The 52141-nt window shown below is 69.6% G+C and carries 36 protein-coding genes (1 of these 36 only partly in view); 14 read left to right on the top strand and 22 right to left on the bottom strand.

Going from position 1 to position 52141, the window contains the following annotated elements; genetic code table 11:
- The 3 genes from BLQ73_RS21570 to BLQ73_RS21560 all read left to right on the top strand — a co-directional run.
- Window positions 1-678: Bug family tripartite tricarboxylate transporter substrate binding protein (locus tag BLQ73_RS21570; RefSeq protein ID WP_093172695.1), on the top strand; the 678-nt coding region annotated here is incomplete at its 5' end.
- The gene (locus BLQ73_RS21565; protein WP_093172693.1) at window positions 678-1280 is read left to right on the top strand and encodes a tripartite tricarboxylate transporter TctB family protein; all 603 of its coding nucleotides are present in this window, start codon (window positions 678-680) and stop codon (window positions 1278-1280) included. The genes BLQ73_RS21570 and BLQ73_RS21565, both read left to right, overlap by 1 nt.
- Window positions 1281-2825, top strand: coding sequence for a tripartite tricarboxylate transporter permease (locus BLQ73_RS21560; protein ID WP_093172691.1), 1545 nt, complete (start codon window positions 1281-1283; stop codon window positions 2823-2825).
- Window positions 2826-2989: 164 nt separating this feature from the next.
- Here the strand turns inward: BLQ73_RS21560 and gatB are convergent, their stop codons facing one another.
- The 5 genes from gatB to BLQ73_RS21535 form a co-directional block, all read right to left on the bottom strand.
- On the bottom strand, window positions 2990-4498 hold the full coding sequence (gatB, locus tag BLQ73_RS21555) for an Asp-tRNA(Asn)/Glu-tRNA(Gln) amidotransferase subunit GatB (protein ID WP_093172689.1): 1509 nt from the start codon (window positions 4496-4498) through the stop codon (window positions 2990-2992).
- Window positions 4491-6527, bottom strand: a complete 2037-nt coding sequence (locus BLQ73_RS21550) for an AAA family ATPase (protein WP_093172687.1) — start codon at window positions 6525-6527, stop codon at window positions 4491-4493. Before BLQ73_RS21550 ends, gatB begins: the two co-directional genes overlap by 8 nt.
- A gap of 30 nt (window positions 6528-6557) precedes the next feature.
- Entirely contained in the window at window positions 6558-8048 is a 1491-nt protein-coding gene (gene gatA / locus BLQ73_RS21545; protein ID WP_093172685.1) for an Asp-tRNA(Asn)/Glu-tRNA(Gln) amidotransferase subunit GatA, read from the bottom strand.
- Window positions 8045-8344 carry an Asp-tRNA(Asn)/Glu-tRNA(Gln) amidotransferase subunit GatC gene (gene gatC, locus BLQ73_RS21540; protein WP_093172683.1) on the bottom strand — a complete coding sequence of 100 codons (300 nt, stop codon included), beginning with the start codon at window positions 8342-8344 and terminating at the stop codon, window positions 8045-8047. The genes gatA and gatC overlap by 4 nt, the downstream gene beginning before the upstream one ends.
- A 219-nt stretch (window positions 8345-8563) precedes the next feature.
- Window positions 8564-10681: a putative bifunctional diguanylate cyclase/phosphodiesterase gene (locus tag BLQ73_RS21535; protein ID WP_093172681.1), complete on the bottom strand. Its 2118-nt coding sequence runs from the start codon at window positions 10679-10681 to the stop codon at window positions 8564-8566.
- 2376 nt (window positions 10682-13057) lie between these two features.
- On the opposite strand from BLQ73_RS21535, the gene BLQ73_RS21530 reads away from it, so the two are divergent.
- Entirely contained in the window at window positions 13058-13489 is a 432-nt protein-coding gene (locus BLQ73_RS21530; protein ID WP_093172679.1) for a hypothetical protein, read from the top strand.
- A 23-nt stretch (window positions 13490-13512) separates the two neighbouring features.
- Here the strand turns inward: BLQ73_RS21530 and ligA are convergent, their stop codons facing one another.
- Entirely contained in the window at window positions 13513-15696 is a 2184-nt protein-coding gene (ligA, locus tag BLQ73_RS21525) for an NAD-dependent DNA ligase LigA (RefSeq protein ID WP_093172677.1), read from the bottom strand.
- Between the two features lie 455 nt (window positions 15697-16151).
- On the bottom strand, window positions 16152-17168 hold the full coding sequence (locus tag BLQ73_RS21520) for a methionine synthase (protein ID WP_093172675.1): 1017 nt from the start codon (window positions 17166-17168) through the stop codon (window positions 16152-16154).
- 191 nt (window positions 17169-17359) lie between these two features.
- On the opposite strand from BLQ73_RS21520, the gene BLQ73_RS21515 reads away from it, so the two are divergent.
- Window positions 17360-18001: an MBL fold metallo-hydrolase gene (locus BLQ73_RS21515; protein ID WP_093172673.1), complete on the top strand. Its 642-nt coding sequence runs from the start codon at window positions 17360-17362 to the stop codon at window positions 17999-18001.
- A 115-nt stretch (window positions 18002-18116) separates the two neighbouring features.
- On the opposite strand, the gene mnmA is transcribed toward BLQ73_RS21515, so the two are convergent.
- Complete coding sequence (mnmA, locus tag BLQ73_RS21510; protein ID WP_093172671.1) at window positions 18117-19190, bottom strand: tRNA 2-thiouridine(34) synthase MnmA; 1074 nt, start codon at window positions 19188-19190, stop codon at window positions 18117-18119.
- A 58-nt stretch (window positions 19191-19248) separates the two neighbouring features.
- Here mnmA and BLQ73_RS21505 point away from each other — a divergent pair, with 58 nt between their 5' ends.
- Window positions 19249-20292 carry a DUF695 domain-containing protein gene (locus tag BLQ73_RS21505; RefSeq protein ID WP_093172669.1) on the top strand — a complete coding sequence of 348 codons (1044 nt, stop codon included), beginning with the start codon at window positions 19249-19251 and terminating at the stop codon, window positions 20290-20292.
- A gap of 133 nt (window positions 20293-20425) precedes the next feature.
- Here the strand turns inward: BLQ73_RS21505 and BLQ73_RS21500 are convergent, their stop codons facing one another.
- Window positions 20426-21589 carry a cysteine desulfurase family protein gene (locus BLQ73_RS21500; protein WP_093172667.1) on the bottom strand — a complete coding sequence of 388 codons (1164 nt, stop codon included), beginning with the start codon at window positions 21587-21589 and terminating at the stop codon, window positions 20426-20428.
- A 114-nt stretch (window positions 21590-21703) separates the two neighbouring features.
- Between BLQ73_RS21500 and BLQ73_RS21495 the strand changes: the two genes are divergently transcribed.
- Entirely contained in the window at window positions 21704-22231 is a 528-nt protein-coding gene (locus BLQ73_RS21495) for a TetR/AcrR family transcriptional regulator (RefSeq protein ID WP_093172665.1), read from the top strand.
- A gap of 550 nt (window positions 22232-22781) precedes the next feature.
- A complete protein-coding gene (locus BLQ73_RS21490) occupies window positions 22782-24014 on the top strand; it encodes an MFS transporter (RefSeq protein WP_093172663.1) in 1233 nt (410 codons plus the stop codon).
- A gap of 112 nt (window positions 24015-24126) precedes the next feature.
- Here BLQ73_RS21490 and BLQ73_RS21485 read toward each other — a convergent pair whose 3' ends face one another.
- The 13 genes from BLQ73_RS21485 to glgP form a co-directional block, all read right to left on the bottom strand.
- Window positions 24127-25080 (bottom strand): electron transfer flavoprotein subunit alpha/FixB family protein, encoded by a 954-nt coding sequence (locus BLQ73_RS21485; RefSeq protein ID WP_093172661.1) that lies wholly within the window; start codon window positions 25078-25080, stop codon window positions 24127-24129.
- A 12-nt stretch (window positions 25081-25092) separates the two neighbouring features.
- Window positions 25093-25872 (bottom strand): electron transfer flavoprotein subunit beta/FixA family protein, encoded by a 780-nt coding sequence (locus BLQ73_RS21480; RefSeq protein WP_093172659.1) that lies wholly within the window; start codon window positions 25870-25872, stop codon window positions 25093-25095.
- 234 nt (window positions 25873-26106) lie between these two features.
- Window positions 26107-27459 carry a serine/threonine-protein kinase gene (locus BLQ73_RS21475; protein WP_093172657.1) on the bottom strand — a complete coding sequence of 451 codons (1353 nt, stop codon included), beginning with the start codon at window positions 27457-27459 and terminating at the stop codon, window positions 26107-26109.
- A 71-nt stretch (window positions 27460-27530) separates the two neighbouring features.
- Complete coding sequence (locus BLQ73_RS21470) at window positions 27531-29537, bottom strand: serine/threonine-protein kinase (protein WP_245691243.1); 2007 nt, start codon at window positions 29535-29537, stop codon at window positions 27531-27533.
- Window positions 29538-29598: 61 nt separating this feature from the next.
- Window positions 29599-31836 (bottom strand): serine/threonine-protein kinase, encoded by a 2238-nt coding sequence (locus BLQ73_RS34195; protein ID WP_245691242.1) that lies wholly within the window; start codon window positions 31834-31836, stop codon window positions 29599-29601.
- 280 nt (window positions 31837-32116) lie between these two features.
- Entirely contained in the window at window positions 32117-32641 is a 525-nt protein-coding gene (locus tag BLQ73_RS21455) for a YbaK/EbsC family protein (RefSeq protein ID WP_093172653.1), read from the bottom strand.
- 81 nt (window positions 32642-32722) lie between these two features.
- Window positions 32723-34282: a flavin monoamine oxidase family protein gene (locus BLQ73_RS21450; protein WP_093172651.1), complete on the bottom strand. Its 1560-nt coding sequence runs from the start codon at window positions 34280-34282 to the stop codon at window positions 32723-32725.
- A complete protein-coding gene (locus BLQ73_RS21445) occupies window positions 34275-35579 on the bottom strand; it encodes a DUF6395 domain-containing protein (protein WP_245691241.1) in 1305 nt (434 codons plus the stop codon). Before BLQ73_RS21445 ends, BLQ73_RS21450 begins: the two co-directional genes overlap by 8 nt.
- On the bottom strand, window positions 35570-35947 hold the full coding sequence (locus tag BLQ73_RS21440) for a hypothetical protein (RefSeq protein WP_143020366.1): 378 nt from the start codon (window positions 35945-35947) through the stop codon (window positions 35570-35572). Before BLQ73_RS21440 ends, BLQ73_RS21445 begins: the two co-directional genes overlap by 10 nt.
- Window positions 35948-36144: 197 nt before the next feature.
- Entirely contained in the window at window positions 36145-37152 is a 1008-nt protein-coding gene (locus BLQ73_RS21435; protein ID WP_093172647.1) for an ABC transporter ATP-binding protein, read from the bottom strand.
- Window positions 37149-38636 carry an ABC transporter permease gene (locus BLQ73_RS21430; RefSeq protein WP_245691240.1) on the bottom strand — a complete coding sequence of 496 codons (1488 nt, stop codon included), beginning with the start codon at window positions 38634-38636 and terminating at the stop codon, window positions 37149-37151. Before BLQ73_RS21430 ends, BLQ73_RS21435 begins: the two co-directional genes overlap by 4 nt.
- A 66-nt stretch (window positions 38637-38702) precedes the next feature.
- A complete protein-coding gene (locus tag BLQ73_RS21425; RefSeq protein ID WP_093172643.1) occupies window positions 38703-39749 on the bottom strand; it encodes an iron ABC transporter substrate-binding protein in 1047 nt (348 codons plus the stop codon).
- 447 nt (window positions 39750-40196) lie between these two features.
- The gene (gene glgP / locus BLQ73_RS21420) at window positions 40197-42794 is read right to left on the bottom strand and encodes an alpha-glucan family phosphorylase (protein WP_093172641.1); all 2598 of its coding nucleotides are present in this window, start codon (window positions 42792-42794) and stop codon (window positions 40197-40199) included.
- 826 nt (window positions 42795-43620) lie between these two features.
- On the opposite strand from glgP, the gene BLQ73_RS21415 reads away from it, so the two are divergent.
- From BLQ73_RS21415 to BLQ73_RS35065, 6 genes are all read left to right on the top strand, one after another.
- Entirely contained in the window at window positions 43621-45744 is a 2124-nt protein-coding gene (locus tag BLQ73_RS21415; protein WP_093172639.1) for an alpha-1,4-glucan--maltose-1-phosphate maltosyltransferase, read from the top strand.
- Window positions 45745-45774: 30 nt separating this feature from the next.
- The gene (gene treS, locus BLQ73_RS21410; RefSeq protein WP_093172637.1) at window positions 45775-47478 is read left to right on the top strand and encodes a maltose alpha-D-glucosyltransferase; all 1704 of its coding nucleotides are present in this window, start codon (window positions 45775-45777) and stop codon (window positions 47476-47478) included.
- Window positions 47479-47481: 3 nt separating this feature from the next.
- On the top strand, window positions 47482-48819 hold the full coding sequence (locus BLQ73_RS21405; protein ID WP_093172635.1) for a maltokinase N-terminal cap-like domain-containing protein: 1338 nt from the start codon (window positions 47482-47484) through the stop codon (window positions 48817-48819).
- Between the two features lie 122 nt (window positions 48820-48941).
- Complete coding sequence (gene glgB, locus BLQ73_RS21400; RefSeq protein ID WP_093172633.1) at window positions 48942-51122, top strand: 1,4-alpha-glucan branching protein GlgB; 2181 nt, start codon at window positions 48942-48944, stop codon at window positions 51120-51122.
- A gap of 73 nt (window positions 51123-51195) precedes the next feature.
- Complete coding sequence (locus BLQ73_RS21395) at window positions 51196-51465, top strand: hypothetical protein (protein ID WP_093172631.1); 270 nt, start codon at window positions 51196-51198, stop codon at window positions 51463-51465.
- Between the two features lie 446 nt (window positions 51466-51911).
- On the top strand, window positions 51912-52141 hold the start of the coding sequence (locus BLQ73_RS35065; RefSeq protein WP_093172629.1) for a phospholipase A2. The gene runs 343 nt beyond the window's last position; only the first 230 of its 573 coding nucleotides appear in the window; its start codon is at window positions 51912-51914; the stop codon falls past the right edge of the window.

Raw genomic sequence — 52141 nt, 5'->3', positions numbered from 1 at the left:
ATGGTGGGCGCCATCGAGACGAACAAGTCCGCGGTCACCCTCAGCCAGACCACGCCGATCGCCAGGCTCGTTACGGAGTACGAGATCGTCGTGGTCCCGGCCGACTCTCCGTTCAAGAGCGTGGCCGACCTGGTCGCCGCCTGGAAGCACGACCCCTCCAAGGTCTCGATCGCCGGCGGCTCCGCGGGCGGCACCGACCACATCCTCGCCGGCCTCATGGCCAAGGCCGCCGGGATCGACCCCAAGAAGGTCACCTACATCCCGCACTCCGGCGGCGCCGAGGCGGCCACCGCGGTGCTCGCGGGCAAGGTCTCCGCGGCCATCTCCGGCGTCGGCGAGTTCACCTCCCACATCGAATCCGGCAAGGTGCGCGCGCTCGCCGTCAGCTCGGATCAGCAGCTGCCCGGCGTCAACGCCCCCACTCTCAAGGAGGGCGGCCTCGACGTGGTTCTCCAGAACTGGCGCGGGTTCGTCGCCCCCAGCAACCTGAGCGACGCGGACAAGGCCAAGCTGACCGATCTGGTCACCAAGATGCACGGATCGCAGTCGTGGAAGGACGCGATCGCCAAGAAGGGGTGGGCCGACTCCTTCGCGACCGGCAAGGAGTTCGAGGATTTCATGGTCGCTGAGCAGACCCGGGTCAAGGGCATCATCGCCGACATGGGGCTCGGCTCCTGATGTCGTCGAAGGAACGGCTGGGCGGCGCCGCCACGGGCGGCGCCGCTCCGGCGCCCCACCCCAAGGAACCCGCGTCCCCGCGGGGCGTCGGCCGGGGCGACGCCCCCGCCGACGCGTCCAGCAGGTCGTGGTGGCGGCCGGAGCTGGGCCTCGCGCTGATCGTGCTCGGCCTCGGGATCTTCGTGCTCGTCGGCACTGCCGACGTGAAGTCCGCGACCGTGCTCGGCCCAGGACCCCGGTTCTTCCCGGTGCTCGTCGGAGGAGCACTGGTGGCGATCGGCGTGTTCTACATCATCGACGTGCTGCGCGGCGGCCACGGCGACCCGGAGGAGGGCGAGGACGTCGACAGCGACGCCTCCACCGACTGGAGGAGTCTCGGGCTCGTCAGCCTGATCTTCCTGGCCTTCGCCGGCCTGCTCAACCTGCTCGGCTGGGTCATCGCCTCCGGGCTGCTGTTCTTCGGGCTGGCCACCGTACTCGGGGCCCGACACCGGCTGCGGACCGCGGCGATATCCGTGATTCTGGCCTTCGGGTCCTACCTCGCCTTCGTCAAGGGGCTCGGTGTCACCCTCCCCGCCGGGCTGCTTGACGGGTTGATGTAGATGGACTCCCTGACGATGTTGATCGAGGGGTTCAGCACTGCTCTGACCCCGATCAACCTGCTCTACGCCCTGGCCGGGGTCACGCTGGGCACCCTCGTCGGCGTGCTGCCCGGCATCGGGCCGGCCATGACCGTGGCGCTGCTGCTGCCGATCACGTTCAACGTCCCTCCTGCAAGTGCTTTCATTATGTTCGCGGGCATTTATTACGGCGGTATGTACGGCGGGTCAACGACATCGATCCTGCTCAACACCCCAGGTGAGAGCTCTTCGATGATCACGGCCCTGGAGGGCAACAAGATGGCCAAGCGCGGCCGGGCCGCGCAGGCCCTCGCCACCGCGGCCATCGGCTCCTTCATCGCCGGCACCATCGCCACCGGACTGCTGGTCGTCGCCGCCCCGCTGGTGGTGGACTTCGCGATCTCGTTCGGCCCGGCGGACTACTTCGCTCTCGCCGTACTCGCCTTCACCGCCGTGTCGTCCGTGCTGTCCAGGTCGGTCGTCCGCGGCCTCGCCTCGCTCGGCGTCGGTCTGTTCATCGGCCTGATCGGCATCGACATGCAGACCGGGCAGACGCGGCTCACCCTCGGCATCGAACAGCTCTACGACGGCATCGACGTGGTCATCGTGGCCGTCGGCCTGTTCGCCCTCGGAGAGGCCCTCTACGTCGCCTCCAGGCTGCGCCACGGCACCCCCGACATCATCCCGGTCGGGCGCGCGTGGATGGGCCGCTCGGACTGGTCGCGCTCGTGGCGCCCGTGGCTGCGCGGCACGGCGTTCGGCTTCCCGTTCGGCGCCCTGCCGGGCGGCGGCGCCGAGATCCCCACCTTCCTCTCCTACGCGACGGAAAAGCGCCTCGCCAAAGGCGTCGCCAAGGAGGAGTACGGCAAAGGCGCCATCGAGGGCGTCGCCGGCCCGGAGGCCGCCAACAACGCCTCCGCCGCCGGCACCCTGGTCCCGCTGCTCACCCTCGGCCTGCCCGTGTCCGCCACCGCGGCCATCATGCTCGCCGCCTTCCAGCAGTACGGCCTGCAACCCGGGCCTCAGCTCTTCGACAACAACCCGGCGCTGGTCTGGGGCATGATCGCCTCACTGTTCATCGGCAACACCATGCTGCTGATCCTCAACCTGCCGCTTGCCCCCGTATGGGCGAAGGTGCTCAGCATCCCCCGCCCCTACCTGTACGCGGGCATCGTGTTCTTCGCCGCACTCGGCGTCTACGCTCTGCAGAACTCGTGGGTCGACCTCATCGTGCTGTATGTGCTCGGCATGCTGGGCTACGCCATGCGCCGCTTCGGCCTGCCCGTCGCCCCCGCCGTCATCGGCATGATCCTCGGCCCCATGGCCGAGGTCCAGCTCCGGCGGGCGCTCGCCATCAGCACCGGCGACGTCAGCGTGCTGGTGACCAGCCCCATCGCGGCGGTCCTGCTCGGCCTCGCCGCGCTCGCCCTGGCGATCCCCTTCATCAGGGCCTACACCGCCCGCCGGGCTCGGCGGACCTCCGCGGGCGAGATGCCCGCGGACAAGGAGCCCGCGGGCAGGCCGTAAGGCCGATCCGCCCGTGGAAACGCGAGGAAGCGGGGCCCGACTGGGCGGACCCCGCTTCCTTCGTTCCAACGGGCCGCTGAACGCCCCAACGGCCCTCTGAGCCTCCCCTGCGGGGGCCTACGAGCCGCTGCGGGCCACGCGGAGCTCCGACCGACACTCCGGGGCTAGCCGGCGACGCCCAGCTTCTCCAGGATCAGCTCGCGGGCGCGGCCCGCGTCGGCCTTGCCCCGGCTCGCCTTCATCACACCGCCGACCAGCGCGCCGACCGCGGCCACCTTGCCGGAGCGGACCTTGTCGGCCGCGTCCGCGTTGTCCGCGATCACCTGGTCGATGATCGCCGACAGCTCGCCCTCGTCGTTGACGATCTGCAGCCCGCGCGCCGCCACGACCTCGTCCGGCGTGCCCTCTCCGGCCAGCACACCCTCAAGCACCTGACGCGCCAGCTTGTCGTTCAGCGCCCCCGAGGCCACGAGCTCGGTCACCCGCGCCACCTGCGCCGGGGTGATCGACAGGTCAGCGAGAGCCGTACCGGACTCGTTGGCCCTGCGGGCCAGCTCGCCCATCCACCACTTGCGCGCGTCGGCGGCCGGCGCGCCCGCCGCCACCGTCGCGTCGACCAGTTCGACGGCGCCCGCGTTGTGCATCGCCTCCATGTCGAGGTCGGACACAGCCCACTCGGCCATGAGCCGTGCCCGCTTCACGCGCGGCAGCTCGGGGAGGTCGACGCGGAACTTCTCCACCCACTCGCGCGCGGGGGCGATCGGCACGAGGTCCGGCTCGGGGAAGTAGCGGTAGTCCTGCGCCTCCTCCTTCGACCGGCCGCTCGTCGTGGCGCCCGTGTCCTCGTGGAAGTGGCGGGTCTCCTGCACGATCCGGCCGCCGGCCGCGAGGACCGCGCCCTGGCGCTCCATCTCGTGCCGCACCGAGCGCTCCACGCTGCGCAGCGAGTTGACGTTCTTCGTCTCGGTGCGGGTGCCCCACTCCGACGCCCCGCGGGGCATCAGCGACACGTTCACGTCGCACCGCATGGAGCCCTCCTCCATGCGCACATCCGACACCCCGAGAGCGCGCATCAGCTCACGCAGCTCCGTCGCGTAAGCCTTCGCCACCTCCGGAGCGAGCTCGCCCGCGCCCTCGATCGGCTTGGTCACGATCTCGACCAGCGGGATGCCCGCCCGGTTGTAGTCCACGATCGAGTAGTCCGCCCCGTGGATGCGGCCCGTCGCCCCGCCCACGTGCGTGGACTTGCCGGTGTCCTCCTCCAGGTGCACCCGCTCGATCCCGACCCGGAACACCTTCCCCCCCACCTCGACGTCCAGGTAGCCCTCGGAGCACAGCGGCTCGTCGTATTGGCTGATCTGGAAGTTCTTCGGCATGTCCGGGTAGAAATAGTTCTTCCTCGCGAACCTGCACCACTCCGCGATCGAGCAGTTGAGCGCCAGCCCGATCCGGATCGTCGACTCGATCGCCTGCTCGTTGGCCACGGGCAGCGCCCCCGGCAACCCCAGGCACACCGGACACACCTGCGTGTTCGGCGCCGCCCCGAACCCCGTCGGGCACCCGCAGAACATCTTCGACGCCGTACCCAGCTCCACGTGCGTCTCGATGCCCAGCACCGGCTCGAAGCGCGCCAGCACCTCGTCGTACGGCATCAGCGTGTTCGTCTCAGTCACGAATAAGCTCCAGCTTCCTCAACGCCTCTACGGTCTCGTCCTTCCAGAGACGGTATGAGGGCAACTTCTCGAGGTGTTTCAAGTTCAATGTCTCGGCGATCAACGGAAGGTATTCCCGTGGTTCTCTCACCACTCTGCGCCGCCGCCTCCCCTTGGCGATGACATCACCCAATGTACGCTTCGGGTCCTTTAGCCGCTCGGCGTCGGAGATCTTTTCCCCGTCGAACACGTCTCTCGGGTTCCAGTCGGACCCGGCGACCTGCCGTAGCACATCGGCGTCGGCCAACGCCCGACTCTCCATTTCGCGCACAGGCACCACACGCACCAGCGGGAGCTGAGGGCCCATCCGCCCCCGTTCCTTCACCAGAGGATCCCAGTACTTCCGAGTCTCTCGCTCCACATCGGCCGAACCGTCATAGTGATGAAAAAGCAGTGTCATTCCCGTGGCCGCGCTCGCGGCAGTGCGGCAAATCGCCTGATGCTTCGATTCCCCTTTATCCACCGTGACACGCAACGACTGAACGGCGGCGACTGCGATCCCACGCGGAACGCAGATTCGCTCCAAGGCACGCTCAAGCAACACGGGCAGAAAATCGTAATCAGTGCAGCCCTCAGCAGTGATGAACGAGTTCAATGTCATCAAGAGGTCGTCTCCATGAGCTCTCTGGGCCTCTTGGGCGGAGATAGCCGTATAGGCCAGCCGCTCGGACTCGGTGACGACATCTTTTTCCGCCGACGACTTGCTGTCCGCAGAACCCAGTCGCCTAACGCGTGAGACTCGGCTCGCCGCGCCCGAGTCATCCTCTGGTGCGGTAATCCAATCCATCACGACGATATCCTCTGGCACTGCGAAGAGAAGTAGTGGCGAATGGCTGCTCATGACGAGTTGAGTCAATGGGATCCCCGGCTCGACCTCCGTTGAGGGATCGGTCGCCAGTCGGCGTAGATGCTGCACAAGCTCGCGGAGGCGCTGGGGATAGATTCCGTTCTCCGGCTCCTCGAAGCAGATCAGCCCACGTTGCTCAGGGTCATAGAGCGCCGCGAGAAGCGCAAGCACCCGGAGAGTGCCGTCGGAGGCGACCCTGGCACTGACCCGACCTTCGTCCCGGGTGCGCAGATACACCTCGTATTGATCTTTGGCGGTATTCTCCTCCACCTCGATCCCACCGAATCCACGTACGATCCGAGCCATATCAGCAGAGATTTCATTCAGCACACTGCCGTATTGGTCCTGGGTCGCCTTCTGGATCCTGCGAAGCACCTTTGCCAGGTTAGCGCCGCTGGGATCCAATTGATCGCCACGTTGATGCAACGCGCTGGGCATGCGCAACGCGGCTGGATCCAGTTGAAGAAATCTCCACGACGCGATCTCCCGCCTCAAGGCGTAGAGAAGAGGAAATTCACCGGCAGATGTGATGCTGGATAGCACGGTGGCCTCTGCCGCATGGGCGGCGAACTCACGTTTGCGCCCCTGCCTCCCCTCCTGCGCCACACGGAAGATCGGCCGCCTGGAGGCATCCACCATTGTTTCCAGGAGAGCCGTCTTGCGCCGATACTTCAGAAACTCTGCGCGGAAAGAACGGCTCGGACGGTGTCGGCGAGCCCAGCGATCATGACCAACCTTGATCGGAATTACTTCCTCACGCTGAACAAAAGGTCGTACGAACCCGTCTTCCCCCCGACAGCGAACGATCTCCAAGTGATATCGAACACGTGTATGCGACACCTCGATCTCAGCGCCGAACTGATCCACGACCAAGGGATCAAGGAGCACGTCGACCGTGAACGACATCCTGTCCACGACTTGCCCGTCGCCTCTACGCCGAAAGAGTTCCCCGAATTCCCCTCTTGCCTGGACGAATGCCTCGTAGAGAGTCGGAGAGTCGACGAGGCGGCGGAGCAGCTGAATCGCGTCGAAAAGGTTGGACTTACCGCTTGCGTTCGGGCCGAGTACCACGAGGAACGGCGGCAGGTCGAGGCTGAAGTCGGCGAAGGATTTGAATCCGTCGATCTCAATACGCGTGAGCATGCCGCCGTTCCTCCTTTCGTGTGGGTCCGGTCAGAGTGCCGGGGCCTTGGACAGCAGGTCGCCGCCCCAGCGCTCGGCGAGGGCACGCTCCACGGCGGCGCCGACGCGGTAGCAGCGGTCGTCGCCGAGGACGGGGGCCATGATCTGGAGACCGACCGGCAGGCCGTCCTCGTCGGCGAGTCCGCAGGGGACGGAGATGGCCGCGTTGCCGGCGAGGTTGGTGGGGATGGTGCACAGGTCGGCGAGATACATCGCCATGGGGTCGTCGACGCGCTCCCCGATGGGGAAGGCAGTGGTCGGCGTGGTGGGCGAGATGAGGACGTCGACCTGGTGGAAGGCGGCCTCGAAGTCGCGGGCGATGAGGGTGCGGACCTTCTGGGCCTGGCCGTAGTAGGCGTCGTAGTAGCCCGACGACAGCGCGTAGGTGCCGAGCATGATGCGGCGCTTGACCTCGGGGCCGAAGCCGGCGGCGCGGGTCAGGGCCATGACCTCCTCGGCGCTGCGGGTGCCGTCGTCGCCGACACGCATGCCGTAGCGCATGGCGTCGAACCTGGCCAGGTTGGACGAGCACTCCGAGGGGGCGATCAGGTAGTACGCCGGAAGCGCGTAGCCGAACGACGGGCAGGAGACCTCGACGACCTTGGCGCCGAGGGACTCCAGCACTTCGACGGTCTCGTGGAACCGGGCGACGACACCGGGCTGGTAGCCCTCGCCGCCGAACTCCTTGACCACACCGACGCGCAGGCCGGCGACGTCACCCTGCCTGGCGGCCTCGACGACGGGCGGGACGGGGGCGTCGATGGAGGTCGCGTCGTAGGGGTCGTGACCCGAGAACGCCTCGTGCAGGAGCGCGGCGTCGAGCACGTTGCGGGCGAACGGGCCCGGGGTGTCGAGCGAGGAGGCGAAGGCGATGACGCCGTAGCGGGAGGACCCGCCGTAGGTCGGCTTCATCCCCACGATGCCGGTCACGGCGGCGGGCTGGCGGATCGAGCCGCCGGTGTCGGTGCCGGTCGACAGCGGCGCCTCGTAGGCGGCGACGGCTGCCGCCGAGCCGCCCGAGGAGCCGCCCGCGACGCGCGACACGTCCCACGGATTGCCGGTGGGGCCGTAAGCGGAGTTCTCCGTCGACGACCCCATCGCGAACTCGTCCATGTTGGCCTTGCCGAGGAAGACCAGCCCGGCCTCGCGCAGCCGGCGAGTGATCGTCGCGTCGTACGGCGGGCGCCAGCCCGCAAGGATCCTCGAACCGGCCGTGGTCGGCATGTCCACGGTGGTGAACACGTCCTTGTGCGCGATCGGGACGCCGGCCAGCGGGCCGAGCGCCTCGCCGCGGGCGATGCGGTCGTCGACCTCGCGCGCCTGCCTCAGCGTGGTCTCGGCGTCGACGTGGAGGAACGCCTTGACCTTCGGCTCCACGGAGGTGATGCGGTCGAGATGGGCCTGGGCGACCTCGACGGCGGAGGTCTCCCCTGAGGCGATCAGGCGGCCGAGCTCGGCGGCGCTCTTGCGGGTCAGGCTCATGCTTCCTCCCCCAGGATGCGCGGGACGCGGAAACGGTCGTCCTCGACGGCGGGGGCCCCGGAGAGGGCCTGCTGCGGCGTCAGGCTCGACCGGACCTCGTCCGCCCGGAAGACGTTGGCCAGCGGGAGCGCGTGCGAAGAGGGCGGAACGTCCTGTGCGGCGACCTCGGCGACCCGGGCCACCGCCGCGATGATGTCATCGAGCTGGGTGGCGTAGTGGTCGAGCTCGTCGTCGGACAGCGCCAGCCGGGACAACCGGGCAAGGTGCGCGACCTCGTCGCGGGTTATGGCGGACATGAGTCGTTGAACCCGTTTCTGGATGGCAATTGGACACTGTCATCCTAGGGCTGGCGACCCGACGCGGCCGAACCGATCGACGCAGACAGGCCACGTGATCGCGGGGGCGGCGCCCCCCGGCGCCCCCGGTGCGCCCCCGGTGCGCGGCCGGGCCGTCCGCGCCGACGGCGTGGCCGACGGCCCCGCGGAGGCGGGGCCGTCGGGCAGAGGGGCGTTCCGTCAGGCGGTGCGGGTGTCGAAGTGGGGCGAGGGGCCGGGCACGAGGGTGGGGTGGCGAACGCCGTAGCCCACGGCCGGGTCGCCCATGTGCCCGCGGAGCCAGTCGGTGGCGTCGTCGGGCGTCATGGCCTGACCGAACCACCATCCCTGGCCCATGTCGCACCCCATGTCGGCCAGCAGCCGCGCCGTCACGTCGCATTCGACGCCCTCGGCGACCGAGCGGAGGCCGAGGGACCGCACGAGATCGACGATCGAGCGGACGAACCTCTCGTCGTCGGGCGAGTCCCGGAGGCGGCGGATGAACGAGGCGTCGATCTTGACTTCGGCGACCGGGAGGCGCTGCAGCCGTACGAGGGAGGAGTAGCCCGTTCCGAAGTCGTCGAGGGACAGCGGGATGCCCATGATGGCGAGGCTTCTGATCGTGTCGGCGGTATAGGCCTGGTCGGTCATGAGGATGCGCTCAGTGACCTCAAGCTGGATCGCCGTGGGCGGGAGCCGGTGGGCCCGCAGCCCGACCTCCAGCTTGTCGCACAGCGCCGAGTCGAGAAGGTCGCGGGCGGAGACATTGACCGAGACCTGCACGCGGAGGCCGGTATGCCACCAGCGGGCGATCTGCTCAAGCGCCTCGTCGATCACGAACTCGGTCAACTGCCGCATGAGATAGGACTGCTCGGCGAGCGGGATGAACTCGGACGGCGAGATCTGCCCGCGCACCGGGTGGTTCCACCGCAGCAGCGCTTCCATTCCCCGCACCTTGTCCATTCCCCGCACCTTGTCGCCGGTCAGGCCGATTTTGGGCTGGTAGTGGAGTGCGAGCTCGCGGTTGTCCACCGCCCGGCGGAGATCGCCGAGCAGGTTGAGCCGGTCGGGCGAGTTGCGGTCCTTGGCCGCGACGTAGGACTCGACACCGGTCCTGCCCTCCTTGGCGAGGTACATGGCGACATCGGCCCGCTGGAGCAGCAGTTCGAAGTCGGGGGCGTGGTCCGGATAGAGCGCGATGCCCACGGAGCCGTCCACGTCGAAGGTCATGCCCTCCAGGCGCACCGGCTCAGTGAGTGCCACCCGCAGCCGGGCGGCCACCTCCCTGGCCGCGGCGATGTCCCTGATCGAGGGCAGCAGAACGGCGAACTCGTCGCCCCCGAGCCGGGCCACCACGTCGCCGGGGCGCACGCTGTGCGTCAACCGGTGCGCCACGATCTGAAGGAGCCGGTCGCCCACCGGGTGGCCCAGCGTGTCGTTGACCTCCTTGAAGCGGTCGAGATCGAGGAGGAACAGCCCCACGCGGTCGCGGTCGCGCACCTCGGCCAGGGCCTCCTCGGTGCGCAGCATGAGCAGTTTCCGGTTGGGCAGCCCGGTCAACCCGTCGTGCATCGCCTGGTAGTCGCGGCGCATCGACAGGGTCGCGGTGAAGTAGACGGCCGCGAGTGGGGCCACGAACAGCGGCACCAGCGCGGCCGACTGCACCATGACCACGACGACCAGCGGGGCGAGCCCCAGCAGGCCCGCGTAGACGAGGCTCTGGTGGCCGATCGTGGCCTTGATCACCCGCAGGATGGAGCGGCGCTCGTGCAGGGCCACGGCCGCGCACACCAGCGTCGCGCGGATGGCGAAGTAGGCGATCCCGGCCACTGCGATGGCGGGGAGGTCGGTGCCGCTCGGCACCCACGGGTCGGTGGGAGCCGGGCGGATGCTGAAGAGGAACAGGACGAGGGCGGCAGCCGTACAGGCGAGCGTGGTCTGCGCGATGTTGAACATCACGCGGTGCCAGGACTTGCGCGTCACGGCGCCGTTGACGGCCACCGCGAACGCCTGGATGAGGACGGCTATGGTCGGGCCGTAGTGCAGCAGGGCCGCGAAGGCGAACATTGTCGACGGGTAGGTGCCCCCGACCACCGCCGACGACGACACCATGACCGGTCGCAGCTCTCCCAGCACGATGAGTACGGCGAGGACCCAGAGCAGCGGCTCTTCGGCGAGGCCGGCGAGGTCCCCGAGGCGGAGCCCGAGAAGGGTCACGAGCAGGGCGGTGAACCCGGCGGCGATGACCGCTGAGAGGTATGTCCACAGGGGTGAGCCGATGCGTGGTCCTGTGTCGCGCGTATCGTTCGGGCCGGTCATGAGTAACGAAACCCCCAGGAGTTCACTATGGGAGAGTACGACCTTTGGACCACTTCGCGAAACCGGTTGGGTACGTTCCGTCACTACCCGCTTTAACCGGCGATCGTCGCCCTTGCCCCCATAAGTCCGACTTTCTCCCTAACTAACCCGCGTTCTCCGGGCCACTCCTTCGTTGATTTCCCCCATCTCCATCATGCCGCGCACGGCGCTCGGATGGGCTGACTCTCGTAAGTCGTACTTTTTTCTCGCGACGCACCACTCACCAAACCCCCCATCACGGCCATTTCCGACCTTTATTCATAAACCACGCCGGCACCCCCGTCGCCGCCGCACCCCATCGCCGCACCCCATCGCCGCACCCCATCGCCGCACCCCATCGCCGCACCCCATCGCCGCCGCACGGCGCCGGCGCCGTGCGGCGGCGTCGACCGTGCACGGAACGGCGAACCCCTCACCGGCGCACCCCGGCGAACCGCCGGCCATCCACGCCCCGAGGCGGCCACGCCATGGCCCTCCACGCACCACCTGCGAGAACGTCCCGCCGGGGAAAGCGCGGCCCTGGTGCGCGACGCCGTACGGCGATCGCCCGGCGGCCCGGCCGCGCGTTGGGCGCGAAGGCGAGAAGCGCTCGACGGCGGCCCGGCGACGTTCCAGCGGAGCGGGCCACGCGCTCCTTGATCGGGAAGAAGGTACTCGTCGCGAGGAAGAAACCACCGCATACCACAGCGAACCCACTCCAATCCAAGGAAATGCCGAACCATCGCACCAAACTCGCGCAAGGACTACATAAGCAAACGGGACCGACAAAATACGCATGTCTTTTGGTGCCGTACTAACTCAACCTTGATCGCTTAAGCGCATTCGGGAGCACGCCGCCCGACCGACCCTCTCGCCGCCGCCGTACCCCGCCCACCGTGGCGAGCCGCCCGGCGGCGACAAGGCGGCGCGTCCCACACACCCGTCCTGTCACCCCGGGCACGGCGTGCCCCGATCCGACGGCCGACTCGGCCTCGGAACGGGCGGCCCGAGGGAAACCTCGATGCCACCGGGCCACGAGCCCAAGTGCGAGTCGTGATCCGATTCCGTCATCCGAGTCGGCGACCGCCGGTCAGACGATCACTATGCGGACTCCGCCGTGCGAACCGCGCGCGACGTTCTCCGTCTTCGAAGTCGGCCATCGTCGTCAGTGTGTAGTCCCCGTCCCCGTGCGGAGCCGACCGGACTCCCCCGTAGGGCAGCCATGTCTGTCACCGCGATCCGTTGTCACGGCGGCCCGTTGTCACCGCGGCCTGCGGAAGCATGCCCTCCAGGGTCCCGGTACGGCCTCGGCCTGGCCCGGGGCGTAGGTCCCCGTTCGTTCCCCGCGATCATTCATCAGCGATTCCGACGCGCACGTCAGCACCTTGCCCTGCCTGGTTTCCCCGTGTTCCCCGTGTTCCCCGTGCATCCCGCCCACTCAGCCCACGCGTAGAACGCCCTTGCGGACGGGCATTCTCAGCAGTGTCAACACCGGACATCGAACGCCCGGCCTTCGGCCGGACATATCGCGCATCCGGCGATCGCCTCGAATTTTCCATGGGCCGTATTCCCCCGGCCCATGCTCGACTAGAGCGCACCCGCACCACTACAGCGCGGTTATCTAGGCAAACTTCCCGCATCCAAGGAAAGCGCAGTCTTAGCGTCCCGGGCAAGGGAATAAACACCCGTGCTCCGGAAGTTTCGGGCGGACAGATTATCCGACCACCACCTTCCACGTCGGCTCCAGCGGTATCCCCGCTCTTCACAGGACTGACATCCCGCCACACTGCTACCGGCGACGGCGGTATTGATCGACGCCTACGACAGGAAATCGTCACCTGTGCGTCACAGCGGCTCCACGCCACCGCCTCCCCCGCAGCCCTCCCACCGCGAGAGGCGGGAGGGCCGTCGCCGCGGGCTTCGCCGTACGACGCAGGCCCGCTCGGGCGATCCACCACCCTGCGTGCTGCACATGTTGGCCCCCGCCACGACATGTGAGTGGTGAATTGTGGTGTCTTTCAGGTCGTCGCCGACTTCGGCTTTCGCAGGGCACGCAACCGGCCGGAGCGCTCTGTGGAGGAAAAAGGGCGGGCGCGGTTCCCGCCCTTGGCGCCACGAGGCAACGCGAACGCGCCGGGGAACCGCATTGCCTGCGATCGCGGTGAAACACATCAGCGGGAAACGGCCGACCGGTGTGCGAGCGGTCGGAGACGAGGCACAGTTCAGATCGTCCAAGAAGCACTTCTCCGGCAGATCCCCTCAGCGTTAACTATCGTTAGCGCGTTTCACAACATGCATGATTCCCACTAGGATCTCCAGATGTCAACTGCAGTTAGCAACCGATCGGAGTAACAGCGAATGTCCCTGGCCGAACGGCTCACCCGCCTTTTCCGGGTGGTCGTTAACCCAGAGGACCGCGAGCCGTATTCACTGCGCGAAGCCGCGGAGGCGATCAGCGCACGGGGCACGCCGATCACGGATGCCTACCTGTCGCAACTGCGCACCGGAGAGCGCAAGACCCTGTCGCTGGCCAAAGCCATGGGGATCGCCCGGTTCTTCGGAGTGCCGGTGGAATATCTCAGCGTTGAAGACGACACCCCTGAGCAGGCCGCACTGGTGGCGCGGGTCGAGTCGCAGCTCGACCTCCTCGGGGCGATTCTCCGCACGGGGACGCAGCAGATCGCGCTGCGCTCCGCCGAGCTGTCACCCGAGGGCCGCAAGAAGATCGCTCGGCTGATCGAGGAGACCCGCAGCGAGGAGGGGCTCCCCGCCCGGACCGACGATCGCTGACCCTCGGGCCCCCTCAGGCCCCTTCAGCTCTCCTCGGTGATCACCAGCGCGGACGCGGCCTCGGGGCCGCTCGCCAGCAGGACCTCGAAGCCCTTCTCGTCGAGGATGGGCACCCCAAGCTTGACCGCCTTGTCATGTTTGGAGCCGGCGTTCTCCCCCGCCACCACAAAGGCCGTCTTCTTCGACACCGAGCTCGCCACCTTGCCCCCGAACCTCGCGATCGCCTCGCCCGCCTGATCGCGCGTGTAGGCCGCCAGCGTGCCCGTGACCACGAACGTCAGACCGGCCAAGCGCTGCGGCTCGGTGGACACCTCCGGGGCCTCGTCCTCCATGCGGACACCCGCGGCCCGCCAGCGATCGACGATCTCCCGATGCCAGTCGACCGAAAACCACTCCTTGACGGAGGCGGCGATCGTCGGCCCGACCCCCTCCACCGCGGCGAGTTCCTCCTCCGAGGCCCCGAAGATCCGCTCCGCGCTGCGGAACTCGTCGGCGAGCGCCTGCGCCGCCGACGGGCCGACATGGCGGATCGACAGCGCCACGAGCACCCGCCACAGCGGCTGGGCCTTGGCCTTCTCCAGCTCCGCGAGAAGCACCTCGACCGTCTTCTTCGGCTCGCCCTTGAGGTTGGCGAAGAACGTGACGATCTTGTCTTCGCCGGTCTTCGGGTCCTCCTTCGGCAGGCCCGTGTCCTTGTCACGCACCACGGTGCGGATCGGGAGAAGCTGCTCGGCCTTCAGATCGAACAGGTCGGCCTCGGTGCGGATCGGCGGCTCCTGTGGCGGAAGCGGCTGCGTGAGGGCCGTGGCCGCGACATATCCGAGCGCCTCGATGTCGAGCGCCTTCCTGCTCGCGGCGAAGAAGATGCGCTCCCGGAGCTGCGCCGGGCACAGCTTCGTGTTGGGGCACCGGATGTCGACGTCGCCCTCCTTCATGTGGCGGAGCTCGGTGCCGCACTCGGGGCAGTGTGCGGGCATCTCGAACTCGGTCTCGCCGCCGTCGCGCAGGTCGACGACCGGGCCGACGATCTCGGGGATGACATCGCCCGCCTTGCGCAGCACCACGGTGTCGCCGATGAGGACGCCCTTGCGCTCCACCTCCTGTGCGTTGTGAAGGGTGGCGCGCTCGACGGTGGACCCCGCCACCGTCACCGGCTCCATGATCCCGAAGGGTGTCACCCTGCCGGTGCGGCCGACGCTGACCTTGATGTCGCGAAGCTTGGTGTTGACCTCCTGCGGCGGATACTTGTAAGCCACCGCCCAACGGGGAGCCCGCGACGTCGACCCGAGCTCGCGCTGCATCTCGACGCGGTCGACCTTGACCACCACACCGTCGATCTCATAGGCGGGATCGTGCCGGTGCTCGCGGTAGAACTCGACGTAGTCGCGGATCCCCTCGAAATCGGGCACCACCCGGTAGCGGTCGCTGACCGGCAGCCCGAAGGCCGCCAGGCTCTCGTAGACCCCGGACTGCGTGCCCGGCATGCCCTCGCCGTCCCAGCCGCCGACCCCGTGCACGATCATCTGGAGCGGGCGCTGCGCCGTCACCCTCGGGTCCTTCTGCCGCAGCGAACCCGCCGCCGCGTTGCGCGGATTGGCGAACGGCTGCCGCCCCTCCTCCACCACCTGCTCGTTGACCCGCTTGAAGCCCTCGACCGGCAGGAACACCTCGCCCCGCACCTCGATCACCTCGGGGACGCGGTCACCCGTAAGGTGATGGGGGACGCCCTGAATGGTGCGCACATTCGGGGTGACATCCTCGCCCATGCGGCCGTCTCCCCGCGTGGCCGCGCGCACCAGCCTGCCCTTCTCATAGACGAGCGCCACGGCCAATCCGTCGATCTTGAGCTCGCAGAGATAGGGCCCGGCGTCGCGCTCGGTCAGCCTCTCGACACGGGCCTGCCACGCCGTCAGCGACTCCTCGTCGAAGGCGTTGTCCAGACTCTCCATGCGTTGCAGGTGCTGGACCGGGGTGAACTCCGTGGAGATCGGAGCGCCCACCTTCTGGGTCGGCGAATCGGGGGTGCGCAGGCTCGGATGGGTCTCCTCAAGCTCACGGAGCTCACGCATCCACCCGTCGTATTCGGCGTCGCTCACCGACGGTGAATCAAGCACGTAGTAGCGCCAGTTGGCCTCTTCCACGAGCTCGGCCAACTCCGCGTGCCGGCTGCTCACCCCGCCGGGCACGCTCAGAACGCCTTCCTCCATGCCTGCTCCCCTCATCGCGGTTCCAGGGAAAAGGTAGCGCCCGCCACCGACAACCAGCCCGCGACCTGGTCATCAGTTGAACACCGCATTCCACCAGGACCTTCCACCGCCACCGCCAAGAGCCCTCAAACCCCTCACAGGCCACGAGCCCGGCGAACGCCACCTCTCCCCGTCGGCACAGGCCCGAACCCGCGCCCGCCCACCCCGGCCGGGCGGGCCGCCCCTCACACCCCGTGACCACGCACCCCTCACACGGCCCGTACGGCACCGCCCCATGACCGTGCGCCCCGGCGGCCACGACCACGCGCCCCGCCTACGGCCGGAACCGTGTCGGCCCATGTCCGTGCGTCCCGTACGGCGTCACCCCTGGCCCAGACGACGCCACCATGTCCGTGCCACCCCGCGTACGCCCGCGTGGACTGTGCGGGACTGTGTCGCGGGGGCGGTCGCCGGGGTCAGTCCTCGCCGGGGTCCTCACGCAGCACTCGGGCGGACTCGCGGCACTTGGCCAGAGCCGCCTTCGCGTAGGCGGGGCTCGCGCCGGCGAGGCCGCAGGTCGGGGTGAGCACCACCTGGCGGGCCAGGGTGGCGGACGGGAAGCCCAGGCGATGCCAGAGGTCGATCGCGGGCCTCGCGACGACGCCGACGTCGGGCAGCGGGGCGGCTGCGCCGGCGCCCGGGACGACGCCGAGAAGAAGGGCGGTCCCGGCCTCGACGGCCTCACCGACGGCTTCCTCCTCACGTCGGGAGAGCAGCGAGAGGTCGAGGGACACCGCGCGGGCCCCCGCCCTGCGCAGCAGGGCGACCGGCACGCGGGGGGCGCAGCAGTGGACGACGGGGAACACTCCGGGCAGCCCGAGCAGGACACTCAGCACGTCGGCGGCCACGGACCGCTCGACCGCGGCGAGACGGCCGAAGCCGGAGGCGGTGGGAACGGTGCCGGCGAGCACGCCCGGCAGGCCCGGCTCGTCGATCTGGAGCACCAGGTCGGTGACGCCGGGGACACCGCGCCTCACCCTGTCGACGTGCGCGGCGACGCCCTCCGCCAGAGAGGCGGCGATGTCGCGGACCGCCCCGGGGTCGGACAGCGCCTTGTCGCCGTGCCGCATCTCGACCGCGGCCGCGAGAGTCCACGGGCCGCACACCTGGATCTTGAGGGGCCCCTCGTAGCCCTGGGCGACCTCTTCGAGCGTGTCGAGGTCGCGCGAAAGGTGCTCGCGGGCCCGCCGCAGGTCGCGGCCGGGCCTGTCGCTGAATCTCCATCCCGACGGCCACACCTCGACCGGCAGCTCGACCAGCAGGGACGCCGTCCTGCCGATCATGTCCGCCCCGACGCCGCGCCCGGGCAGCTCCGGGACGTACGGCAGAGCCGGAAGCTCGCCGAAGACCACTTTGGCGGCCTCGACGTGGTCGTCGCCGGGATGCGACCCGACGCCTGTAGCCGCGGCCTCGCCCCACGGGAAGTCACTCACGTCCCGAAAGCCTAGGCCCTCCCGGCAAGATCCATTGCCGCCGCACCCGCCCTCCCCCGCCCCGCCTCTGAGCCGAGCTCCTCCAGGAAGGCCATGGCCGCACCCGCCCTCCCCCGCCGATCCCGCGACGCGCCCCGCCCTCGGCCGTGCAGGAAGGGCCCCTCCGGAGCCTCGCACCTAATGTGAGAGCTATGAAGCTCACCAAGCTGGGACATGCCTGCCTGCGCCTTTCCAAGGAGGGGAAGACGCTCGTCGTCGATCCGGGGGCGATCTCCGGGGAATCGGCGCTCGACGGGGCGGACGCCGTACTGATCACGCATGAGCACTTCGATCACCTGGACACGGCGCTGCTGTCGGCCGCGGTCGCGGCGAACCCGGGGCTTGAGGTCTGGACGTGTCAGGCCGTGGCCGATCAGCTGGCCGAGACGCGGGTGACTCCCACGGTCGTACGGCACGGCGACACGTTCACGTCGGCCGGGTTCGATGTGCGGGTGATCGGTGAGTGGCACGCGCCGATCCACCCCGATGTGCAGATCATCCAGAACGTCGGTTTCATGATCGACGAGGAGGTGTTCTACCCGGGGGACGCGTTCACGGTGCCCGAGGTGGAGGTGCCCACGCTGATGGTGCCGACCTCCGCTCCCTGGCTGAAGCTCTCCGAGATGGTGGACTACCTGCGGAAGGTGCGGCCCGCACGGGCGTTCTCCACGCACGACGGGCTGTTGAACGACGTGGGCCTGGCCCTGGTGGACAACTGGCTGAGGGTGGAGTCCGACCGCCAGTCGGCGGACATGCGCCGTCTGGCGGTCGGGGAGAGCGTCACGCTGCCCTGAGCGTCACGCTGCCCTGAGCGTCACGCTGCCCTGAGCGTCACACCCGCCGAGCGTCACACCCCGCCGAATCACACCCGCCGAGCGTCACACCCCGCTGAATCACACCCGCCGAGCGTCACACCGCGCCGGAGATGGTCGCCGACCCGATGACCGCGTCACCGGCGTAGAGCACGGCGGCCTGGCCGGCGGCCACGCCGGTGGCGGCGCCGTCGAGCTCGATGTGGAGGGTGTCCCCCGACACCTGGGCGCGGCAGCCGTAGACCTCGCCGTGGGCGCGGAGCTGAACCGTGCAGTCCAGAGGCTCGCGGGGCTCGCCGATGGGGCCGTTCCACACGGGGCGGACGGCGCTGATCGAGCGGACCTCCAGGGCCGACCTCGGACCGACGGTCACGGTGTTGGAGACGGGCTCGATCGACAGCACGTAGCGGGGCCTGCCGTCCTGCGCGGGACGGTCGATGTGCAGGCCCTTGCGCTGGCCGACGGTGAACCCGTAGGCCCCCTGGTGGGTGCCGACGACGTCGCCGGTCAGGGCGTCGACGATGGGCCCCTCGTCGGCCCCGAGGCGCCCCGCGAGGAAGCCCCGGGTATCGCCGTCGGCGATGAAGCAGACGTCGTGGCTGTCGGGCTTGTCGGCCACCGTGAGGCCGCGCTCGGCGGCCTCACGCCGGACCTGCGCCTTGGTGGAGTCGCCGAGCGGGAAGATCGCACGCGAGAGCTGGTCGCGGGTGAGCACGCCGAGGACGTACGACTGGTCCTTGTCGGGGTCGGCGCTGCGGCGCAGGACACCGTCCGCCAGGCGGGCGTGGTGGCCGGTGGCCACGGCGTCGAAGCCGAGGGCCACGGCGCGGTCGAGCACCGCCTCGAACTTGATCTTCTCGTTGCAGCGCAGGCACGGGTTGGGCGTGCGGCCCGCCGCGTATTCGCTGACGAAGTCCTCCACGACGTCGCGGTGGAAGCGCTCGGCCATGTCCCAGATGTAGAACGGGATGCCGATCACGTCGGCGGCTCTGCGCGCGTCGCGGGAGTCCTCGATGGTGCAGCAGCCGCGCGCACCCGTGCGATAGGACTGGGGATTGGCGGAGAGCGCGAGGTGCACCCCCGTGACGTCGTGACCCGCCTCGGCGATGCGAGCGGCGGCCACGGCCGAATCGACGCCGCCGGACATGGCGGCAAGCACACGAAGACCCATAACACCATTGAGGGTACCCGTTGGCGTCCCCCCGTTTGGGCTGGGACAATTCTCGGCCATGCGACCCTTCGCGCGGAAGAGCGCCTCGGCGGTGACCGACCAGGCGATCACACGGTTCTGGGCCTGGTGGGAAGAGGCCCGCCCCGAGCTGGACACGCTCGCCTCCGCCGCCGACAACGACAAACCGACCGAGGTCATCGCCTCCGCCGTGAGCGCGATCCACCCGGATCTGGCCGTCGAGGTCTCCTCGGGGCTGCTCGCCCGGCATTCGCTGACGGTGACGGCCGCCGGCGACCCCGAGCTGCGCTCCACGGCCCACCGGTGGGCGAGATCGGCCCCCGAGGGCGACGGCACGTGGGAGTTCTACCCGTCGCGCCAGCCGATCCTCGGGGCGGTCGAGTTGACGCTGGACGCGGATGGCCGGGAGCTCGCGCTCGACCAGATGCTGCTCGGGCTGCGCGTGCCGCGTGACCGGCCCCGCCTGGACGTCGCGGCCTACCATCCGGTGTTCGAGGACATCGGCGACGACGAGAGGATGGAGGCCACCCTGCTGGCGCTCGACTCGCTGCTCGGCGAGGACGAGGTGGCCCGCTGGATCGGCGAGATCACCACCGCCGCCTTCCCGCCGATCGACGCCGTCGCCGCCGCGCACCTGCCCGCCGTGGTCAATGATCTGGCCTCGGGTTACGAGGACGGCCAGTGGAGTCTGCTGGAGGGGCGGACGGAGGACGGGTCGAAGATCGTCGCAGTGGCCAGGATGCCGCTGCGGCAGGTCGACCATCCGCTGTTCGACCAGCACATCGCGATCACCCTGCCCTATACGCACGCCTCCGAGGAGGGGCTCCCGGCCGAGCCGTCCCTGTCGGCGTTGAACGGGTTCGAGGAGCGGCTCAACGCCGAGGTCGACGCGCAGAGGGACGAGGCGGTCGTGGTGGTGCACATGAGCCTGGCGGGGCGGCGCCTGATCCACGTCTACGCCGATCCCGCCGCCGATGTGCCTCCGCGCCTGAAGAAGCTCGTCGGCACGTGGACGGAAGGGCGCGCCCAGATGGATGTCGGCGACGACCCGGGCTGGATCGCGATCTCCCCGTTCCTGAGCTGAGTTCCTGAGCTGAGTTCCTGAGCTGAACCTCCAGGCGTCCCCGTCGTCGCCGGTCCGAGCGTCCCGCGTCGCGGCCTGCGTGCCCGCCGTCACCGGCCTGGGCGCGCAGCGCCGCGGGGCGCCCGGCGCGGCGTCAGCTCAACCCGGCGCGGCGGGCGCGTTCGACCGCCGGGCCGATGACCTCCACGAGCCGGTCGACGTCGGCCTGGGTGGAGGTGTGCCCGAGGGTGAAGCGCAGCGACCCCCTGGCCAGCGCGGCGTCCGCCCCCATGGCCAGCAGCACGTGGGAGGGCTGGGCCACGCCGGCCGAGCAGGCCGACCCGGTGGAGCACTCGACGCCCTTGGCGTCGAGCAGCATCAGCAGGGCGTCGCCCTCGCATCCGGGGAACGAGAAGTGGGCGTTGCCGGGCAGGCGGTTCACCGGGTCGCCGTTGAGCCGGGCGTCGGGGACGGCCCGCCGTACGCGCTCGATCAGGTCGTCGCGCAACTCGGTCAGCTTCTTGGCGTGCTCGTCGCGGGTCTCCGCCGCGATCCGTACGGCTGCCGCCAGCCCGGCTATCGCGGGCGCGTCGAGGGTGCCGGAGCGCACGTCGCGCTCCTGACCGCCGCCGTGGAGCACGGGAATGGGATCGACTCCCCTGGCGAGCAGCAACGCTCCCACACCGATCGGCCCGCCGATCTTGTGTCCCGACACCGTCAGCGCGTCCACGCCGGACTCGGCGAAGGACACCGGGAGCTGGCCGACCGCCTGGACGGAGTCGGTGTGGAAGGGGATGCCGTGGTCGTGGGCGACGGCGGCGAGCACCCTCACCGGCTGCACGGTCCCCACCTCGTTGTTGGCCCACATCACGCTGACGAGGGCGACGCTGTCGGGGTCTTTCTCCACGGCTGTGCGCAGGGTGTCGGGCTGCACTCTGCCGTGCTCGTCGACGGGCAGCAGCTCGACTTTCGCGCCTTGGTGGTCTCCGAGCCAGGCCGCGGGGTCGAGGACCGCGTGGTGCTCCACCGCGCTGACCAGCACGCGGGTGGCGCCGGAGGCGCGGCGGGCCCAGTAGAGCCCCTTGATGGCGAGGTTGTCGGACTCGGTGCCGCCCGAGGTGAACACGACCTCTGAGGGACGCGCTCCGAGGGCTTCGGCGATGCTCTCGCGTGATTCCTCGACGACGCGGCGGACCCTGCGGCCCGCGGCGTGAAGGGCTGAGGCGTTGCCGACCTGGCCGAGCTGCGCGGCCATGGCCTCAATCGCCTCGGGAAGCATCGGCGTCGTCGACGCATGGTCAAGATAGGCCGAAACCACGGCCGCATTCCCCTTCCCGCCCCAAGTGCTTGACCTCTCAAGGGTATCGGCGTCACGGGACACGACCACCCCCAGGTTTGCTAACTGTACCGGCTGGACGGTACAGTCCAGGGCATGAGGAAGGATGAACTCTTGGACGCGGCCGAGCACCTGCTCGCCGATCGCGGTTCGCAGGCGCTGACGCTCGCCGCCGTGGCGGAGCGCGCCGGTTGCAGCAAGGGCGGCCTCCTCTACCACTTCAGCAGCAAGGAGTCCCTCGTCAAGGGCATGATCCAGCGGCTCATCGACGAGTTCGACGAGTTGATCGCGGCCCAGGACGACGACTCCTACTCCAAGAAATACGTGGCCGCGACGTTCGCCGCCGTACGCCAGGGCCGACTGCGACGTTGGGCCGTCGCCGTCGGCGCGGCGGGCGACCCCTCCTTGCTCGCCCCCCTGCGCCGGGCAATGGCCCGATGGATTCACGAGGGTCTCGCCGACGAGCCGGACCCTATGGCGGCCGAGATCGTGCGTCTGGCCTGCGAGGGGGTCTGGGAAGTGGCCACCCACGCCCCGGAGCTCTACGACGGCCCCCGTCAGGACCGGCTGGAAAAACGGCTGATGGCGATGCTCGGCGATCGTGCGAAAGAGCGGGAGGGATAGCGCCGCCCACCAGGCAAGCGTCCCCCGACCCCTCTTTATCCGAAACAGCCTGAAGCCAACCGAAGCAGCCCGAAGCCGACCGCCCTCACCGGCTTTCCACCACGCTCTTCACCACCACGCCTTCCGCCACCACGCCTTCCACCACCGTGCTTTCGACCACCGGGCTTTCGATCGCCGCGCTCTTCACCACGGCGTTCTCCACCGCTGCGCTTCTCAGCACGGCACTTCTCACGACGGCACTTCTCATCGCCGCGGAAAGGCCCGTGCCCGGGGATGAGCCCGCGGGGCCGGCTTGTGCCGTGCGGCGCCGCGCCGGCATGTGAGCCGGACGACGGGCATGAACGAGGCTGGAGACGTTGGTGGTCGCCCTTTCAGCCCAGGCAGAAAGAGCGACCGGAAGATCTGTGCCCACCCCCCGACGGCCGAAACCACGATCACGCGAATTTCTCAAGAATGCGCGACGACCTCGCTGGCATTCGCCTCAGAGCATGAGTCGCACTCGCAATCAGCGACCAGGGAATTACCCACTTCTTAACAAAAGGGATTGAACATGACTCGCCCCCTGAGGACGGCCCGTACGGGAACGCTCCTCACATTTGTCCTCGCCGGTCTTCTGTGCGGAACATTCACGGTCCGCATTCCCGCAATCGCCGAGAAACTCGAACTGACCGAGTCGTCGATCGGGATCGCCCTGCTGACGTGGGGTCTGGGCGCGCTGGTGACCATGCAGGCGATGCGCGGGATCATGACACGGGCGGGCAGCCGTAGCGTTCTGCGCATCGCCGGCCCCCTCTGCGCGGCGGCGCTGGTCCTGCTGGCCTTCGCCCCGACCTTCCCCCTGCTGCTGGCGGCCGTGGCCCTGTTCGGCATGGCGTTCGGCGCGGTCGACATCGCGATGAACGCCCAGGGATCGACGGTGGAACGTTCCTACGGTCGCCCGGTCATGAACAGCATGCACGCCGGCTGGTGTGTCGGCGCCATCTCCGCCGGCCTGCTCGGCACCGCCGCCATCGCCGCCAGGCTGCCGTTCGCCGCACACGTGACGCTCGTCTCGCTCGTTTCCTTGCCGATGCTGCTGCTCATCGGCCGCACCTACCTGACCGACGCCCAGCCGGCCGCCGCCGCGGCGGGTACCCGCACCCGTCACCGCCTGCCGCCGATCGTGTATCTCCTCGGCGCCATCGCCTTCTTCGCCTTCATGATCGAGGGCACCGTGGCCGACTGGAACGGACTGTTCCTGCGGAACACGCTGGGCGCCCCCGAGGCCGTGGCCGCCCTCGGCTACCCGATCTTCGAGGCGGGCATGCTGGCCAGCCGCCTCGCGGCCGACCGCCTGCGCGCCCGGTTCGGGGCCCGCGGCCTGATCGCGGTCTCCGGCGTGGCGAGCGCCGTCACCTTCGGCGTCGTGGTCGGTGCGGGGAACTCCGCGGTGGCCCTTACCGCGATATTCTTCGTCGGAGTCGCCGTCGCCGCCGTGTCGCCCCTCGCGCTGTCCCTGGCGGGCACCGCGACGGCGAACCCCGGCCCCGCCATCGCGCAGACCGGCGCCATGGGCTACGCGGGACTGCTTCTGGGCCCCGTCGTGATCGGCTTCCTGTCCGACGCGGCCACACTACGCGTGGCCCTCGGCGTCGCGGTCGTCCTCGGCGTCCTCATCGCGGTGGCCGCCCGGCTGCTCCCCCGCACCGACCGCCTGGCCGAGCTCGGCGAGTCCGTGGAGCCCCTGGAGCCCGCGGACTCCCTGGGGTCCGCCGCCCCCGAGCGGGTCACCATCGCCGCCTGACGCACAGCCGTACGGCACCGCCCCGGAGACCAGGGCGGTGCCGTACAGGTGCCGACAGGTGCCGACAGGTGCCGACAGGTGTTGTGCGGGTGTCGTGCGGAGGACCCCCGCGTTACTTGCGCTTCTCGATCTCGTCGGTGAGCTGGGGGACGACCTTAAACAGGTCGCCCACCACGCCGTAATCGGCCAGCTCGAAGATCGGCGCCTCCGGGTCCTTGTTGATCGCCACGATCGTCTTGGCGGTCTGCATCCCGGCCCGGTGCTGGATCGCACCCGAGATGCCCGCCGCGATGTACAGCTGCGGCGACACCGTCTTGCCCGTCTGCCCCACCTGGAACTGGTGCGGATACCACCCCGCGTCCGTCGCCGCCCGCGAGGCGCCCACCGCCCCGCCCAGCGAGTCGGCCAGCCTCTCGATCAGCGCGAAGTTCTCCGCCGAGCCGACACCGCGCCCGCCGGAGACCACCACGGCGGCCTCGGCCAGCTCGGGGCGGGCGCCCTTGTCCTGCTTGACCCGCTCGACGATCCTGGCGGCGCGGGCCGCGTCCGACAGGGCTACGCTCACCTGCTCCTCGGCTCCGGCGCCGGCCTCGGCCACCGGGGCGGTGGAGTTCGGCCGCACCGCCACGATCGGGGTGCCCTTGGTGACCCGGCTGTGCACGTTGACACCGCCGCCGAAGATCGACTGGTCGGCGACGAAACCCTCACCGAGGCCGACCGCGTCGGTGATCACACCCGAACCGGTCTTGACCGCCAGCCGGCCGGCGACCTCCTTGCCCTCGGCGGTCGCGGCCACCAGCACCGCCGCCGGAGCGGCAGAGGCGACCAGCTGCGCCAGGAGCTCCGCCTTGGGCGCCACCACGTGGTCGGCGATCTCGGCCGCGTCCGCGACATAGATCTTGTCGGCGCCGTGCCCCGCCAGCTTGGCCTTGGCCTCGGCGGAGTAGCCGGGACCGGCCCACACCGCCGACGGCGACCCCAGCGAGCGGGCCAGCGCCAGCAGCTCCAGGGTGACCTTCTTGACGTCTCCGTCGAGCTGCTCGACGAGTACGAGGATCTCAGCCATTCCTGGTCTCCCTCAGATGAACTTCTTGGACGCCAGGAACTCGGCGGCACCCGTGCCGCCGTCGCCCTGGTCGGTGACGATCGTGCCGGCCGCCCGCGGCGGGGCGGCGGCGAAGTCGACCACTTCCGACCAGGCGCCGGCCAGGCCGACCTGGGAGGCGTCGATGCCGGCCTCGGCGATGCCCAGGGTCTGTACCGGCTTCTTCTTGGCGGCCATGATGCCCTTGAACGACGGGTAGCGCGGCTCGTTGATCTTCTCGACGACCGAGACGACGGCGGGCAGGGACGCCTCGACCTTGTCGTGGCCGTAGTCGGTGAGGCGCTGGATCGCGATGGCGGTGCCGTCGATGTCGACCTTGTTGGCCTGGGTGAGCTGCGGGACGCCCAGCCGTTCGGCCAGCATGGCGGCCAGCAGGCCGGTGCGGGCGTCGGTGGACTCCGAGCCGAGGATGACGACGTCGAACCCGATGGTCTTGAGGGTCTGGGCCATCGCGTAGGAGGTCGACAGGGCGTCGGAGCCGTGCAGGGCGTCGTCCACCAGGTGGACGGCCTTGTCGGCTCCCATGGCCAGGGCTTTGCGGATGGTGTCGGTGGCCTTGCTCGGGCCCATGGTGAGGACGGTCACCTCACCGCCGTGGGCTTCTTTGAGGAGCAGCGCCTCCTCGACCGCGTACTCACACAGCTCGTTGATGACGCCGTCGGCGGCGTCGCGGTCGAGCGTCTTGTCATCGGACCTCAGCTTGCGCTCGGTCGCCGTATCGGGGACCTGCTTCACGCAGACGACGATGTTCATGGCCGGTGGCCGACCTCCCGTGCTTCGCGTGCGCCGCCGGTGGGTCGGCGCCGGATATGTACGTGATGCCAAAACTGCCAAGTGCCCAAGGGCGTGGTGACAGCAGGTGGCCCGGGCGGTCGCGACTGCCCTGGCCCCTTATACCACAATGTTACCCGCCAGTAGCTTACCGGCGAACCCCCGGATCGGCGGGCACCATCGCCCCAACCCTACCGAACTAAGTTCCGGACACCTCTAACCGGCTACGACGAGAACGACCAAGACGACGATCACGGTGGCGAACGCCAAGGCCAGCGTGAACGTGGAGAAGATCGAACTCAGCAGGAAGAACAGCGCCACCGCGCCCACCCCGCTTCCCGCGCTCAGCAGGGCACGGCCCACGTCCTTGCGCGCGAACAGCCCGACGGCGGCGTCGATCGCGACCCCCGACCCGTATGCCGCGAGAAGCAGCAGCGACACCTCCGGCAGCGCCGACCTCGCGGCCGCCGCGCCGAGCGCCGCCACCACGCCGGTACCGATGATCCAGATAAGTCTGACGCGGGCGCGCCGCCTGCGCATGGCGACCTCCGCCGGAGGCCGCGGATCGGGCTGCCCCGGCCGCCACTCGCGGGTGGACAGGCTGTGCACATCGCCTCCCGACCCGCTCACCGGGGGCGGGAGCGGGTCGGCCTTCGACCTCGCCGGCGGCGGCTCGGCGTAGGCCGGTCCCGCGGCGGGAGCCGGCGGCGCCACCGGGATGCGCGCCCGGGAGAACGTGTCCGACCGGGGTTTCGGAGGAGGCGGGCCCGCCGCCCCGACCACGCCGGGCAGCCTGCCGTGGATCTCCCCCGCCGTCGGCCTGGCGGCCGGATCGGGGGCCAGGCAGTCGCGCAGCACCGCGGCGAGCCAGTCGGGCACGCCTTCCAGGTCGGGCTCGTGGTGCACCACCCGGTAGCCGATGGCCGCCACCGAGCCCGTGCCGTACGGCTCGCGCCCGGTCGCGGCGAAGGCCAGCGTGGCCGCGAATGCGAAGATGTCGCCTTCGGTCCGGGTCTCCTGGCCCTCCAGCACCTCGGGGGCCAGATAGCCCGGGGTGCCGAGGACCGCGCCGGAGGCCGTGACCGAGGCGGAGTCCACCACGGCCGCGATCCCGAAGTCGATCACCACCGGCTCACCGTCGGCCAGTATCACGTTCGACGGCTTGAGGTCGCGGTGGATCACGCCCGACTCGTGGATGGCCATGAGCGCCTCGGATAAGCCCCGCGCCAGCCGTACGAGCTCCTCGCCGTGGACGGGCCCCTCGACCGCCACCACGGCGTTGAGAGGCCGTCCCTGGATGTAGCGGGTGACGAGGTACGGCGAACGCCCGTCGAGCGACGCGTCGAGCACTTCGGCGATATGGCGTCCGCGCACCCGGCGCATGGCCTCCACCTCGCGCGCCAGTCTCGCCAGCGCGCGAGTGTCGGCCGCCACGTGGGGGTGGAGCACTTTGACGGCCACGGTCCGGCCTTCGGGATCGAGAGCGAGGTGCACTTCACCGAACCCGCCGGCCCCCAGCCTCGACAACAGGCGGTAAGGGCCGAGGTGGTCACCTTGCGGGGTTCCCATGCCTCTCCTTCCGGCTTGTGTCCCCATCGTGCCCCACAGCCCGGCCCCCTGCACCTCCCGAATACGCCCAGTCAGAAAAAGCCCAGACCGAGGCTGGACACCAGGTCGCCGATCATCCTCGTGACGAGGTCGACGACGCCCATACGCCCTTCGGCCACCGTGCTTCGGAACTCCTCCGTGATCTTCTCCACCACCTCGGAGGGCGGCATCCACGGCTGGAAGGACGCCGTGGTGCCGAGCGCCATCATGACCGTGAAGAAGGCGATGGTGCCGACCGTGATCGCGATAACGGTCGCCGCACCGGGGCTGCGGATCACCCCGGTCAGCGTGCGGGTGACGGCCTTGCGCGGGGCGCCGCCGCCCGGCAGCAGGAACAGTCCGATGACGAACGCGCCCGCGGCGTAGGCGGCGGCCGAGTCGGTGGTGAGGCCGAACATGAACCTCAGCACCCCCCACACGCACATGCCGAACATCGCCGACAGCGGCACGTGCACGAGGGTGACGAGCCCCGCCTTGATCAGCGCCCACGGCGTGCCCACCAGGACCATCAGCGGGTCGGCCGCGCTGCTACCGCGTTCGGAGCGGCGTGTCGCGAGGTTGCCGAAGAGGTATTCCCCGACGCGCAGGCAGAGCACGAGCACGATCGCGAACGCGCTGACCAGCACCGGCAGCATGCTCGCCGCGCCCGCGAGCACGGCGAGCAGCAGCGCGCCGGTGAGGGGGTGGGAGGCGCGGTAGCGCGGCCGGTCCGGTGGCGGCGTGTGCGGCCTGGCCGCCCGCGCGGGCGGCTGGGTGTCCGGCGGGGCGTACGGCCTGGCCTGCGCGGGCGGCGCCGCCTGCCGGGCCGGCCCGGTGGGCCGCGGCCCGGGGTGGCCTGCGACCCGCTGGTCGGGGAAGGGCGGCGGGGCCGGCGGAGGCGCCGGGGGGTACTGCGGAGGCGCCATCTGGGCCCTGGCCCCCGTCTGCGGCGGCGCGACGGCCGCCGCGCGGTGCGGCTGGAGGTGGGGCTGCTGGTGGGGTTGCTGGTGGGGCCGGTGGTGGGGCTGCGGGGGCGGCTCGTGCCGGTCCTGGCGATCCCTGCGGCGCGGCGGCTTGGCGTACTGCACGGGCGGCAGCAGGTCGGAGAAGTTGTCGTCCTGCTCGATGACCCGGGTGCCGGGATTGTCCTTCACCGGGTCGAGCACCGACGTGCCGCCGGGGTCGATCACACGGGTGCCGCCCGGCCGCCCCACGTGGGTAGCCTCGGCGGGCGACTCGTGGAAGGTGGTCGCCGAGGGGTCGAGCGCCTTGGCCATGCGGAGCAGGGTGCGCGCGCTCGGCCGTGCGTCACTTTCGACGTTCAGCGCCTGGCGGAGCCAGCCGCGCAGCCATGCCGGGGCCAGGTCGATCTGGGCCCGGCCCTCCATGATGTTGAAGCACACCACCTCGAACGCCCCGGTGCCGAAGGGCGGCTTGCCGGTGGCGCCGAAGAACACCGTCGAGGCCAGCGCGTGCACGTCCGCGGCCTGGGTGATCTCGGTGTCCTTGATGATCTCGGGGGCAAGGTAGCCGGGGGTGCCGACGAACATGCCGGTCTGGGTGAGCCGGGTGGCGTTGACCAGGTGGGCGATGCCGAAGTCGATGACCAGCGGCTCGCCGTCGACCAGCATGACGTTGGCGGGTTTGAAGTCGCGGTGGATCACGTCGGCCGAGTGGATGGCGACGAGGGCCTCGCACAGGCCGCGTGCCAGCCGTACGATCTCGTGGTCGGACAGCGGCCCGTCGGTCAGCACCGTGTCCTCCAGGGTGCGGCCGGGGGCGAACCTCGTCACGACGTAGGGCATGTCGCCGGAGAGTTCGGCGTCCATGACCTCGGCCACGTACGGCGAGCGCACCCGCCGCATGGTCTCCACCTCGCGGGTCAGCCGGTCGCGGGCCTTGAGATCGGCCGCGACGTGCGAGTGGAGCACCTTGACGGCGACCTCACTCCCCTCGTCGTCGACGCCCAGGTGGACGACCCCCATGCCGCCTTCGCCGAGCTTGCGGACCAGCCGGTAGGGGCCGAGCCTTTCGGGAATCTCCATGCCGCGGGTGCTCATCCGCTCACCCCGCCGCATGAGCCGCCCAGGTCGCGACCCGGCCGACATCCCCCTTGCTCGTTCATCCCGCCGCCTTCCCTCTCAGGTCTCTCAAACTGTCGATCACGGAGCCGACGTCGAACGGCGTCCAGCCGATCGACGCGACGCCGTCCCCCAAGACGCCCGCGACCACGGCCAGGACCAGCCCGGCCACGACCGCGAGGGCACACGCCGCCGTCACAGCCACCGTACGCGCGGGAAGCAGGGATGCGAGCGTTCTCTTGATTTGTCTGCTTGGTCCCTCAACGCCGGGCCCGGCGCACAGCGCCCAGAGCGCGACCGCCGCACCCCAGCTCAGCGCGGTCGTCAGCGGCATCGAGTCGACCAGCACGGTGAGCAGCAGCGTCACCGGCAGACCGAGCACGAGCGCGTACGGCACGAGCGCCAGCGTGATGCCCACCGACCTCAGCAGCGCGCCCGGCTCGGCCAGCACCCTGACGACGTCGGCCGCAGCCTCGGCAGCCGGTCTGCGCGCGTTCAGACGGGGCTGGGCGATGTCGGCCGCGCGCAGCAGCACGGCGACGGGGATCGCGAGCGCGGCGACCACGACGGGCGCCACGACGGCCACGCCCACCATGATGGCGGCCAGCATCGCGGCCGCCACGCCGTACGCCTTGGACGACCGCTGGGGCGCGCCGGGCCACGCCGGACGGCCGTCGGCCGAGGGCGGGGTGAAGCGCGTGCGCGGCGGCTGCTCCGCGGGCCGCTGCGGCGGGTACGGCGGAGCGTGGGCGGCCTCGTCGCGCCGGTCCTGCCGGGGTGCCGCCTGGGCGGGGTAGGGAGCCGGGAGGTCATCGCGCGGACCGGGCGCCGCGCCGGTGGAGCGGTGGTATTCGGCGGGCAGCTCCTCCGGCCGCACCCGCAGCGTGGGCACATCGCCTTCCTGCGGGGGCGGGACACGGCGGGCCGACGCGTGAGAGCCGGCCGGCGGGGCGCCCGGGCCCCCCGGCGCGCGCCCCTCAGCGGGACGGCCGGGCCCGGGGGTCCCCGACATGGAGTGCTTGGCGGGGTCCCAGGTGCCGGAGGACACCTGGCGCAGCTCGTCCGTGGTGACCCTGCGGGTCGGCCACGGGTCGCCGTCCTCCGGCGCGTCGGTGTCCGCGCCCGGTCCTGCGCCCGGTCCTGCCCCCGGTCCGGCGGCGGGGCCGGTCACCGGACCTGTCGCCGGGCCGGTCACCCGCCCTGCCGCCGGTCCCGCGGACGGGCCGGTGCTCCGGATCGCGCCCGGGTCGCCGAGGAGGGAGACGTAGTGGCGATCTCCCGTGGCCGGCATGCCGGGCTGCGCGTCGTGCCGTACTGCCGCCGGCGGAACGGCGTGGGCCTCCTGGCCGGGGCCGGCGCCCGGGCCGATGACCCGGGGGGTCGGAATGTCGGCGCCGTCGGCGTCGGGCCGGCGGACGGCCTGGAACTCGGGCACCGTCGTGATCTCGTCGGGCACGCGGACGCCGCCCGGTCGGGGCGGCGTCGGACGGGGAAGCAGGCGCGCGGTGTATTCGGTGAGATCATCCGCCCGGGGGCGTTTTTTAGGGTCTCGCTGGAGCGCGGCGCGTAGCAGGGGCCGGAGGACCGGCGGGGCCGCGTCCACGTTGGCCTTGCCCGCCGTGATGTTGTAGAAGATCATCTCCAGCGTGCCCCTGCCGAACGGCGGCTGGCCGCTGGCCGCGTAAAGAAGCGTGCCCGCCCACGCGTGCACGTCGACCTCGGGCCCCGCCTCCTGGCCTTCGATGATCTCCGGCGCGAGGTAGCCGGGGGTGCCGATGAACATGCCGGTCTGGGTGAGCCGGGTGGCGTCCACGCCCTGGGCGATGCCGAAGTCGATGAGGACGGGCGACCCGGAGAGGATCAGTACGTTGCCCGGTTTGAGGTCGCGGTGGATCACTCCCACGGAGTGCACGGCGGCCAGCGCGGCGGCCACCCCGTGGGCGACCTTGACCAGACCCGGCAGGTCGAGGGGGCCGTCCTGCTTCACGACGTCGTCGAGGGACTTCCCGGGGACATAGCGGGTGACGATGTACGGCCGTTGGCCGGTGACATCGGCGTCGATCACCTCGGCGATGTGCTCGCTGCGCACGCGCCTGAGGGTCTCGACCTCGCGGGCGAGCCTTCGGCGCGCGAGGTCGTCGCCCGCGACCTCGGGGCGCAGCACCTTGACGGCCACCTCGCGGCCCTGCGGGTCGGTGGCGAGATGGACGACGCCCATGCCGCCTTCGCCGAGTCGTCTGAGCAGCTTGTAAGGCCCGAGCTGGTCGTCCTGATTCATGGCATGCAGCACCATACCGGCTTGAACACCGCCAATTTTCCAACCACCCGTGAGACGAGCCACTTGGCCATGTGGAGCACCTTTCACCCCGGTTCGCGAGCCCGGACCGCGAAGCCGACCGGCGACCCGACACGACCTTCACCATCCCGTCGCGTCACACCGCCGGCGCTTGGTGGGCGGGGACGGGCGTCTCCCACTCCCCACCCGCATAACGTTCGGCCGAACACCAACGGTTTCCCAAACCCGGGTCGACTTCAACCCTGGGAATTCACAAGGTCGTTCACAGGGACAGAGCGAGCACCTCCGCCGCCTTCAGCCCCGCGAGCGCCTCTCCCGACACCGCCAGCTTCGACCTGCGCACCCCGCTGCCGATGATCACGCGAGGGTGGGAGGCGACCGCCGTGTCCACCAGCACCGGCCACCCCTCGGGCAGGCCGACCGGCGTGATGCCGCCGTATTCCATCCCGGTCAGCTCGACGGCGTCGGCCATCGGCGCGAACGACGTCTTCCTCGCGTCGAGACGCTTGCGCACCACGCCGTTGATGTCGGCCCGCCGGTCCGCCATGACCAGGCACGCGGCATAGCGCAGCTCGCCGCCGCGCTTGGCCGTCACCACCACGCAGTTGGCCGATTCCTCAAGCGCCACACCGTAACGTTCGCAGAACTCGACGGTGTCCGACAGGGCAGGGTCGATCTCGGCGACCGCGGCCTCGATGCCCAGCTCGTGTACGGCCTGCGCCACGGGAGCGGCGAGCAGATCGGGGCGGTCGAGCGCGGGGACCCACTCAAGTGCGCCGAGGGTCAAGGGAATTCACCTTCCACCGGTATCCACATCGTTGTGCACCCCGCACCCAGCGGGGATGTCCGATCCTACGTCCGCGCGGCGCTACGCCGGCTCGGCGAGAACCCGTTGGTGAAGCTCGGTGACCACCTTGCGCGCCGACTCCATGGCCCCGGCCTGCCAGGCGATGAGGCGGGTCAGCCAGTCCCCGGCGAAATAGACGCGGCCCGCCGGCCGCTGGAGCAGGTCGTACGGCGCGCCGCGCGACGGCCACACCATCCACGCGCCCTCGATGTGGGGCTGCCTGCGCCATTCGAGCGACACGCTCGACAGGAGGTCGGAGCGGTACTTCTCACCGTGGATCTTCTTGCCCTGGGTGAGGGCCCTGCGCCGACGCTCGTCGTGGGTGAGGGCGGCGTAGACGTCGGCGTGCTCTGCGACGGCGTAGTAGCCGACGACCAGGCCGCGCTGCCCGTGGTAGCCGTACGAGGGATACCAGATGTGGGTGATGTCGAGGTCGGTCTCGGTGGCGCCGCCGTAGATGTGGTCGTCCAGCTCCCACCAGCGGCGGCCGTACTCCAGGGCGAGCTTGCCCGCCGACATGGGCTGGGGGACGCGCAGGGCGTCGGTGACGGGCGTGCCGAGGTTGTGCGGGATGCGGGCCATCAGATGCGGTGGGAGCGTGGCAACGCAGTAGTCGCCGGTCACCGTGCCGCCGGCGTACCCCACCTCGACGCCGTCGGCGCGGCCGGTGATCCGGGTCACGCGGGTTCCGAGCTTGATCCGGTGCTCGCCGACGGCCTCGGCCAGCGCTCGGGTGATGGCGTCCATGCCACCGACCGGCTGGAACATCGGCGCCGCCTGCTCGAAGCCGAAGTCCATGGTGACGGCACGGCCGACGCCCGCCGAGAGCACCGTGGACAGCGGGTCGGGACCGGGCAGCGGGGCGCCCGGCTCGATCCCGGGCGGTTTGTCGAAACCCCGGCGGGGCGACCCCCGGTAGTCATACGTGTCGCCGATGTCGCCGAACTCGGACAGGAACTCCAGGAGCCGTTCCCTGTCGTCCTTGGTCAGGCGGCGGTCGAGGGCGCCCGCGTCGGTGGCCTTGGCGAGCAGTTCGGCGATGTAGCCGTACATGTCCGCGCGGACGGTGCGGGTGCGGGCGGGGGCCCGCATGTCGCCCGTGTAGACGTAGGCCGAGGCGTTGCTGTTGACGAACGTCTCGATCGGCACGCCGAGTTCGCGGCAGTAGTCGAGGGTGACCATCCATGTGGCGATCCGCGCCGCTCCGGCGTTGAAGTAGACGCCGTCCCCGAACTTCGCCGTCTGGGCGGCGCCGTTCAGCTCGGGGAGCGTGTCGCCGCCGCGCAGCGTCAGGACGCGCCCGCCGATCCGGTCGGCGGCCTCCAGGACCACGCAGTCGTAGCCCGCCTTGCCGAGTTCGTAGGCGGCAGTCAGCCCGGCCACCCCGGCCCCGATCACGACGACCCTCGCCGCTCCCCTGCCGCGCAGGCTGAAGTCGCCCGGCCGGGGAGGGGTGAAGGCGCGGGTCTCGTGGGAGACGGGCGCCAGCCCGAGGGCGCCCATGGCGGCGAACATCGCCGCCGCGCCCCCCGCGGCCCCGACACCGACCAGCAGCGAGCGCCGGCTCAGCCGTTCACCCATCGGCCGCTTCCCCCGCCGTACCCGCTGCCGTACCCGCTGCCGTGCCTGACGCCGCGCCCGCCGCTGTGCCGCACGTCTGGCCCCACGTCTCGACCTTGCGCGCCTCGTCCTCATTCATGAAGCCGACCTCCAGCGCCATGTAGTCCTCGATGCGCTTGCGCCACCGCGCCGGGATCTCGGCGACGGCGGGGCGGTAGCAGCGCTCCAGCCAGCCGACCGACTTGGGCGTGGCACGCAGGTGTTCGGCGGCCTTGGCGAAGGGGCCCTTCTGGATGCCGGGCACCCAGGCGCAGCCGTACTCGATCATCTCCTGGCCGCCGTACGGAGGGGGCTCCTGCCACTTCCTGGCGACGGGACGCTTGGCGGTGACCGTGGTGTCGAGGGGGCGGCGTTCGACCGCCGCCTGGATCAGCTCCTTGTAGAGGCATTTCCCGCAGGTGCCGCAGGGGGCGCCGCGGCTGCCCCGCAGGCACCAGCGGACCTGGTCGGCGAGCTTGGAGTCGAGCGCGATCCGCATGGTCACCGCCTCGCTCACGCCGCCCATGGGCAGGACGATGGAGAGGCCGGCCGCCTCGAACAGCCGCCCCCATGCGCCGTGCGGGGCCCACATGGGGTTGTCGGGGGTGTAGCGCAGGATGTAGCGGTCGCCGCCGAGCCAGCGTGAGCCCAGCTCGTAGCCGAAGGCGAGTCCGCCGAGGTCCATCTCGTCGGCGAGGAGCAGGGCTCCTGCGGCGACGGCGTGGTGTTCGGGATAGCCGGGCCGCGGCTCGGCGAGGGTGAACTCCAGGTCCGACCGCACGACGGTGAGGTCGCGTCCGGTCTCGGCCGCCAGGTCGGCCAGCACGTCGGCGCGGTAGTGGGTCCAGCGGTTGGGGATGCGGGGGTGCGAGACCCGTTGGAAGTGGATGAACGGCGCCTCCTCCAGCAGTTCGGCCACCGCCACGGAGTCGGCCCCGCCGCTGTAGGAGATGGCGAGCCGCCCACCGCGCCGGGGCGTGCCGGCCGTCGGGCCCGCCTCCACGCCCCAACCGCCGGCGAAGGCCATGGCCAGCTCGGGCGAGATCGGCCGGTCGAACCGCAGCCGCCGCCGCGTCCAGGGCGCGATGACCGTCCAGGCGGCGGTGGCGAGCAGGTCGGGGTGGGGCTCGGGGATCTCACGCGGCAGCCGTACCTCGCACGTGTTGGTGGCGAGCGCCACGGGCTGCCCGTCGGTGACGGTGCCGACGATGGCGTCCTCGCGGTCGAGGCGGAACGCGAGCCTCCAGGTGGCGCCGTCCCGCGTCCATCTCACGCGCATCGGGTGGCCCCTCCGCTGTCCGGGAGGGGGAACGCGTCTCCGGCGACCGCGTCCACGGCCTGCCACAGCAGCACCTCGTTCTGCAGGACCCGGTCCAGGGACGACGCCGTCTCCTTGGTGAGCCGCTCCACCTCGATGACACGTGACACGAGCTCGGGGCTCGGCACGGCCTCGGCGAGCTTTGTCCGCAGCTGTTCGACCTCACGGCGGAGTTCGGCGACCTCGCGCCGGACCACCTGGATCTCCCAGAGGGAGTCCTTGATGTCGTTGCGGTGGTCGACCTTGGAGACATAGCGCGCATCGAAGCGGGCGACCATGGGGCGTCTCAGCCAACGCGGCACCAGCAGACGGAGAACGGACCGGACCATGGAAAGCCACGATAGTGGCTAATCCCCTTAATTCTCCCGGCTCCGGTTCACCTACCTAAAACCACCACATGTCATAGCACGTCCCTACCGAAATCCGCACGCGGCGACGCCCCCTGGCGCATGCGTCCGACGCCGCCCGGCACCGTCCCGCACTCAGGCCATAAGTCCCAAAACACCCAAAACGCAAATAGCGCCGTTTATAGCTCGAAAAACAGCACCGGCCCCTCGACACCGACCCCCACCCGGTCTCCCGGCCGGTGCGGCACGTCACCCCGGGTGCGAGCCCTGATCACCACGCCGTTGTCGAGCGCCACCGTCAGCGCCGCGTCGTGCCCGAAGAACTCGACCCGCTCCACCAGCCCCGCCACTCCCGCCTCCGGCGGGGTGACCACGAACTGCTCGGGACGTACGGCGACACGCCCCCGGCCGCCGCCTCCCCCGGACCGCAGCGGCAGGCTGCCGAGCGCGCACGACGCCACACCGCGCTCGGCGGACGCGTCGAGCACCACCGCCTCCCCCACGAAGGTGGCGACGCCGAGGTCGTGCGGCGCCGCGTAGACCGACGCCGGGTCGCCCTTCTGCACGATGAGCCCCTCCCGCATGACCGCGACCGTGTCGGCCATCGACATGGCCTCCTCCTGGTCGTGGGTGACCAGGACGGCGGTGGCGTCGGCCTTCTTCAACGCGTCCCGCACGTCTTCGCGGACGCTCACCCGCAGGGAACGGTCCAGCGCGTTGAACGGCTCGTCGAGCAGCACCACACCCGGCCTCGGAGCCAGCGCGCGGGCCAGCGCGACCCGCTGCTGCTGCCCACCGGACAGCTCATGCGGCATGCGCTCCCCGTATCCCGACAGCCCCACCAGGTTCAGGCACTCAGCCACCCGTTCGTCGCGCCGCCCGCCGCGCGGCAGGCCGAACGCGACGTTGCGCGCCACCGTGAGGTGCGGGAACAGCGCCGCCTCCTGCGGCACGATGCCGATCCTGCGCCGCTCCGGCGGCAGCCCGGTCACATCCACACCGCCGATGGCCACGGTGCCGGCGTCGGCGCTCTCGAACCCCGCCACGATGCGCAGCAAGGTCGTCTTGCCGCACCCGGAGGGGCCGAGCACCGCGGCCAGTTCGCCGTCGGCGACGCTGAGGGACGCCCCGGCGAGCACCCGCGTGCCACCGAACTCCTTCGACACCCCGTCGACCTTCAGTCTCAAGCGTCCTCCCTGGTCGAACGGTGGCCGAGCACGAACCCCGGCACTGCGGCCACCAGCATCAGCAGCGCCGCATAAGGCGCGGCGGCGCCGTACGCCCCGGAACCGGTCTCGGTCCAGAGCCGGGTGGCGAGGGTCTCCATGCCGGTCGGCCGCAGCAGCAGCGTCGCGGGCAGTTCCTTCATCGCGGTGAGGAAGACCAACGCCCCGCCGGCCAGCACACCCGGCAGCGCCAGCGGCAGCGTCACCTCCCGCATGACCGCGAGCGGGCCGCGTCCGAGCGAGCGGGCGACCTCCTCCACAACGGGCGGTGCTTGCAGCACCGACGCCCGCACCGCGCCCACCGCCGCAGGGAGGAACAGTACGGCGTAAGCCAGCACGAGCATCGGCCACCGCTGGTAGAGCGGGTAGGCGTAGCGCACCCCGAAGAACACCAGCGACAGCGCGATCACGATGCCGGGAAGCGCGTGTCCCACGTAGGTGGACTGTTCGAGGAAGGACGCCGTCCTGCCCCGGTGACGCGCGGCGATGACGCCGACCGGCACGGCGAGAGCCGTACTCACCAGAGCGCCCGCCGCCGACATGGACAGCGTCGCGCCGAAGGCGCTGAACAGCTCGGCTGGACGCAGCTCAGCCGAGGCGCCGTCCAGCAGCCAGTAGCAGATCGCCGCGAAGGGGAACCCGACCGCCGCCACGGCGACGGAGGTGGACCACGCGAGCCCCGCGACCCGCGCGGCGGGGCGCAGCGCCACCACGCGCCGCCGCCGGGCCGGCGCTCCGCGCGTGGCATAGGAGGCCCGGCCGCGCGACCGGGCCTCCGCGACCACGATCGCGGACGTGACGACCACCAGCAGCAGGCCGAGCACCGCGGCGGGCGTGCGGTCGAACCCGGCCCGGTAGGAGGTGTAGATCTGTGTGGTGAACACGTCGAAGCGCATGATGGCGACGGCCCCGAACTCCGCCAGCACATACATCGCCACGAGCAGGCCCCCGGCCGCGACCGAGGGCCGGAGCTGCCGCAGCACGACCGACATCCGGCCGCGTCCCAGCGAGAGCGCGACCTCCTCCATCGCGGGGTCGAGGCGGGCGAGGGCCGCGGCGGCGGGCAGATAGACGTACGGATAGCTCACCAGCGTGAGCACCATCACCGACCCCCAGAAACCCGACAGGTCCGGGAGGGCGGCGACCCACGTGTAGGCCGCGACATACGACGGCACCGCCAGCGGCAGCGCGGCGAGCACGCCGAAGACACGGCGGCCCGGCAGGTCCGTACGGACGACCAGCCAGGCGAGCGACACGCCGATCACCACGCAGAGCAGCGTGACGACGGCGGCCAGACCGAGACTGCGCACCGCGAGTTCCAACGTGCGGGCCCGCCACAGCGTCTCGGCGACCACCCCGAGACCGCCCTCCGCCGCCCGCACCACGAGGTAGACGATCGGGAGCAGCGACACCAGAGCCGCAAAAACCGCGGGGACGAGCAGCACACGGGGAACCCGCCGAGGCGCGCCGCCCCGACGGGTTCTCCCTCTCGGTGGTGCAGTGCGGACCATCTAGACGAGCCCAACCTCTTTCAGCAGGGTCAGGGTCTGCTCCAGCGAGTCGAGCTTGGACAGGTCCAGGTCCGGGCCCTTGATCGAGTCGAGGGCGGGCAGGCCGGGGGCCGTGGCGACCCCCTCGACCAGCGGGTATTCCTTGGTCTCGTCGGCGAAGTACTTCTGCGCCTCGGTCCCGAGCATGAACTCGGCCGCCTTCTGCGCGGCGGCGCCGTGCTTGGACGCCTTGAGCACGCTCACGCCCGCCACATTGACCAGCGCGCCGGGATCGCCCTCAGCCGGGAAGGAGAGCTTGGACGGCACGCCCGCCTCGCCCTTCTCCGCGACCTTCTCGTACCAGTAGTAGTGGTTGATAAGCCCGGCGGACACCTTGCCCTCGTCAACCGCATTGAGGATGTTGCCGTTGTTGGAGAACGTCTGGGTGCCGTTGGCCTTCATGTCCTCCAGCCACTTGCGCGCCTTGTCCTCACCGGAGACCAGCCGGAGCGCGGTGACGAAGGACTGGAACGAGGCGTTGGTGGGAGCCCAGCCCACCTTGTCTTTGTACTTCGGATCGGTGAGGTCGAACACGCTCTTCGGCGGGTCCTGCACCGTGCGGGGGTCGTAGACGATCACGCGGGCGCGTCCGGAGACCCCGATCCACGTGCCGTCGGCGCTGCGGTACTTCTCGGGGACGCGGTCGAGCAGGGGCTGCGGAAGCGGAGCGAGCACGCCCGCCTTCGACAGCGCGCCGAGAGCGCCGGCGTCCTGCGAGAAGAAGAGGTCGGCCCGGGTGCGCTCGCCCTCCTCCAGGATCTGGGCCGCGAGTTCGGCGCTGTCGCCGTACCTCACCTGCACGTCGAGCCCGGTCGCGGTCTTCAGCTTGTCGATCAGAGGACCGACGAGGTTCTCGTTGCGGCCCGAGTAGATGACGAGGGAGGCGTCCTCGAACTTCTCCGGATCCTCGCTGCTCGTAGGCGCGGCGGCAGGCTCGCCGCCGCCGCAGGCGGTGGCGAGCAGTGCCAGCGGGATGATGGCAGCGGCGATCAGCCTGCGCACTGACATGGATTTCCTCACTCTTTGGTGTCGCGTCGGGGGGTGGAGTCGCGGCCCCGGGCAACCGGCGAGATCATCGGCGATCTCTAGCTCAGACCTGGCTTTCTAGGCCGCTGGTAAAGATAGCCTAACCTCACACAACGCAGACTCCCACCCCCCTGTTTCAATGACACGGGGTTTCAACGACACCAGGCTTCAACACCGGCAGCCCGCCACTCGGCCTGGCCGGCCAACCAGCTCCGCCGACTTCCTGAGCACCGGCCGCCAAGGATGGCCGACCCCCGAAGCAGTCGGCCACCCCGCCCACCCCGGCCCGTTCCCATTCGGGACCCGCCCACCCCCGGAGCGCGAGGGGGCGCCGGTGTCTGGACTGAGGAGCTCCGGGAGCGAAGGGACCGGAGCGACGAGGGAAGACACCGGGTAAGAGCCCCCTCGCCGCGACGCGCAGCGTCGCCATCAACGCAGCGTGCCGTTGGTCATTCCTGCGGGCTCCTCGGGAAGGGTGACGAGGCCGAGTTCGGCGGGTGAGGCCATGAGCGGGTGGCGGGGTACGACGCGGACGGTGTAGCCGAAGGCGCCGGTGCGGTCGAGGGGGACGGTGCCCCGGTAGAAGGCTTTGCCGTCGTCGGCGACTTCGGCGGCGGCGAGGACGGCGTAGTCGGGGGCCGCGAGTTCGTCGTGAGGTCCGACGCGGCCGTAGGCCACTTGGACGGCGACGTCGTCGGGCTGGAGTTCGCCGAGGGCGATGGTGGCGCGGAGGTCGAGGGCGGTGCCCACCTCGGGCGTGTCGCCGACGCCTGAGGTTTCGACGTGTTCGACTCTGACGCCGGGCCAGGCGCGGCTGACCTTGAGTTTCCAGGCGGCGAAGGCCCTGGCTTGGGCGTGGCCGTCGGCGCCGAGGGCGCGTGCGGATCTGGCGGCCGGGGTGTAGAGGTCGTCGACGTAGTCGCGGAGCATGCGTCCGGCGAGCACCTTGGGGCCGAGGGAGGTCAGGGTGTGTTTGACCATTTCGAGCCAGCGCCGGGGAAGGCCGTCGGCGGCGCGGTCGTAGAAGCGGTCGGCGACCTCGATCTGGATCAGGTCGTAGAGCGCCTGGGCTTCGAGGTGGTCGCGCCGGTCGGGGTCGTCGACGCCGTCGGCGGTGGGGATCGCCCAGCCGTTGGTGCCGTCGTACCACTCGTCCCACCAGCCGTCCTTGATGGACAGGTTGAGTCCGCCGTTGAGGGCGGCCTTCATGCCGGACGTGCCGCACGCCTCCAGGGGGCGCAGCGGGTTGTTCATCCACACGTCGCAGCCTTGGACGAGCAGTTGGCCGAGCGTCATGTCGTAGTCGGGCAGGAAGACGATGCGGTGCCGTACGTCCTCCATGTCCGCAAATTTCACGATCTGCTGGATGAGCTTCTTGCCGCCTTCGTCCGCCGGGTGCGCCTTGCCCGCGATGACGATCTGCACGGGGCGCTCGGGGTCGAGCAGGAGCTCGCGCAGCCGTTCGGGGTCGCTGAGCATGAGGGTGAGCCGCTTGTAGGACGGCACCCGCCGGGCGAAGCCGATGGTCAGGACGTCGGGGTCGAGCACCTCGTCGACCCACCCGAGCTCGGCCGCCGAAACGCCGCGGTCGCGCCACGACGTGCGGAGCCTCCTCCTCGCCGCCTCGACCAGACGGCGGCGCAGCCGGCCCCGGATCGACCAGATGTCGGCGTCGGAGATGCGCTGGATGCCCTCCCAGCCCTGGGACCGGTCCACGAGGGCCGGCAGCTCGCGTCCGGCGAGCTCCATGATCTCGCGGCCCACCCACGTGGGGGCGTGCACGCCGTTGGTGATGGACCCGATCGGCACCTCGGCCATGTCGAAGCCCGGCCACAGGCCCTGGAACATCTCCCGGCTGACCTCGCCGTGCAGCTCGGAGACGCCGTTGACGCGCTGCGCCAGGCGCATGCCCATGACGGCCATGTTGAACACGGCCTTCTCCCCCTCAAGCCCGTCGGGCTCGGCGCCGAGGGCGAGGATGCGGTCGACCGGGACGGTCGGCCAGGCGTTGGAGCCGCCGAACTGGCGCTCGATCATGTCGGCGGGGAAGCGGTCGATGCCCGCGGGGACCGGCGTGTGGGTGGTGAACACCGTGCCGGCGCGTACGGCCTCAAGGGCCTCGTCGAAGGACAGCCGAGCCTCGGTGAGTTCGCGGATGCGCTCGATGCCGAGGAACCCGGCGTGGCCCTCGTTGGTGTGGAAGACCTCGGGCTCGGGATGTCCGGTGACGCGGCAGTAGGCGCGGATGGCCCGGACCCCTCCGACGCCGAGGAGGAGTTCCTGCAGGAGCCGGTGGTCACCGCCTCCGCCGTACAACCGGTCGGTGACGTCGCGGGCGAGCGTGTCGTTGTCGGCGACGTCGGAGTCGAGCAGCAGCAGCGGCACCCGCCCGACCTGGAGCACCCAGATCTGGGCGTGGAGGGTGCGCCCCTCGGGCAGCGCGATGTGGACCCGCGCGGGGACACCGGCCTCGTCTTTCAGAAGGGTGAGCGGCAGGCCGCCCGGGTCGAGGCTCGGGTAGTGCTCAAGCTGCCAGCCCTCGGGCGACAGCGACTGGGTGAAGTATCCGTGGCGGTAGAGCAGTCCGACGGCGAGGATCGGCACGCCGAGGTCGCTCGCCGCCTTCAGGTGGTCGCCGGCGAGGATGCCGAGCCCGCCGGAGTATTGCGGCAGGGCCGCGGCGATGCCGTATTCCGGGGAGAAATAGGCGATGGCCTGCGGCGTGTCGGACTGGGATTGATACCACCTCGGGGCGGTCATGTATTCGCGCAGGTCGTCGGCCGCGTCGGCGAGACGCCGCAGGAAGCGGCGGTCGGCGGCCAGCTCGCGAAGACGGCCGGCCTCCACGGCCCCGAGCAGCGCCACCGGGTCGTGGCCGACCCGCTCCCAGACGACGGGATCGACCTCGGCGAAGAGGTCCGTGGTCTCGGGATGCCATGACCAGCGAAGATTGTGAACCAGTTCGCCGAGTGCGGCGAGTTGCGGGGGGAGAACGGTTCGGACGGTGAACCTGCGGATTGCTCTCACGGTGCCAGACCCTATTTTCTCAGCGCCACGTAGCGCGACCGAAACACTCCTGTCGGTATCCCAGCTCTTGTCAGCTCAACATCATGAGCTTCCCCCTCACCACCGGCGACGCCGTTCAAACGCCGCACGGCCAATGTTCGCTTCCCCGTGACGCGGACGACGCCGGCGCGGCCCACGATCGTGTACGGCACGGGCCCGCGCGGGCACGTCCCGAGAACTGCATCTTCCCGGCGACCGCACTTCCTCAACATTGGTTCACCTGAGTCTCATGGGTTGGCGTGGGAAAAGACAGACTTGAGCAGAACGCCTCTGACTCTTTCCTCAGCGGCGCATGAAGAGCCACTATGGGGGCACCTCCTTTCTGTGTACCAAACCCATCAAACCTTTGCGTACCGAGGCCGGCAGGCCCGCGGACGTCGTACAACAGTCCTCCATATAGAGCCGTGGGCCGGTGGTCGTCCACCACCGGACGACGTGTCCGCCCATCGGGGTGGACGTCTCCCCTAAGGTCGGGTCCGGAACCGCGAACCGGACGTTCACGACAGGTGGGGAAAACTCGGCGAGTCTCCTTGCACCTGCGAGGATCTCGGCATGCTGCGCGCCGTCAGACGCCATGATGTGCTGCACCGAGTCTTTCCGTCGTCGGCAGCGGCATGATCGACCCACGGGATGACAGGCTCCTGCCTGGGAAGGCTCCCTCCCGTGACCGAGAACGCGCGGCCGGAGAACCACCACCGGCCGGCTACAAACCACTTGAAAAAGTAAAAGCTTCTTCCCAACTCACATTCCGGCGGCACCGGGTGTGCCGTCGCTACCTTGAAATGCGATGATCGGACGAATCCCCATTCAGGACATCCACCCCGTCGTCGACTGCGGGCAGCGCCCCGCTAAGGCGGCGGCCGGTGAGACCTTCGAGATCGGCGCCACCGTTTTCCGCGAAGGCCACGACGCGGTCGCGGCGGGAGTCGTGCTGACCGATCCCGAGGGCATGCGCAGCCCGCTGCTGCGCATGCGCGAGCAGGCGCCCGGCACGGACCGGTGGGGCGTTTCGGTGTCGCTGCCCACCGAGGGCGAGTGGCATTTCCGCGTCGAGGCGTGGGGCGACCCCCTGGCCACGTGGCTGCACGACGCGGGCATCAAGATCCCCCGCGGCATCGACGCCGAGCTGATGTGCGAGGAGGGCGCCCGGCTGTTCGAGCGGGCGGCGAAAGCCGTACGGCCCGCCGACTGCCGCGCGTCGGACCGCTTCCGGATGCCCGCGGTCACCTCGGACGAGGACGTCGCGGCGGAGCCGGACGAGGCCGCGGCGGAGGCGCCGCCCGAGACCGGGACGTGCGGGCACCGGGCCGCGCTGCAGGCGGTCGCGGCCCGGCTGCGTGACGACGACCTCGACCCGAGGGCGCGGCTGTCGCTGGCCCAGCTGCCCGAGACCGCGGCGCTGCTCGCCGCGCATCCGCTGCGCGACCTGGTGACGAGGTCGGGCCGGCACCGGATCGCGGTGTCGAGGCGGCGGGCGCTGTTCGGGTCCTGGTATGAGCTCTTTCCGCGTTCGGAGGGCGCGGTCGTCGAGGCGGGTCCCGACGGTTCGGTCTCCGACGCCACCACGTCAGGGAACTTCAGAACGGCGGCGCGGCGTCTTCCGGCGGTCGCCGCGATGGGCTTCGACGTGGTCTACCTGCCGCCGATCCACCCCATCGGCCACGCCTACCGCAAGGGCCGGAACAACACGTTGCAGGCCGAGCAGGGCGATCCCGGCTCACCGTGGGCGATCGGCTCGGAGTTCGGCGGCCACGACGCCGTCCACCCGGACCTCGGGTCGGTCGAGGATTTCTCCGCCTTCGTGGCCCGCGCCCGTGAGCTGGGCATGGAGATCGCGCTCGACCTGGCCCTGCAGTGCTCCCCCGACCACCCCTGGGTCAAGGAGCATCCGGAGTGGTTCAACGTCAGGGCCGACGGCAGCATCGCCTACGCGGAGAACCCACCGAAGAAATACCAGGACATCTACCCCCTGAACTTCGACAAGGACCCGGAAGGCATCTTCGCCGAGGTCAAGCGGGTGATCCTGTACTGGATGGACCTCGGGGTGCGCATCTTCCGCGTCGACAACCCCCACACCAAGCCGGTGGTGTTCTGGGAGCGGATGCTCGGGGAGATCCACGCGACCGACCCCGACGTGCTGTTCCTGGCCGAGGCGTTCACCCGCCCGGCGATGATGCAGACGCTGGCCAAGGTGGGCTTCGACCAGTCGTACACCTACTTCACCTGGAAGAACAGCCGGGACGAGCTGGAGGAGTACCTCAGGGAGCTATCCCAAGATACCGCGCACTTCCTTCGTCCCAACCTGTTCGTCAACACGCCCGACATCCTTCACGAATACCTCCAGCATGGAGGCCGGCCAGCCTTTGAGATTCGTGCTGTTCTGGCGGCATTGCTGTCGCCTACGTGGGGTGTCTACGCTGGCTATGAGTTGTTCGAAAATGTCCCGGTTCGCCCGGGTAGCGAAGAGTACCTAGATAGCGAGAAATATCAGTATAAACCTCGCGACTGGGTAGCCGCCGAGCGAGAAGGGCGCAGTCTCGCGCCCCTCCTCACTCAGTTGAATTTGTTCAGAAGAGCGCACCCAGCACTCCAGGAATTGCGTAACCTACGGTTCCATCACGTCGACCGGCCGGAGCTCGTCTGCTTCTCGAAGAGGCTCCCCGGCGCCTACAACACGGCCACACAAAGGCACGGACTAGGCGATGTGGTGCTGGCTGTCGTCAATCTCGATCCACACAACACCCGCGAGGCGACGGTAAGCCTGGACCTCCCCGCTCTCGGTCTCGACTGGCACGCGGAATTCGTCGTCGACGACGAACTCTCCGGCGAGTCGTACCGCTGGCGCCAGTCCAACTATGTGCGTCTCGACCCCTTCATCCACCCGGCTCACATCTTCACGGTGCGCCGATAGAACGAACTCGAACAGGGGGGAGTCCGAAAGGTGAGCTCGATACCTCAGCCCGTTCCAGACACCTTCACGCACGAGACGCCGCGCGACCCTTACTGGTATAAGCGCGCCGTCTTCTACGAGGTGCTCATCCGAGGTTTCTCCGATTCCAACGGAGACGGAACGGGCGACATCCGCGGGCTGATCGCCAAGCTCGACTATCTGCAGTGGCTCGGCGTGGACTGCCTGTGGCTCCTGCCGCTTTACCAGTCCCCCCTCCGGGACGGCGGCTATGACATCGCCGACTTCACAAAGATCCTCCCCGATTTCGGTGACCTCGGGGACTTCGTGAAACTCGTCGACGAGGCCCACCGCCGGGGCATGCGCGTCATCGCCGACCTGGTCATGAACCACACCAGTGACCAGCACCCGTGGTTCCAGGCGTCGCGACAGGACCCGACGGGGCCGTTCGGCGACTTCTACGTGTGGTCCGACAGCGACGAGATCTACAAGGACGCGCGCATCATCTTCGTCGACACGGAGACGTCGAACTGGACCCTCGATCCGGTGCGCGGGCAGTACTACTGGCACCGCTTCTTCCATCACCAGCCGGACCTGAACTACGAGAACCCGGCGGTGCAGGATGCAATGCTGGAGGTGCTGCGCTTCTGGCTGGACCTCGGCATCGACGGGTTCCGGCTCGACGCGGTGCCGTACCTCTTCGAGCAGGACGGCACGAACTGCGAGAACCTCCCGCGCACCCACGAATACCTGAAGCGGGTGCGCGCGGAGGTCGACAGGCTCTATCCCGACCGGGTGCTGCTCGCCGAGGCCAACCAGTGGCCGGCCGACGTCGCCGAATACTTCGGCGATCCGATGACCGGCGGCGACGAGTGCCACATGGCCTTCCACTTCCCGCTCATGCCGCGCATCTTCATGGCGGTACGGCGGGAGTCCCGGTATCCCATCTCCGAGATCATGGCCCAGACGCCGAAGCTCCCGGAGAACTGCCAGTGGGGCATCTTCCTCCGCAACCACGACGAGCTGACGCTTGAAATGGTGACCGACGAAGAGCGCGACTACATGTACGCCGAATACGCCAAGGACCCGCGCATGCGGGCCAATGTCGGCATCCGGCGGCGTCTGGCCCCCCTGCTGGAGAACGACCGCAACCAGATCGAGCTGTTCACCGCACTGCTGCTGTCGCTGCCCGGCTCGCCGGTGCTCTACTACGGCGACGAGATCGGGATGGGCGACAACATCTGGCTGGGAGACCGTGACGGGGTGCGCACTCCGATGCAGTGGACGCCCGACCGCAACGCGGGCTTCTCCGAGTGCGACCCCGGCCGGCTGTACCTGCCGGTGATCATGGACCCCATCTACGGCTACCAGGCGATCAACGTCGAGTCGCAGCAGAAGAACGCGGGCTCGCTGCTGCACTGGACCAGGCGCATGATCGAGATCCGCAAGCGCCATCCGGTGTTCGGCCTCGGCGACTACATCGAGCTCAACTCGTCGAACCCGAGCGTGCTCGCCTACGTGCGTGAGCTCGGGGACGACCGTGTGCTCTGCGTCAACAATCTCTCAAGGTTCCCCCAGCCTGTGGAGCTGGATCTACGGAGATTCGAAGGGGTCACCCCAGTGGAGACCATGGGCGGTGTACCTTTCCCCCCAGTTGGTGAACTTCCGTATCTTTTGACGCTTCCTGGGCATGGTTTCTACTGGTTCACCCTGCCACCCGCCACTGAGGAGGCGTGAGACGTGCTTGAAGAGCTCCTTGCCGGATGGATCCCCCGACAACGGTGGTTCGCCGGCAAGGGGCGTTCCATCGACGCCGTGCGCGTCGAATCCGACCTTGTCCTGATCTCCGGGGATCCATCGCTGCGGCATGTCATCGTCGAAGTACGGCAAGGCGACACATCCGACCGCTACCAACTCCTGATCGGTGCGCGCCGCGAGCTGCCGCAACGCCTCAGACACGTGCTGATCGGGCACGCCGGGGTCGACTATTACGACGCCGCCCACGACGCCGACCTCACCGGCAGGCTCCTCACCGGGATGGCCCGGGGCGAGACCATCGGCCGGCTGCGGTTTCGCCACGTCGAGGGGGCGGTCATCGACCCCGACCTGCGCAGCCTGGTGCTCGGCGCCGAGCAGTCCAACACCTCCCTGATCTACGGGGAGGACTACATCTGCAAGCTGTTCCGCCGCCTCATCCCCGGTGTCAACCCCGAGCTGGAGATCGTCACCGCGCTGGCGTCGCGGGGCGCCCCTCACATCGCCACGCCGTACGGTTGGATCGAAACAGACCTCGACGGGGAGAACACCACGCTGGCGTTCCTCCAGGAATACCTGGCGACCGCGAACGACGGCTGGGCGCTGGCGCTCACCAGCGTCCGCGACTTCTATGCCTCGCTGCCCGAGATCGGCGCCGACGAGGCCGGCGGCGACTTCGCCGCCGAGGCCGAACGCCTGGGCACGGCCACCGCGCGCATCCACGTCGAGCTCGCCGCGGCCTTCCCCACCGATGTCGTGGAGCCGCCCGAGGTCAAGCACATGGTCGAGGGGTTCCGCCGCAGGCTCGCCCGGGCCATCCAGGAGGTGCCGGAGCTCGCCGACTACACCGACATCGCCGAGGATGCGTACGACCGGCTGGCCGCGACCGCGCGGGAGATCCCCGTTCAGAGGGTGCACGGCGACTACCACCTCGGGCAGGTCATGCGGACGACCACCGACTGGGTCATCCTGGACTTCGAAGGCGAGCCCGGTCAGCCTCTCGCGGAACGGCGGGCCCTGTCCTCTCCTCTGCGCGACGTCGCCGGGATGCTGCGCTCGTTCGACTACGCCGCCCGGCATCTGCTCGCCGGACACCCCGAGGCCGACCGGCTCGAATCCCGCGCCACCGAGTGGTCGGCCCGCAACCGGACGGCCTTCATGAGCGGCTACGTGGCGGGCGGAGGGCGCCTGACCCCGGACGACGCCATCCTGCTTCGGGCGCTGGAGCTGAGCAAGGCCGTCTACGAGGTGGTCTACGAGGCGCGCCACCGTCCGACCTGGGTGTCGATCCCCCTCGCCGCGTTCCGCGACACGAAGGCGTGACCGAGGCGGCACCCCTCCCCCGCGCTGACGCTCCCCTCGCTGCGGAATACTCCACCAAGATCTTTAATTGGCGCGTTCCGGAAACGATGGGTTGAACGGCGGATCTCGGGCAGGGTTAGGACATGTCCCAGGAGCGACAGCTGAACTCTGAACTCGACAGGCTTGCCGGGGGAGCACATCACGACCCCCACTCCATTCTGGGCGCCCATCCGGGGCCACAGGGTGTCACCATCAGGACTCTCCGCCCGCTGGCGGAGAAGGTGCAGGTCGTGACCGACGACGCGGTGCACGACCTGGAGCATGTGGCCCATGGAGTGTTCGAGGCGACGCTGCCGGGGCTGGACAAGGTGCCCGCGTATGAGTTCCGGGTGACGTATGCCGGGCTTCCGCCGTACACGATGTCCGACCCCTACCGGCATTGGCCGACGCTGAGCGAGGTGGACCTCCACCTCATCGGCGAGGGTCGGCACGAGCGGCTCTGGGAGGTGCTGGGCGCCCGGGCCGTGCGGCATGAGGACGTGGAGGGTACGGCTTTCGCCGTGTGGGCGCCGAACGCCCGCGGTATCCGCGTCGTCGGGGATTTCAACAGTTGGGATGGCGTGGGGCATCCGATGCGTTCGCTGGGGCGTTCGGGGGTCTGGGAGCTGTTCGTGCCCGGTGTCGGCTCCGGGGAGCGGTACAAGTACGCCATCCTCGGTGTGGACGGGATCTGGCGCACGAAGGCCGACCCGATGGCGCGCCGCACGGAGTGCCCGCCGGCGACGGCGTCGGTGGTGGACCGCTCCGAGTACGCCTGGCGGGACGCGGACTGGATGGCGCGGCGGGCGGGCGGCGACCCGCTGGCCGAGCCGATGAGCGTCTACGAGGTACACCTGGGGTCGTGGCGGCCGGGGCTGACGTACCGGCAGCTCGCGGTGGAACTCGTCGACTACGTCCGCGAGCTGGGCTTCACCCACGTGGAGTTCCTCCCTATCGCCGAGCATCCGTTCGGCGGTTCGTGGGGCTACCAGGTCACCTCGTACTACGCGCCCACCGCGCGCTTCGGAACGCCCGACGACTTCCGCCACCTGGTGGACACGCTCCACCGGGCCGGCATCGGGGTGCTGCTCGACTGGGTGCCAGCCCACTTCCCGATGGACGACTGGGCGCTCGCGCGCTTCGACGGCACACCGCTGTACGAGCACGCCGACCCCTCCAAGGGCGAGCACCCCGACTGGGGCACCTACGTGTTCGACTTCGGCCGCAGGGAGGTGCGCAACTTCCTGGTGGCCAACGCGCTCTACTGGCTGAAGGAGTTCCACATCGACGGGCTGCGGGTGGACGCGGTCGCCTCGATGCTCTATCTGGACTACTCGCGGCGCGAGGGCGAGTGGACGCCGAACGTCTTCGGCGGCAGGGAGAACCTCGACGCCGTCGAGTTCCTCAAGGAGATGAACGCGCTCTGCTACCGCGAGGAGCCCGGCATCGTGACGATCGCCGAGGAGTCGACCGCGTGGCCGGGGGTCTCCCGCCCGGTCCACCTCGGCGGCCTGGGCTTCGGCTTCAAGTGGAACATGGGGTGGATGCACGACTCGCTTGCCTATCTCCGGCATGAACCGGTCTACCGGCAGTACCACCACCATCAGGTGACCTTCTCGCTGATGTACGCCTTCACCGAGAATTTCGTGCTCCCGCTGTCCCACGACGAGGTGGTCCACGGCAAGGGGTCGCTCGTGGGCAAGATGCCGGGCGACGAGTGGCAGCGTTTCGCGGGCCTGCGCGCGCTCCTCGCCTTCATGTGGGCGCACCCGGGCAAGCAGCTCCTGTTCATGGGCGGCGAGTTCGGCCAGGGCTCGGAGTGGTCGGAGGAGCACGGGCTCGACTGGTGGGTGCTCGACTTCGACGTCCACCAGGGCGTGCGGCGGCTGGTGCGCGACCTCAACCGGGTGTACGGCGAGAGCCCGGCGCTCTGGCAGCGCGACTTCACGCCGGACGGGTTCCGCTGGATCGACGCCGACGACGCGGCGGGCAACGTGCTGTCGTTCCTGCGCTACGGCGACGACGGCTCGGTGCTGGCGTGCGTGGTCAACTTCTCCGGGGCACCGTACGAGGACTACCACCTCGGGCTGCCGCTTCCTGGGCACTGGGACGAGGTGGTGAACACCGACGCCTACGACTACGCGGGGAGCGGCGTGGGCAACCTGGGGGCGGTGGAGGCGGTGGCGGAGGAACGGCACGCCTTGCCGTACTCCGTGAAGCTGCGGGTGCCGCCGCTCGGCGCGCTGTGGCTGCGCCCGGCGGAACCCGAGCCTTCCTCGGAGTAAGCGCGCGGCCAGCGGATTCTGATCATGGGTCGTTTACCTGCGTCAGGTCTGCTCCCAAAAGGTGCTGTCGGAAATGCTGAAGATCAGCGAGTTCTCGGTCGGCTACACGATCGCTGAGACCCGGCAGTTGTTCATCGAGCACGGAATCACCATCCCGACCACTGCGCTCCGGTTCACCGCAGTGGAGGCGGTACGGACCTATCTGAACAGCGGGCGGCTTTCCGGCGTCGAGCGGATCAACCTTTCCGAGCAGCCGTCCGACCCGTTCCTGACGGGATGGATCGGCCGGAACTGCACCACATGCTTGCACTGGCTCAGGCGGCGCGCATCCATTGCGGCTTAGCATTCAGTTCTCTGTCGTCGGGATCTCATGCCCTGGCGGTCGCGTCCTGGCGGCACGTACCGAGCTCCGCTGTTGGTCGGCCAGGCTGTCTGAGACAGATCCACGCCTTCTTCCGCAGCGGATCAGCAGAGCAGGTGCTTGACACGGCCGCGCCGTGGACCAGCCCGTGCCTGCCGCGGGGTTATGAACTGAGGAATGTCGCTTAGGCGGGGAGAGTCAATCGCATTAAGTATCGGGAAGGATCCGTTCCGATGATTGACTCCCTGCCTAACTGCTACAAACATGATCGAGGAAAGTAGTCGAACCTTCCGAGAAATTGGTTCGTCCAACTCTTCATTCTATTTTAAGTAGCTATTCGCCCGCCGGTTAATATTGAACGTCAGGCCTGTGCCTTCGCGGCCCGTTTCGGGAATCAATCAATACCTACTGCAGCTATTCACTCTCAGATGGCGACTAGATATAGACTAGCTAGTCGCGACTCCTATAAATCAGGCTCTTTTTGGGAAAATCCGGGTTGCCGGACCCGGGTTACGGGTCCTGGTGGTATCGCGCGCCCCTTAGCCAATCCGTCTCACTGCAGTGCAGCCTCACACTGGATGTGGTACACCCGCGCCAACTGTGCTGCTTGGGCAGCGCACTACGGTTGGCGTTATCCCTATTGGAAGCAGCTCCCTAC

Origin of the sequence: Sinosporangium album (assembly GCF_900100605.1) — a bacterium.
In the GTDB taxonomy this organism is placed as follows: domain Bacteria; phylum Actinomycetota; class Actinomycetes; order Streptosporangiales; family Streptosporangiaceae; genus Sinosporangium; species Sinosporangium album.
Note: the sequence above shows the minus strand (reverse complement) of the source record. Positions and strands in the feature narration are given on the sequence as shown.

Coding starts and splice junctions, on each gene's coding strand:
- BLQ73_RS21565 (WP_093172693.1), top strand. CDS start 678: ATGTCGTCGAAGGAACGGCTGGGCGGCGCCGCCACGGGCGGCGCCGCT.
- BLQ73_RS21560 (WP_093172691.1), top strand. CDS start 1,281: ATGGACTCCCTGACGATGTTGATCGAGGGGTTCAGCACTGCTCTGACC.
- BLQ73_RS21550 (WP_093172687.1), bottom strand. CDS start 6,527: ATGCTCACGCGTATTGAGATCGACGGATTCAAATCCTTCGCCGACTTC.
- gatA (WP_093172685.1), bottom strand. CDS start 8,048: ATGAGCCTGACCCGCAAGAGCGCCGCCGAGCTCGGCCGCCTGATCGCC.
- gatC (WP_093172683.1), bottom strand. CDS start 8,344: ATGTCCGCCATAACCCGCGACGAGGTCGCGCACCTTGCCCGGTTGTCC.
- BLQ73_RS21535 (WP_093172681.1), bottom strand. CDS start 10,681: ATGACCGGCCCGAACGATACGCGCGACACAGGACCACGCATCGGCTCA.
- BLQ73_RS21530 (WP_093172679.1), top strand. CDS start 13,058: ATGTCCCTGGCCGAACGGCTCACCCGCCTTTTCCGGGTGGTCGTTAAC.
- ligA (WP_093172677.1), bottom strand. CDS start 15,696: ATGGAGGAAGGCGTTCTGAGCGTGCCCGGCGGGGTGAGCAGCCGGCAC.
- BLQ73_RS21515 (WP_093172673.1), top strand. CDS start 17,360: ATGAAGCTCACCAAGCTGGGACATGCCTGCCTGCGCCTTTCCAAGGAG.
- mnmA (WP_093172671.1), bottom strand. CDS start 19,190: ATGGGTCTTCGTGTGCTTGCCGCCATGTCCGGCGGCGTCGATTCGGCC.
- BLQ73_RS21505 (WP_093172669.1), top strand. CDS start 19,249: ATGCGACCCTTCGCGCGGAAGAGCGCCTCGGCGGTGACCGACCAGGCG.
- BLQ73_RS21495 (WP_093172665.1), top strand. CDS start 21,704: ATGAGGAAGGATGAACTCTTGGACGCGGCCGAGCACCTGCTCGCCGAT.
- BLQ73_RS21490 (WP_093172663.1), top strand. CDS start 22,782: ATGACTCGCCCCCTGAGGACGGCCCGTACGGGAACGCTCCTCACATTT.
- BLQ73_RS21485 (WP_093172661.1), bottom strand. CDS start 25,080: ATGGCTGAGATCCTCGTACTCGTCGAGCAGCTCGACGGAGACGTCAAG.
- BLQ73_RS21480 (WP_093172659.1), bottom strand. CDS start 25,872: ATGAACATCGTCGTCTGCGTGAAGCAGGTCCCCGATACGGCGACCGAG.
- BLQ73_RS21475 (WP_093172657.1), bottom strand. CDS start 27,459: ATGGGAACCCCGCAAGGTGACCACCTCGGCCCTTACCGCCTGTTGTCG.
- BLQ73_RS21470 (WP_245691243.1), bottom strand. CDS start 29,537: ATGAGCACCCGCGGCATGGAGATTCCCGAAAGGCTCGGCCCCTACCGG.
- BLQ73_RS34195 (WP_245691242.1), bottom strand. CDS start 31,836: ATGAATCAGGACGACCAGCTCGGGCCTTACAAGCTGCTCAGACGACTC.
- BLQ73_RS21450 (WP_093172651.1), bottom strand. CDS start 34,282: ATGGGTGAACGGCTGAGCCGGCGCTCGCTGCTGGTCGGTGTCGGGGCC.
- BLQ73_RS21445 (WP_245691241.1), bottom strand. CDS start 35,579: ATGCGCGTGAGATGGACGCGGGACGGCGCCACCTGGAGGCTCGCGTTC.
- BLQ73_RS21440 (WP_143020366.1), bottom strand. CDS start 35,947: ATGGTCCGGTCCGTTCTCCGTCTGCTGGTGCCGCGTTGGCTGAGACGC.
- BLQ73_RS21425 (WP_093172643.1), bottom strand. CDS start 39,749: ATGTCAGTGCGCAGGCTGATCGCCGCTGCCATCATCCCGCTGGCACTG.
- BLQ73_RS21415 (WP_093172639.1), top strand. CDS start 43,621: ATGATCGGACGAATCCCCATTCAGGACATCCACCCCGTCGTCGACTGC.
- glgB (WP_093172633.1), top strand. CDS start 48,942: ATGTCCCAGGAGCGACAGCTGAACTCTGAACTCGACAGGCTTGCCGGG.
- BLQ73_RS21395 (WP_093172631.1), top strand. CDS start 51,196: ATGCTGAAGATCAGCGAGTTCTCGGTCGGCTACACGATCGCTGAGACC.